Origin of the sequence: uncultured Campylobacter sp. (assembly GCF_937997535.1) — a bacterium.
GTDB lineage: Bacteria > Campylobacterota > Campylobacteria > Campylobacterales > Campylobacteraceae > Campylobacter_B.
In genome coordinates this window covers 1-42,809 of the sequence record NZ_CALKTT010000010.1, presented here as the reverse complement: position 1 = coordinate 42,809, position 42,809 = coordinate 1, and the positions used below count along the sequence as shown (strand labels likewise).

39 protein-coding genes and 1 pseudogene are annotated in these 42,809 nt (G+C 47.4%); 9 read left to right on the top strand and 31 right to left on the bottom strand.

The window, feature by feature from the left end; all coding sequences use genetic code 11:
* Positions 1–170: 170 nt before the first annotated feature.
* The 7 genes and pseudogenes from ilvA to Q0117_RS01475 form a co-directional block, all read right to left on the bottom strand.
* On the bottom strand, positions 171–1,382 hold the full coding sequence (gene ilvA, locus Q0117_RS01505) for a threonine ammonia-lyase (protein WP_005872070.1): 1,212 nt from the start codon (positions 1,380–1,382) through the stop codon (positions 171–173).
* Positions 1,383–1,482: 100 nt separating this feature from the next.
* On the bottom strand, positions 1,483–2,574 hold the full coding sequence (locus Q0117_RS01500; RefSeq protein WP_366807643.1) for a methyltransferase domain-containing protein: 1,092 nt from the start codon (positions 2,572–2,574) through the stop codon (positions 1,483–1,485).
* Positions 2,563–3,042 (bottom strand): annotated as a pseudogene (locus Q0117_RS01495) (tRNA (uridine(54)-C5)-methyltransferase TrmA); the annotation flags it as partial. The pseudogene Q0117_RS01495 and the gene Q0117_RS01500, both read right to left, overlap by 12 nt.
* Entirely contained in the window at positions 3,039–4,739 is a 1,701-nt protein-coding gene (locus Q0117_RS01490; protein ID WP_297921563.1) for a Na+/H+ antiporter NhaC family protein, read from the bottom strand. The gene Q0117_RS01490 and the pseudogene Q0117_RS01495, both read right to left, overlap by 4 nt.
* A gap of 683 nt (positions 4,740–5,422) precedes the next feature.
* Entirely contained in the window at positions 5,423–6,673 is a 1,251-nt protein-coding gene (locus Q0117_RS01485) for an ankyrin repeat domain-containing protein (protein WP_297921559.1), read from the bottom strand.
* Between the two features lie 461 nt (positions 6,674–7,134).
* Positions 7,135–9,312 (bottom strand): cation-translocating P-type ATPase, encoded by a 2,178-nt coding sequence (locus tag Q0117_RS01480; protein WP_297921556.1) that lies wholly within the window; start codon positions 9,310–9,312, stop codon positions 7,135–7,137.
* Between the two features lie 3 nt (positions 9,313–9,315).
* Complete coding sequence (locus Q0117_RS01475; RefSeq protein ID WP_297921553.1) at positions 9,316–9,540, bottom strand: heavy-metal-associated domain-containing protein; 225 nt, start codon at positions 9,538–9,540, stop codon at positions 9,316–9,318.
* A 133-nt stretch (positions 9,541–9,673) separates the two neighbouring features.
* Between Q0117_RS01475 and Q0117_RS01470 the strand changes: the two genes are divergently transcribed.
* Genes Q0117_RS01470 through Q0117_RS01455 form a run of 4 tightly spaced genes read left to right on the top strand, consistent with a single transcriptional unit; the run spans position 9,674 to position 12,318 of the window.
* The gene (locus tag Q0117_RS01470) at positions 9,674–10,408 is read left to right on the top strand and encodes a YebC/PmpR family DNA-binding transcriptional regulator (RefSeq protein WP_005872093.1); all 735 of its coding nucleotides are present in this window, start codon (positions 9,674–9,676) and stop codon (positions 10,406–10,408) included.
* A 9-nt stretch (positions 10,409–10,417) separates the two neighbouring features.
* Positions 10,418–10,906 (top strand): peptidylprolyl isomerase, encoded by a 489-nt coding sequence (locus Q0117_RS01465; protein ID WP_297921550.1) that lies wholly within the window; start codon positions 10,418–10,420, stop codon positions 10,904–10,906.
* 34 nt (positions 10,907–10,940) lie between these two features.
* Positions 10,941–11,306: a holo-ACP synthase gene (acpS, locus tag Q0117_RS01460; RefSeq protein ID WP_297921547.1), complete on the top strand. Its 366-nt coding sequence runs from the start codon at positions 10,941–10,943 to the stop codon at positions 11,304–11,306.
* 22 nt (positions 11,307–11,328) lie between these two features.
* Positions 11,329–12,318 carry a hypothetical protein gene (locus Q0117_RS01455; RefSeq protein ID WP_297921544.1) on the top strand — a complete coding sequence of 330 codons (990 nt, stop codon included), beginning with the start codon at positions 11,329–11,331 and terminating at the stop codon, positions 12,316–12,318.
* A gap of 501 nt (positions 12,319–12,819) precedes the next feature.
* Here the strand turns inward: Q0117_RS01455 and Q0117_RS01450 are convergent.
* Positions 12,820–14,163: a class II 3-deoxy-7-phosphoheptulonate synthase gene (locus tag Q0117_RS01450; RefSeq protein WP_297921541.1), complete on the bottom strand. Its 1,344-nt coding sequence runs from the start codon at positions 14,161–14,163 to the stop codon at positions 12,820–12,822.
* 104 nt (positions 14,164–14,267) lie between these two features.
* Between Q0117_RS01450 and rarD the strand changes: the two genes are divergently transcribed.
* Together rarD and Q0117_RS01440 are read left to right on the top strand one after the other, a co-directional pair.
* Positions 14,268–15,140, top strand: coding sequence for an EamA family transporter RarD (rarD, locus tag Q0117_RS01445; protein ID WP_297921538.1), 873 nt, complete (start codon positions 14,268–14,270; stop codon positions 15,138–15,140).
* On the top strand, positions 15,133–15,543 hold the full coding sequence (locus Q0117_RS01440) for a hypothetical protein (RefSeq protein ID WP_297921535.1): 411 nt from the start codon (positions 15,133–15,135) through the stop codon (positions 15,541–15,543). Before rarD ends, Q0117_RS01440 begins: the two co-directional genes overlap by 8 nt.
* 270 nt (positions 15,544–15,813) lie before the next feature.
* Here Q0117_RS01440 and Q0117_RS01435 read toward each other — a convergent pair whose 3' ends face one another.
* From Q0117_RS01435 to exbB, 23 genes are all read right to left on the bottom strand, one after another.
* Positions 15,814–17,253, bottom strand: coding sequence for an ankyrin repeat domain-containing protein (locus Q0117_RS01435; RefSeq protein ID WP_297921534.1), 1,440 nt, complete (start codon positions 17,251–17,253; stop codon positions 15,814–15,816).
* Between the two features lie 372 nt (positions 17,254–17,625).
* Positions 17,626–18,600, bottom strand: coding sequence for a hypothetical protein (locus Q0117_RS01430; protein WP_297921532.1), 975 nt, complete (start codon positions 18,598–18,600; stop codon positions 17,626–17,628).
* A gap of 176 nt (positions 18,601–18,776) precedes the next feature.
* Positions 18,777–19,514 carry a hypothetical protein gene (locus tag Q0117_RS01425; protein ID WP_297921529.1) on the bottom strand — a complete coding sequence of 246 codons (738 nt, stop codon included), beginning with the start codon at positions 19,512–19,514 and terminating at the stop codon, positions 18,777–18,779.
* Between the two features lie 4 nt (positions 19,515–19,518).
* On the bottom strand, positions 19,519–19,653 hold the full coding sequence (locus tag Q0117_RS01420) for a hypothetical protein (RefSeq protein ID WP_297921526.1): 135 nt from the start codon (positions 19,651–19,653) through the stop codon (positions 19,519–19,521).
* A gap of 176 nt (positions 19,654–19,829) precedes the next feature.
* Positions 19,830–20,567 carry a fumarate reductase iron-sulfur subunit gene (locus Q0117_RS01415; protein WP_297921523.1) on the bottom strand — a complete coding sequence of 246 codons (738 nt, stop codon included), beginning with the start codon at positions 20,565–20,567 and terminating at the stop codon, positions 19,830–19,832.
* Complete coding sequence (locus Q0117_RS01410) at positions 20,560–22,578, bottom strand: fumarate reductase flavoprotein subunit (protein ID WP_297921520.1); 2,019 nt, start codon at positions 22,576–22,578, stop codon at positions 20,560–20,562. Before Q0117_RS01410 ends, Q0117_RS01415 begins: the two co-directional genes overlap by 8 nt.
* A 10-nt stretch (positions 22,579–22,588) precedes the next feature.
* Positions 22,589–23,272: a fumarate reductase cytochrome b subunit gene (locus Q0117_RS01405; RefSeq protein ID WP_297904688.1), complete on the bottom strand. Its 684-nt coding sequence runs from the start codon at positions 23,270–23,272 to the stop codon at positions 22,589–22,591.
* 94 nt (positions 23,273–23,366) lie between these two features.
* The gene (gene lgt / locus Q0117_RS01400) at positions 23,367–24,185 is read right to left on the bottom strand and encodes a prolipoprotein diacylglyceryl transferase (protein ID WP_297921517.1); all 819 of its coding nucleotides are present in this window, start codon (positions 24,183–24,185) and stop codon (positions 23,367–23,369) included.
* A 21-nt stretch (positions 24,186–24,206) separates the two neighbouring features.
* A complete protein-coding gene (locus tag Q0117_RS01395) occupies positions 24,207–24,749 on the bottom strand; it encodes a hypothetical protein (protein ID WP_297921514.1) in 543 nt (180 codons plus the stop codon).
* Positions 24,750–24,780: 31 nt separating this feature from the next.
* A complete protein-coding gene (locus Q0117_RS01390) occupies positions 24,781–25,320 on the bottom strand; it encodes a hypothetical protein (RefSeq protein ID WP_297921511.1) in 540 nt (179 codons plus the stop codon).
* Between the two features lie 19 nt (positions 25,321–25,339).
* Positions 25,340–26,497 carry a DNA polymerase IV gene (locus Q0117_RS01385; RefSeq protein ID WP_297921508.1) on the bottom strand — a complete coding sequence of 386 codons (1,158 nt, stop codon included), beginning with the start codon at positions 26,495–26,497 and terminating at the stop codon, positions 25,340–25,342.
* On the bottom strand, positions 26,494–27,495 hold the full coding sequence (locus Q0117_RS01380; RefSeq protein ID WP_297921505.1) for a bifunctional 3,4-dihydroxy-2-butanone 4-phosphate synthase/GTP cyclohydrolase II: 1,002 nt from the start codon (positions 27,493–27,495) through the stop codon (positions 26,494–26,496). The genes Q0117_RS01385 and Q0117_RS01380 overlap by 4 nt, the downstream gene beginning before the upstream one ends.
* A 16-nt stretch (positions 27,496–27,511) precedes the next feature.
* A complete protein-coding gene (locus Q0117_RS01375) occupies positions 27,512–28,348 on the bottom strand; it encodes a WG repeat-containing protein (RefSeq protein WP_297921502.1) in 837 nt (278 codons plus the stop codon).
* A gap of 15 nt (positions 28,349–28,363) precedes the next feature.
* Positions 28,364–28,852: an HIT domain-containing protein gene (locus Q0117_RS01370; RefSeq protein WP_297917433.1), complete on the bottom strand. Its 489-nt coding sequence runs from the start codon at positions 28,850–28,852 to the stop codon at positions 28,364–28,366.
* Positions 28,853–29,318: 466 nt separating this feature from the next.
* A complete protein-coding gene (locus Q0117_RS01365) occupies positions 29,319–29,492 on the bottom strand; it encodes a hypothetical protein (RefSeq protein ID WP_297921499.1) in 174 nt (57 codons plus the stop codon).
* Positions 29,493–29,825: 333 nt separating this feature from the next.
* The gene (gene trpC, locus Q0117_RS01360; RefSeq protein ID WP_297921497.1) at positions 29,826–30,626 is read right to left on the bottom strand and encodes an indole-3-glycerol phosphate synthase TrpC; all 801 of its coding nucleotides are present in this window, start codon (positions 30,624–30,626) and stop codon (positions 29,826–29,828) included.
* Between the two features lie 2 nt (positions 30,627–30,628).
* Positions 30,629–32,473: a hypothetical protein gene (locus tag Q0117_RS01355; RefSeq protein ID WP_297921494.1), complete on the bottom strand. Its 1,845-nt coding sequence runs from the start codon at positions 32,471–32,473 to the stop codon at positions 30,629–30,631.
* A complete protein-coding gene (locus Q0117_RS01350) occupies positions 32,452–32,811 on the bottom strand; it encodes a YkgJ family cysteine cluster protein (protein ID WP_297921490.1) in 360 nt (119 codons plus the stop codon). Before Q0117_RS01350 ends, Q0117_RS01355 begins: the two co-directional genes overlap by 22 nt.
* Positions 32,804–34,045, bottom strand: coding sequence for a methyltransferase (locus Q0117_RS01345; protein ID WP_297921487.1), 1,242 nt, complete (start codon positions 34,043–34,045; stop codon positions 32,804–32,806). Before Q0117_RS01345 ends, Q0117_RS01350 begins: the two co-directional genes overlap by 8 nt.
* Positions 34,042–34,989, bottom strand: coding sequence for an NAD(P)-binding domain-containing protein (locus Q0117_RS01340; protein WP_297897124.1), 948 nt, complete (start codon positions 34,987–34,989; stop codon positions 34,042–34,044). The genes Q0117_RS01345 and Q0117_RS01340 overlap by 4 nt, the downstream gene beginning before the upstream one ends.
* A gap of 344 nt (positions 34,990–35,333) precedes the next feature.
* Positions 35,334–36,182 carry an energy transducer TonB gene (locus tag Q0117_RS01335; RefSeq protein WP_297921482.1) on the bottom strand — a complete coding sequence of 283 codons (849 nt, stop codon included), beginning with the start codon at positions 36,180–36,182 and terminating at the stop codon, positions 35,334–35,336.
* Positions 36,179–36,562, bottom strand: a complete 384-nt coding sequence (exbD, locus tag Q0117_RS01330) for a TonB system transport protein ExbD (RefSeq protein WP_177389020.1) — start codon at positions 36,560–36,562, stop codon at positions 36,179–36,181. The genes Q0117_RS01335 and exbD overlap by 4 nt, the downstream gene beginning before the upstream one ends.
* Positions 36,563–36,982, bottom strand: a complete 420-nt coding sequence (gene exbB / locus Q0117_RS01325) for a TonB-system energizer ExbB (RefSeq protein ID WP_040304198.1) — start codon at positions 36,980–36,982, stop codon at positions 36,563–36,565.
* Between the two features lie 285 nt (positions 36,983–37,267).
* Here exbB and Q0117_RS01320 point away from each other — a divergent pair, with 285 nt between their 5' ends.
* The 3 genes from Q0117_RS01320 (at position 37,268) to tsaD (ending at position 42,393) form a co-directional block, all read left to right on the top strand.
* On the top strand, positions 37,268–39,337 hold the full coding sequence (locus Q0117_RS01320; protein WP_297921478.1) for a TonB-dependent receptor: 2,070 nt from the start codon (positions 37,268–37,270) through the stop codon (positions 39,335–39,337).
* A gap of 361 nt (positions 39,338–39,698) precedes the next feature.
* The gene (gene creD, locus Q0117_RS01315) at positions 39,699–41,087 is read left to right on the top strand and encodes a cell envelope integrity protein CreD (protein ID WP_297921475.1); all 1,389 of its coding nucleotides are present in this window, start codon (positions 39,699–39,701) and stop codon (positions 41,085–41,087) included.
* 298 nt (positions 41,088–41,385) lie between these two features.
* Positions 41,386–42,393, top strand: a complete 1,008-nt coding sequence (gene tsaD / locus Q0117_RS01310; RefSeq protein ID WP_297921472.1) for a tRNA (adenosine(37)-N6)-threonylcarbamoyltransferase complex transferase subunit TsaD — start codon at positions 41,386–41,388, stop codon at positions 42,391–42,393.
* Positions 42,394–42,809: the final 416 nt, after the last annotated feature.

Below are 42,809 nucleotides of genomic sequence, written 5' to 3'. Positions count from 1 at the left end.
TACGTAAAATTTAAAATCAAGAGCGTAAAGTGTTTCGGCATGGCGAATATAAAATGGAGGCAAATTTAAATTTACCAGCTGCGAGCCGCGATCAGGATGCAAGCGAGTAAATTTTGAAATTTCAGGCAAATTCACGAGCGAAAATAAATTTTAAAAACTCCCGCGAAATTTTACAAAATCTCCCTGAAATCATACCCTGCGTTTTTGAGCGCCCAGGCGATGTCCTCTTGGTGAGCCTTGCCTTTGGTCTCAAGCGTGATCGTGATCTGCGCGTCGCCGTACTCGATATTGGTCGAGAAGCGGTCGTAGTCGATCTTGACGATGTTTGCGTTGGCGCGACGCAAAATTTCGGTAAGCCCCGTAAGCGCGCCCGGCTTATCGACGAGCGTGACGTTGATCGTCATCTTGCGGTGCGATTTTATGAGGCCTTTTTCGATGATGATGTTTAGCATCTGCACGTCGATGTTGCCGCCGCTTAGGATAATGCCGATCTTTGCGCCGGCGGGGAATGCAAATTTCGCGTTCATCAGCGCCGCTACGCCTGCCGCGCCCGCGCCCTCGACGATGATTTTTTGCTGCTCGAGCAGATAGAGTATCGCGCTTGCGATCTCTTCGTCATCGACCTGCACGAACTCATCGACGCACTCGATGATCGTGCTAAGCGTGATCTCGCTAGTATCCCGCACGGCGATACCGTCGGCGATGGTGCGGACGGATTTGGAATTTAGCGGCTTTTTTGCGACGAAGCTATCGTGCATCGCGGGCGCGCCCTTGGCGGCTACGGCGATGATTTTGATGTCGGGGTTGATCTGCTTGGCGCAGCTGCAAACCCCCGTAGCAAGCCCGCCGCCGCCAACCGGAACGACGATGTATTCAAGATCTGCGACCTCTTCGATCATCTCAAGCGCAATCGTGCCTTGGCCCGCCTGGACAAACTCGTCGTTGAAGGGATGCACGAATGTCAGATTGTGTTCCTTGGCATATTCCAGCGCAAACGCGTACGCCTCGTCGAAATTATCGCCCTTTAGGATGATCTCCGCGCCCAGAGCCTTCGTGCCGCTTACCTTAAGTAACGGCGTGGCTTCGGGCATTACGATCACAGCATGCACGCCGAATTTTTGCGCGCTCATCGCTACGCCTTGGGCGTGGTTGCCCGCACTTGCAGCTATTACTCCATGCGCCCGTTCCTCGTCCGTAAGATGCGCGATTTTATTGTAAGCGCCGCGAATCTTATATGCGCCGGTGCGCTGCAAATTCTCGCTTTTGAGATACACTTCCGCGCCGTAAAGCTTGCTGAGCTTCGGTGCCAGAGCAAAGGGCGTTTTATAGACGAAATCGTTTATCGTGCGCTTTGCTTGGATGATTTTATTTAGATCAACCATCTACTTCCTTTCGTAATTTTAAATTTTGTTATTATACATATTTTAGGCGAAATTTTATCCCGCGCGCAGCCTAAATCCGCGACTTCGGTTTTAGATCCGCTTAACTCCTGCGCCGTAATAGCACGCCGCATTCGATATGCGCCGTATGCGCGAACTGATCGAAGATCGCAAACCTGCGCACCTCGTGCGTTGCGCAAAGCGAGCGCAAATTTTCAAAAAGCGTCTGCGGATTACAGGAGATGTAGATCAAATTTTGAAAATTTTTTATGAAATCAATCACGCTAGGCTCTAGCCCCGCTCGCGGCGGATCGATCAAGACGTGCGAAAAATCGTAGCTGAAAATATCGATCCCCTTTAGCCGCTCAAACTCGCGCTGCCGTGCAAACGCGCTCATCAGCTCATCCGCGCTAAGGCGGACGAATTGCGCGTTGCGAACGCCGTTGAGCTCGCAGTTTATGCGGGCATTTGCAATCGAACTTTTTGAAATTTCGCTCGCCAGCACACGGTTAAATTTAGCCGCAAGCGGGATAGTAAAGTTGCCGTGCCCGCAGTACAGCTCCAGCAGATCGCGCGCGGCGGAGCTTTCTGAGCGCACGGCATGTTGTTTGCAGCTCGAATTTTGCGGGGCGGAATTTTCGCAGGCTGAATTTTGCACGCAACGCTTTTCGCAATCCAAATTTTGCCCGGTCAAATTCTGTTCGATGAAATTTTGAGAGGCAGAATTTTGCGTATCCGAATCCTTGCGAGCGAAATTATCATCCGCAGAGCTTTCGTCTGCGGAGGCACAGTTAAATTCCACTGAATTTTCGCCGCTAAATTCTGCACAAGCGAAATTTGCCTTAACGGAATTTCGGCAAGCGGCATCCAATTCGGTGGAATTTTCAGAAGCGGAATTTCGATCCGTAGAATTTTGCGCAGCGGACTGCTCACAGCCCAAATTTTGCGCGCCAAAATTCTCCGCTATGAAATTCTTTGCGGCGAAATTCTGCGCGGCGCACACCTCGCTTGCGCCCTCTTTGCCGAAGTCCACGCAGCTTCTCGCCCAGGCGATCATCTTTTCGTTCACGCCGCGGTTGGGCTGGATAAAGGCGTTTTCGCCGAAGCGAAATTTATAAACTCGCCCGTCCACGCAAAGCTCGTCTGTGAGGCTTAGCTCGCCGCTTAGCAGCTTCTGTCCGCGCGCGCGAGCCATGACCCCGATGCCAAGCTTGTCCGCCAGCTCGCAAATTGCCTCCTGCTCGCGCTCGCCCAGGCGCTTGTGATAAAGCAGCGTCGCCAAAATCCCGCTGGCGCACGAGATGAACTCGACGCCGAAGAGCCTCTCTTTTAAAGCTTCGTTCCGCCTAAGCGCTTCCAGCAGTTGCGGCATTAAATTTGCGATAGGAAGCGCTACCTTGGGGCATTCGTTAATTAAAATTTTCTTACTCTGTGAGCCGCCCATCGTGTAGGCAAGATCAGATGCTCTATGCCAAATATCGTGCCAGATGCCAAATTCCGCCCTGATGCGGTAATTTTGCGGCTGCGAGGCAAAAAACTCAAACTCGCCGTTAAAAAAATCTCTAAATTTATCGGCGATCAGACGCTTTTTATATAAAATTTGATCCTCATAGGGCTCACCGAGCGTACAGCTGCCGCAGCTGCCGAAGCTTTCGCAATTCATACATCCACTCTTTTACCCACCACGCGCAGTAAAAGAATGATAGCCGCGATACCCAAGATCAGACATCCCCACACGCTAAGCCCAAAGCCCGCGGGCAGGTAGCCGCAAACGATACTGATACCGCAAACGACCAGCGCATAGGTCATCTGCGTGCTTACGTGCTCGATGTGATCGCAGCCTGCGCCCATCGAAGAAAGGATCGTCGTATCCGAAATCGGCGAGCAATGATCGCCGAAAATCGCTCCGGTAAGCACCGCACTTACGTTTACGCACATGAAAACGTGAAATTCCTCGCCGCTAAGTCCGTATTTTTGCCCCACGGCGTGCGCTAACGGTACGGCCAGAGGGGTAACAATGCCCATAGTACCGAAGCTCGTGCCCGTTGAAAATGAGATAAACGAGCTAAGCACGAAGATCACGATCGCAAGAGCAAAGCGCGGAGTAGCGTCGCTTAGAAGCTCGACTAGGTAGCGCGAAGTGCCTAGCTCCTTGATAACCGAGCTTAGCGACCACGCAAAAAGTAGGATTATGACGGTATTTAGCATGCTTTTCCAGCCGCCAACCCAGACCTCAATCGCCTCTTTGACGCCGTAAATTTTTTGCGCGATGCCCAAAACGACGGCGATGATCGATGAAAAGAGCGCGGATTGAAACAGCACGACCGAGGCGTCTGCCGCGCTAAATGCGGTACGGATCGAAGTAAAGCTAAGAGGGGCTGCTTTGACCGCCTCCAAAGCCTCGCCCTCCAGCGAGCTGTAGCCGTTGAGATAAAATCCGATAACGGAAAGGACAATCATCGCTCCTAGCGGGATTATTGCGTTTAGCTTGCGAAGCGCGACGCCCTCTTTGGGTACGAAAATTTGATCCTCTAAATTTTTGATCTTAAAATCCGCGGCTCCGCTCTTACCGCCGCGAGATGCAATCTCTGCGCGATACATCGAGCCAAACTCCCTGCTCATCACTGCCGTGGCGACTACAAAAAAGATCATAAAAATATTATAAAATCTATACGGGATCGTCTCAACGAACACGGTGAAGGCGTTTATGTTTTCTACGCCGATCTGTGAGTAGGCCTCCTTGATCGCCGAAATTTCAACTCCGACCCACGTGGAGATCACAGCGATGCCGGTAATCGGCGCTGCGGTCGCGTCGATGATGAAGGCGAATTTCGCGCGCGAAATTTTAAATTTATCCATAAGTGGCCGCATTATCGGACCCACGATCAACGCGTTTGCGTAATCGTCGAAAAATATCACGATACCCATGAGCCAAGTATAAATTTGACCCAAAACTGGGGTGTCTGCGTGCTTGCTAAGCCAAAGCGCAAGCGCCTTCGTACCGCCGCTTTTGGTCACCAAAGCGATGAGCCCGCCGATACACATAACCTGAAGCAAAATACCCGCATTCCACGTATCCGCCATCGATTTTACCATACGCGAGCACAGGTTCGTAAAAGCGAAAAGCGCCGAAGCTGCGATATTTTGATCGACCATACCGATAAGAAAGGTTCCGCTTAGCACGCCCAAAAACAGCGACAAAATCACGTCCTTGGTGATGAAAGCAAGCACGATCGCCGCAACCGGCGGGATAAGCGTCAGCACGCCGTAAAGCTCGCTGTTTCGCACGGCGGGCTCCACGTCCGCAAGCGCCAGCGCGGGCAAAAAAATCGCTGTAAAGATAAGCAAATTTTTTAACATTTTAATCCTTGATTATTGATAAAATTTTAAAATTTAACCTCCGATCGGGGGTTAAATTTTAAAATTCTGCGCTCCTTTCAGCAATTATTTGTATTGCGTACTTTCTTTTACGGCAATTTTTGAGCGCCTTAATCGCGCAGCAAACTCTGCTATTTTGCTGCGTTTGCAATTTTTCGAACGCATTTTTAAGTAACTTGTCGCGCAGCAAAATTCCTACGGTGCAAAATGCCGCGCGCGGCGTAATCAAAAGCGTTTTATAAGCGCATTTAAATTCTACTTAACATAGCAAAAGCTTCAAATCAAGGTAAAATTCCACAATGATGCAACGCTTACTTTGTCACAAAAGCGATAAGTTTATCGCACAAAATTTGACGAAATCCCGCTCTTGATCGCAAACCAAAATCCATCAGCAAAAATTTTATCGCGCATAAACGCACAAATCGTCATTTTTAAAGCTCGTCTGAGCGTTTATAAAATTTCAGTGCATGCAACCTGCGCAAGCAAAGTGATAAAATTTTAAAGCGTTAAATTCTACCAACTCGCACTCGAAAAATTCGCTAAATCTATAGAATTTACAAAGCAGCAAAACATTAAATTTAAAGCTCATAAGGCTTTTGCAAACCCAAAACGCTGCAAGCCTAAAACGACGATGAAGCGGTAAGCGGCCCTTTAAATCAAGCCTGCTAATTCTCACGCTCAGGTGCATCTTGCGGATCGCTCGTAAAATCATCGCTTACTTGCGTAGGACTTAATCCAAGCGAGCGCAAATAGCTCTGCGTAGCCGCTTCGCCACCCGCAAGCGCGTAGTCTAGTGCATTTAGCCCCGACTCATCAACTGCTTTTTCGTTTGCGCCCGATTTTACGAGCAATTCAACGATCTGCTTGGTACTTTTTTGCGCCGCAAACATCAGCAGTGTCTTGCCCGCGCCCGAACGCTCACAGCCGTCGCTACGCTCGCCTAACGATGCTAGAGCCTGGGCCTCGGCGCTGCTGATCTGGCGGACATTTACGCTAGCGTGCGAGTAGATTAGCAACTTTACGAGCTCATAATTTTTTGCCGCGGCGGCGAAAAATATCGGAGTTTGCCCGAGCGAGTTTTTATAGCCAACCAAGGCACCTTTAGAGATCATAAATTTAGCGCTTTGAACGTTATTCATCGCGTAAAATAGCGAGTTTTCCTCGCCAGCATTCACCTGCGCGCCTCGCTCGATCAAAGCGCCGCTAAAGCGCTCGTCATATCCTAGCAAAAGTGCTAGATCCAAGGCATTATCAAGCTCGTAAATTGCAAAATCCTTGCTAAAAAGTAGCGTACGAAACTCATCTGCGCCTACTCCGCCTTTTAGCGCCAGCTCAAGCTCACCGTAATCTCCCGCCTTGCGATCCTTTGCAGCGTATGCGATAAATTCCGCCATCACGGCGCTTGCCAGCTCATCGGCGTCGTTTTTGTTGAATTTAGCGGCGAAATAATCTCTTAGTGCCTCCCTGGCTACCGGGACCTCACCCATAAAATTGCCATAAGCGATGAAATTTCCAATCTTGCGCTCGGAGTAAAATTCTAAGGCTTCAAGCGATTTTTCGCTAATTTGCGCGTAGTTTTTCTCTTTGGCATAGCTCAAAAAGCCCTCGCCATCCATCCCCGCAAATGCCAAGGTTCGCTCAAGCCTTTTTTCGTTCAGCAAGGCTTCGTTACCGACACAATCGATATTTTCGTCCCTGATCTCAGAAGCCGCGCTTTTTAAATTTTGTAAAAATTCTGCGCCAGCTAGCGAGCCTTTACAGCCAAAATCGCTTTGCAGCAGCTCTTCGTCCGCAGGCTCTTTGCTAAAAAAGCCGCGCGGATCGCTTAGCATCTGCTCGCAAGAAGCGCCAAAAAGCGTGCCGCAAAAAACAAACGAACCCATTAGAATTTTTCGCATCGCTACCTCGAATTGCATTTGAAGCGTTATTTTACCTTTAAATTTATTTATTAAAACTTAGTGCGGGCGGTGGAATTTTATGGAATTCATTTCAGCTTTATAAAATTTTGCGGAATTTTTAAAATTTTACGGCGCGGCGGCGAGCAGCGTTAAATAATGGTAGTTATAGGCGCAGTAATGGAGGGCACTATAATGAGGGCACGGCGACCGGCAGGCTAAAATTTTAAAATTTGCGCGCAGGCTAGCGGTAAAATAAAATTTTGCAAGCTGTACAAATCTAGCGGAATTCCGCGCTAGGCTTATCGTGAAATAAAATTTTTCAAGTGGAGCCCGTTCCGTGGAATTCTACGTGCATTAGTAGCCAGATAGAATTTGCAAGGTAAAATTTCTTGCAGAATGAAAGAATTTTGCGCGTTTTGCGCCGAGTAAATTAAAATTTCGCCGCGTAAAATTCCGCGCCTAGCGCAAAATCCGCCGCGTTAAAATTTAGCGAATTTCAATCTGATGGAATTTAGCACGACCGTCACGGAGCTAAAGCACATCGCCGCGGCGCCGTACATCGGCTTTAAAAGCACGCCGAGCGCCGGATATAGCGCGCCTGCTGCGATCGGGATACACACGGCGTTGTAAAACAGCGCCCAGAAGAGGTTTTGCTTGATCGTCCGCATGGCAGCTTCCGATAGGCGGAATAGATATAGCACGCTTGCAAGGTCGTTTTTTATAAAAATCGCGTCGCCCGCGCCCTTGGCTACGTCGCTGCCGCCGTTCATCGCTACGCCGATGCTAGCGGCTTTTAAGCTCGGCGCGTCATTGACGCCGTCGCCCACGAAAAGCACCCGCTTGCCCTCATCCGTCAGGGATTTAATGAACTCATATTTGCCGCTTGGAAGCACTCCGCTTTTTACCTCGTCGATGCCGAGGTTGCGAGCGACGAAATTTGCCGTTTTGGCGTTATCGCCCGTTAGCATGACGGTTTTTACGCCGCTTTTTTGCAACGTCTGCACGACGCTGCGCGCTTCAGCTCTGATCTCGTCGCTAAATGCGATGAAGCCCGCGTACGAGCCGCCTATCGCGCAGTAAACGACGCCGAAGCCCTTGTCTAAAAGCTCCTCCGCTTTTACTTCGACGCCCGCATCCACGCCGCGCTCGCGCAGAAAGCCCGCGCTGCCGCAAAGAATTTCGCCGGTGGGATTTTTAGCGACGATCCCCTTGCCCGCGACGCTTTCGAACTCGCCGTTAAGCTTAGAAATTTCGCCGAATTTCAGCTCGGCAAATTTTACGATCGCCTTTGAGATCGGATGCTCGCTAAGCTTTTGCGCGCTTGCCAGAGCGTAGAGATCTTGGGCGGCTAGATCGCTGAAGCTTACCGAAATTTCGCCCTTGCTAAGCGTGCCCGTTTTATCAAAAACCGCGACGTCGGCGTCTTTTAAAATTTCTAAAATTTCGGGATTTTTGATTAAAATTCCAGCCTTTGCAGCGTTTGAGATCGCGCAAACGATAGCGATCGGCGTCGCAAGACCTAGCGCGCACGGGCAGGAGATGATAAGCACGCAAATAGCGGCGGATGCGGCGTATGAAAGCCGCCCGTCAAGCGCCATCCACGTTATAAAGCTAACAAGCGCGATCAAAATCACCGCGGGCACGAAGATATTTGAAATTTTATCCGCAAAGCGCGCGATCGGCATCTTTTTGTTGCCCGCCTCGTTCAGCAGATTTTTAATCTCGGCAAGTAGCGTCTGATGCGAAAATTTCGTCACCTTCACGTAGATAACGCCGTCCGTGCTGACGCAGCCTGCGTTTACCTCATCGCCTACGCTTTTATAAACCGCCAAGCTCTCGCCGCTAATGAGCGAGGTGTCGATCTGTGCGCCGCCTTCTACGATAAGCCCGTCGCAAGGGATGCGCGAGCCGTTTTTTACTAGCACCTTATCGCCCGGCTTTAGCGCTTCTGCGTGCACTTCGGCTATCGTGCCGTCGTCTTTGATCAAAAGCGCGGTTTTGGGGCTTAGATCGATTAACCCCTTGATGTAGTCGTTCGCCTTCATCTTGCTGCGCTCTTCAAGGTATTTTCCAAGCGAAATAAAGGCGATTATCATCGAGGCGGAGGAGAAATAAAGATTGGTAAATTCGTTCTGCGCGCCGTGCGTATAGACCCATACTGCGGCCGTTAGAGAATAGGCAAATGCAAAAAAGCTTCCCATCGCCACGAGCACGTTCATATCAAAGCTTCTGTTTTTCAGCGAGCCGTAAGCGTGATAAAAGAAGTTCTTACCGCAGTAAAATAGGCTCACGCACGCCATCGCCGCGCAAAGTAGCGCCTTTGGAACGAAGCTTAAAAACCCGCTCATCTCCACTGCCATTACCGCCGCGGCTAAAATGAGAGCGAGGATTAGCCTAAATAGCGCCGCTTTGAGATTGCGCCGCTTTTTGCGCTCCAAATCCTCGTAATCCACGGCGATGTCGTAGCCTAACTTTTTGATCTTGGCTTTTAGCGTCTCCTCAAGCGCCGGATCGGCAAGTACGAACTCGCCGCTGCCGTTTGCGAAATTTACGTGCGCGTCCTGCACCCCCTCGATCTTGCGACTTACCCGCTCGATCGCATTGGAGCAGTTTACGCAGCTCATCCCGACGATATTTAGAGTGATTTTGCTTGGCATCTGTTAGTTTTCGCAGGCTAGCTTTTCTGCGACGCTAAAGCCCAAATCGTCCATCTCCTCTTTAAATTTAGCCTCGTCGCGCGGATCTAAGCTTAAACTCACCACTCCGCTTGCTACGTCCACCTCGATCTCTCCGAAATCATCCTTAAGCGCGTTTTTGATCGTCCTCGCGCAGTTTTCGCAGTGGATATTTTGCGCCTTAAATTTTACGCTTTGTTTCAAAGCCATGAGCCTCTCCTTTGGATTAAAATTTCAAAACTTATACTACTTTTTAATAAATTTTATTTCAACGCCCGCTCCTGAAATTTAAGGGTTTTTCGTTATAATCACCCGTTTTTAAATTTAAGTTTTAAGGAATTTTATGGGACGAGCTTTTGAATACAGACGCGCTTCAAAAGAAGCTAGATGGGGGAAGATGAGCAAACTTTTCCCAAAACTGGGCAAGGCCATAACGATGGCTGCGAAAGAGGGCGGCGAAGATCCGCTGATGAACTCCAAGCTGCGCGCCGCGATCGCTACGGCAAAGGCGCAAAATATGCCCAAAGACAACATCGACGCGGCTATCAAGCGCGCAAGCGGCAAAGATAGCGCCGATATCAAAACGATCTTTTACGACGGCAAGGCGCCACACGGCGCGCTTTTAATAATCGAATGCGCCACCGATAACCCGACCCGCACCGTCGCAAACGTAAAATCGATTTTAAACAAAGCTAAGGGCGAGTTTTTGCCGAGCGGCAGTTTGAAATTTATGTTTTCGCACAAGGCTGTTTTTGAGACCAAGCTGCCGAGCCGCGACATCGAGGAGCTAGAGCTTGAGCTCATCGACTTCGGTCTTAGCGAGCTTGAGATCAACGAGTTTGAAAACGATAAGGGCGAGCTCGAAAAGACGCTTCTAATCTACGGCGAATACGAAAGCTTCGGCACTTTAAACGAAGGGATCGAAAAGATAGGGCTTGAGATCATCAGCGCAAGCTTAAAATTCGTCGCCAACGAAAAGCACGAATTTAGCGAGGAGCAGCTTAGCGACATAGACGCGCTGCTAGAGCGGCTAGAGGATGACGACGACGTGCAGGCAGTTTACACCAACATCGCATAGGAGAAAAAAATGGAAAGCTTAAAAATTTACGACATCGACGCGGCGGCTTTGGCGCGCGATAAATACGCAGTTATCAAAACCGAAAAGGGCGATATGAAGCTGGAGCTTTTCGCAGATGAAGCGCCGCAGGCGGTTACGAATTTCGCCAACCTCGCGCGCAGCGGGTTTTACAAGGGTCTAAATTTTCACCGCGTGATCCCAAATTTCGTAATCCAAGGCGGTTGTCCGCGCGGCACCGGCACGGGGGGCCCGGGCTGGCGCATAAAGTGCGAATGCGACCGTCAAAAGCACAAGCACGTGCGCGGCGCGCTATCGATGGCGCACGCAGGGCGCGATACGGGCGGAAGCCAGTTTTTCGTCTGCCACAGCGCACAGCCGCACCTAGACGGCGTGCATACGGTCTTCGGGCAAATCGTGGATCCGCCTAGCCTAGCGGTTTTAGACGCGATCAGGCAGGGCGATAAGATCATCGACATCGAGATTAAAGAGAGCTTATAGCCGTGATTAAATTTAAGCCGCGGGGCGCCAGACCGTGATAAAGATCGGCACGGACATAACCGCGGTGCGCAGGATCTCGGCGCTGCGCGCAAAATACGGCGTGAAATTTCTAAAGCGTATTTTGAAAAAATCCGAACGCTCCTCCGCGCTGCGCGACGAAAGTATCGCGGGCGTCTATGCCGCCAAAGAGGCGCTTAGTAAGGCGCTAGGCACCGGCATCGGCGCAGAGTTCGGCTTCAAAGACGCCAAAATTTACAAAGACGCCCTGGGCGCGCCGCATCTAAAAATACGTAAAAAAATACGTAAAAAATTTCATATCAAATCCGCAAGCCTTAGCATCACGCACGATGCAAACGTCGCAATCGCAGTAGTCGCACTCGATATAAAACTAACGAAATAACGAATATATAAGAGGACGAATTTTGAAAAAATATCTTATTAATTTTCTAAAATTTATAAAGCGCCATTATATAATCTCTGCGATTTTTATCATCTGCATTTTGACATTTATCCCTTATATGCCTATAAATATGGGCTTAAACTACGCCGGAGTTTGCACCAATCCTCTGCATTTTGACATCTTATCGGATAACGAATTAAAAGAGATAGCGTTTAAGCAGTATTTGAAAAACGAACATGCAAAGAGCAATTACCCTTTTTATGAAATCTTTTTAAGAGATAGTAGACCGAAAGATTTAGACTTTGATATCGACTGGTGGGAAATTTATCGTAAGTGTAACGGCGACAAGCGTCCCGACGATAAGTGCGAATTTTGGAAAGTATCTAAAGAATTAAATTTAGAAAATCTATTGTCTATCGGTAGGCAAATTTGCAAAGATGGAAAACAAGTCGCGCAGATAGATAAATCCATACTAAAAGCTATAGACGATGAAAGCGTGGTGTATCCATGGGAGGATAGCAAGCTTTTTAATGATAAAGGAGAACTTAATTATTCGGTTTATTACAAGAGAAAGTATCACGATGAAAAAACGCATCAAGAATCGGATTTGATATTAAAATTTTTTCAATATAACTCTATTGCAGTATTTAAATCCGATAAGAATTTCACTGCCTCTGATAAAATTCGAGGAGAAAGCGATAAGATCGTGTACGTTATAAAGTATAGTGGAACAACAGGCTCGCTGATGGCAATGTTAAAAAATAGGAATTTTGATAGTTTTTGTGAAGATATCGATTCAATTGAAACGGGAAAAAGGGATCTAAATAAACTTACTTATCGCGGTACTACATTACTAGAAGATAATACGACAAAAACATGGACAAGCAATAATTATGGCGAGATAAGGATACGTGTAGATAACTGCGGGAACGGACTTGAAACGCTATATCATGGTCCTTGGGACTATTTTGAAGAATATATGAAACTCAATAAAATCAAATTTAAGGAGTAATCTATGTCAAAAATAGTAGATATGAAGAGCGAAATCAAAATGGCTTAATGAATTTGACTTTGCAAAACTCTTAAATCAGCCGCAATAGTTTTTTCTACTAATAGGCTTAAAATTAAATTTCCAAATTCCGCGACAGTAAAATTTTTGAAATTTCAAACCGCGCCACAAAACTAAAATAAAATCAAACAAAGCATTACAGATTCAGGCGAAATTCTACGCTTTGCCGCGACGTCGCATATTCTAGCGCTACGATTAAAATTCCTCGTAGAACCTAGTGGCGCCGCCTTTCCGCTACGATAAAATTTTACGGAATTTTTTGTGATTGCTCCATATAAATTTTAGATTAAAGCCGCGTAAATTTAAAATCGCTCGCGTCAAGATATGATTAAATTTAAAGCGTTTCAAGCGCAAAGCACAGTCGCGGCGCGAACTTACGTAAAATATCCCAAACTACGATTAAATTCCAAGCCGTAACCAAATTCTCGCGCAACAAAAGGCGGACTAATCCGCCTTTTTTAGATTATCGGCGAGCAAAAACGCAAGCTCCAACGCCTGATCTGCGTTTAGGCGCGGATCGCACTGCGTTTCGTAGCGCTGCTTTAGCGTCTCTTGCGTCACGTTAAACGAGCCGCCCGTACACTCGGTGACGTTTTGACCGGTCATCTCAAGATGGATGCCGCCCGCGTGCGTGCCCTCCGCAGCGTGAATCTCGAAAAAGCTCTGAACTTCGCTTAAAATTTTAGAAAATTCGCGCGTTTTGTAGCCGTTGGCGGCCTTGACGGTGTTGCCGTGCATCGGATCGATGCTGTATAGGATCGCCCTGCCCTCGCGCTTTAGCTCGCGCAAAATTTGCGGCAGCCGCGCGCCGATCTTATCCGCGCCCATGCGGATGATGACGTTTAGCCTGCCTGCTTCGTTTTGCGGATTGAGTTTGTCGCAAAGGCGCAAAATTTCATCCGCAGTGCCGCTAGGGCCGATCTTGACGCCGAGAGGGTTTTTGATACCGCTTAAAAAATGCACGTGCGCATCGTCCGCGCCGCGCGTGCGCTCGCCGATCCAAAGCATGTGCGCCGAGCAGTCGTACCAATCGCCGCTGGTGCTGTCGATGCGCGTCAGACACTCCTCGTAGTGCAGCAGCAGCGCCTCGTGCGAGGTGTAAAGCACCGTCTCGGCAAGGCTCGGAGAATTCGCAGCGCTCAGTCCGCACGCCTCCATAAATTTAAGTGTGCGCGAAATTTCATCGCTGAGCTCGTTAAATTTAGCCTCCAGCTCGCCCTTTTTCAAAAAGCCCAAATTCCACTTATGCACCTCGTGCAGGTTCGCAAGACCGCCGCGAGAAAAGGCGCGCAGTAAATTCAGCGTCGAAGCGCTTTGATGATACGCTTCGATCATGCGAGCGGGATCTGGCTTGCGCGCCGCTTCGCTAAACTCAAAGCCGTTGATTATGTCGCCGCGGTAGCTAGGCAATCTCACGCCGCCCACTTCCTCAAAGTCGCTGCTGCGCGGCTTTGCGAACTGCCCCGCGATGCGACCTACCTTAATAACGGGACAGCCCGCCGCAAAGGTAAGAATAATCGCCATCTGAAGCATCACCTTAAACATATCGCGGATATTATTCGCGCTAAAATCATTAAAGCTCTCCGCGCAATCGCCGCCTTGAAGCAGAAACGACTTGCCCTCGCTGGCGCGCGCAAGCTCGACTTTTAGGTTGCGAACCTCGCCCGCGAAAATTAACGGCGGCAGCTTGTAAAGGCGCTCTTTAGCAGCCTGCACCGCACTTTCATCCTGATAAATCGGCTGCTGTAAAATTTTATAATCTTTCCACGACGTCCTACTCCAGCTCATAGCCCCTCCTAGGTTTTGTAAAATTTCGCGATTATACCCAAATAAGCTTTTATTAACCCAAAAAATCTTAAAATAGCGCCTTTAGGCAATTTGGAAGGAATTTTATGGAAAACGATCGCGCTAAAGGACTAATGCTTGCATTTGTGACCTTTTTTATGTGGGGCGTTTTTCCGATATTTTTCAAGCTCATAAAGGACGTGGATGCGGTGCAAATTTTAGCGCATCGCGTCGTTTGGTCCTTCCTGCTGCTGCTCGTTTTTCTCTGCTTTGCACACCGCTTAAAAAACGTCGCGCGGCTTCTTAGCGCCCCTAAAATCGCTCTCACGCTGCTTTGTACGGGACTACTTATCAGCACAAACTGGGGTATTTATATCTACGCGGTAAATTCCGATCAAATTTTGGCAACGAGCCTCGGATATTTTATAAATCCGCTATTTTCGGTGCTTTTGGGTGCTTTATTTCTGCGCGAGCAGCTAAGCGCGGCGGCTAAGCTTTCTCTTCTGCTAGCCTTTGCGGCGATCGGCGTGCAAATTTACGCGCTAGGCAGGCTGCCGATAATCTCGCTCGTGCTGCCGCTTAGCTTTGCATTTTACGGCCTCATACGCAAAAAAGTAAAAGTACCTAGCTTTGAGGGGCTGTTTTGCGAGACGACGCTGATGCTGCTGCCCGCGCTTGCGTTTCTGATCTACTGCGCGCTAAAAGGAAGCGGCGCTTTCGGCTTTAACGTAAACAGCGCGCTGCTGTTTGCAAGCGGACTGATTACGATTTTGCCGCTTCTTACCTTCGCCGTAAGCACGCAGTATCTGCCGCTATCCACGATCGGCTTTATGCAGTACATCAGCCCTAGCATGAGCATGCTGATCGCGGTATTTGTTTACGGCGAGGAGCTTGAGACTTATAAAATTTTGAGCTTTTCGCTAATTTGGTTCGGGCTCGCGGTCGTGGGCTTGGATGGCTTAAGGAGAAAAAATGGCTAATTTCGCTTTGATGTTCGCAGTTGCCCTTGCAGTGGGCGCGCTCGTGTATTTTCAGGTCCAAAAGGCTTCCGCGCGCGCAGACGCCGCAGATCCCGAGCTTAGCTCGCAAAGATATATGAAATTTTGCGATATTTTGGAGGACAAACTGCGAGCTCTAAAGCGGCTTGAACTGCGCAATGAAAGCGCTCGCGAGAGCTATCTAGACGAGCTTGAGGCTCTTAGCAAGGAGTTAGTCTATATCAAAACGATGCATCAAAGCAACCTAAACCCCGCCGTGTGGGAGGGTAAGCTATTTGAGTTTCTAAATAAAACGGACGCGCTTATCGAAAAATACGCCGCGGACATAGAGCGCTCGCTGCAAGACTGGCGCAAGCAGCTGGAGATAGAATTTAAGAATTTGTAGCGCGAAATTTTAAGCGGCGAATTTCGCGGGTGTCTATATCGGTAGAATTTTAACGCCTAAATTTATATAATTTAACGCGCCGCAACTCTCGGAATTTTTAAAATTTACATACGTGCCGGAATTTTGCAAACCGCTTGCGTCATGGCGACAAAATTCCATGCGTTTTACAAAGCAAAACGACGCAAATTTTAAATCGGCGTAATTTATAGAATTTTGCAAGATACATAGCAACCGCGAAGCCGATAATCGCGTCTGTAAATTTTATAGAATTTACTCATTGGCGGACGCGGTATCTGCAGTCTTGGAACCCGCTTGTTCTAGTTGCTTAGACGCATCACGCCTTAAAATTTTATCGTACTCCTCCACCTCTATCACCTTGCCCTCATACTCTATTTTAAGATTAAATTCCAAGCCTTCTAAGTGCAAATATCTAAAAAATTTATCCAGATCAAAGCCGCCCACGCCATTAAGCTCATCGCCGCAGATCGCAGAATAGCGCTTTATAAGCGTATCGTAGATACCCAGCAGCGCCGTATTCGGCGTTACCGAGCCGCATCTATTAAGATCGGGCAGCGAACCTGCGTTGAACATCATTGCACTCTTTTCCCAATCCTTTGGTTGCTCCGTCATATCAAACCTGACCATATCATAATTAAAACTACCTAATAAGGTCTGGTTCAAAATAATCTCATCGTAACAATAATTATCCATATGCTCTAGGTATCTTTTCTTATGCTCTTTCAACAAATACAAATCATTGCGGCAATCATCGTATTGTTTTTGGATACGCTCATCGTCCGGAAGCCCGACCAAATCGTATTTAAGCAGCAAATTTAGCATACTTGCGTCATATCGCTGCGGTAGCATCTGATATATGGAGCAGTTCGGCTGCCGCTCATCCTTGCGAGGTTTGAAGGTGTAAGCGATACAATAATCGTCCGTCCAAGCGGTAATCTCAGGTCTTACGCCGCTGCTAAGCATAAGCTCCGTCATCTGCAAAAATCCACCCGCCACGGCGTAATAGAGCGGATCAGATACCGCGCTAATACCCTCGCTTTTAGGCGTTCCGTAATATGCCCTTACCTGTGCATCGCTAGTATCGGCGACCAAATAGGAATCGCGGTATCCCGGAGTCGCAAGCCACGGACGAACATATTTAACGCTAGAAAAGCTAGCTCCGTGCTTAAGTAGAACTTCCACGGCGGCGGTAGAGTTATTTTCGATAGCATAGCTCAGCGCCGAATGAGAAAAATCGTCCGTGCGGTTGATATCCGCTCCGTGATAGATCAGTTCCTCGGTGGTGTTTGCATCGTTGTAAAAGCTAGAATACATTATCGCCGTTATGCCAAAATGCAGCGGATCGCCCGCAGTAATTCGCTGCTCTCGCATAAATGCTAAAATACGCGCAGTGTCCTTGGAGCGCAAAAGCTTGCGGAAATATTCCATCCGCTCATCGCCCTGCACTACGCGCTCGTCCAAATCTAACTCGGCGCCCAGCCTTTCGTACCGGTACCTCGCTCGTGCAGCGCGATCCTCGTCCGTTAGCGGCCGATTGGAGGAATTGCCGGAGGTCGCGATGCGGCTTGCCGTGGAATTTTGCGCGGGCTGAGTTTTGGACCTATCCATAAACGCACTGCCTACGATCAGACAAAATACGCCCGCCGTAACAACCAAGCACGCTATGATGAGCTTGGATTTTATCTCTTTCAAAGCAACCTCCGCAAATAAAATGACAAATACTACCGAGTGTGAGCTTAGCCGAATATAAACGGGCGGAATTTCACAAGGCAATTTCGCTCAGGCGAAATTTGCAGGGCGAGGTTTAAGAGAGTTTAGGCGCGAAATTTGACCTTCGAAATTTTACCGATAGAATTCCGCGTAGAAATGTCGCTCGGGTAAAATTCTACCGACGAAATTTTATCCCAACGACAGGCGGCTAGAATTTCAACAAGCGCTTCTACGCATAAAATTTAGCGCTAAAATTACGCCGTATTTGCACTCGGTATCGCTACGAAATTTAATGACGGCACCATAAAATATTGAAATTTTAGTTTTAAATTTACCGCCCCTTCGCATATCCTCCTAGATAAAAACCGTATAGTCCTTTTTAATATAGTCTATATTTATATTTTTCTGTAGAAAATACTCTCTAACTTCGTCGTAAATTTCACTACTATACAAATAAATCAAATAGTAGTGTGCCGATACGACAACGGAATAATATAAATATCCGCCATGCCACGGCTCATCGACTTTTATAAATGGAAAAATTTTAAATCCTTTTATGCCTTTATTTATGCAAAAATACACGACGAATTTTATAAATATATTCGCCACATACATAAAAAATAAGATCACTAAGATTATGCCTAGCGAACCAATGCACAATATGATCCCCGCGATAAACCATGAAGTGCTAAAATTTTGCGTGGAAAAGTTTTTGCATAATTTATCCTTTTCTACCTTACACTGCCTTTTGACGACCCCTTTATCTAAAAATTCTATATATTGATCGGTAAATCTTATTTCGCGTTTATTGCGTATTGCGGTAAAGTTATATGTAATAACGGCGATTAATAATATCGCTATAGATGTTGTTAAATAATCGACTTTATCTATATATCCCAAATCTATAATATCCCGAATAAAAAATAGTGGCATACCTGATACCGGAAGAAATACAAGAAGATGGGCATAAACAAAAAACTTTTCATAATTTTTGATTATTATCGGATCTTTGTCGTAGTTCCTAGCGTTAGAATTTTTAAATAAAGTAGCGCTATCTGAATGTAAATTTTGAAATCTTCTACCGCGCTCTGCGTTTAAATTTAGATCGTCTACATTTTTGTTATTAAAATTCAAAACTTTAGAATTTGTATTGTTTAAATCTGAGGCATCGAAATTTGAAGCATTTGAATTTGAGGTATCGGATTTTGAAATATCAAAATTTAAGGCATCAAAATTTTGAGCGTCATAATTCCCCTCCGAGCCTTGCTCTAAATTTTGACACCGTTCGTTTAGAATTTTCTTTAGCTCTTCGAGCCTTGCTTCGTTCATCTTTATCCCTCGCTAGCGATTTCGAAAGTTTGCCTATTTTGCCTTTTGTAGCTTAGATGGATATTAAATTTACTGAACCTAGCTTCAATTATATTACAAAATAGCAGAGCACTATCTTTAAATTTTGAAAATTCTTTTCTGCGCGATCAAGCTCAATTTGCGCATTTAATTCTCTCTTATCCATGTTTAAACTCCTTGTGAAATATCATAAATTCTTTTCTAACATTATCTATATTAATACTCTTATGTAATAAAAAGTATCTCTTTAATTCCGAATAATCTTTATTAGAATTTATAAAAATATTTATTATGATGCCATCTTTAGAATATATTGCCAAACGATCATATATTTTGTTTGCTTCCAAGCCGCCAATTACAGTACAAATTAAATTCTTTGGAAGAATGAATATTGTGGCTAACAATATAAATACAACTATAAAGTCTTTAAAAACAAATAAGATCATTGTTATTATAGTAGCAAATATACAGAAATAGAAGAGTTCTTTTGAAATTGGAAAATATTCTGGTGTAGAAGTCCTAGTATCCATATTTTTAGATATCTTAATAATTTCATCTAGATTTATTCGGAAGATTTTTATTCCTTCGACTTCTACCGAAATAAATTTTTCGTTAAAAATTATAAAGCGCCTATTAAATGGTTTATCGCGCTCAATAATTCTAATAAATGGAATAATAGTGCAAAAAATAATGAAAAAATAAGAATCTTCTGATTCGGAAAATTTTTCAATACCAAAATTAGACAATATTCCTGTTTGAGAAAGTATTATGATCAATATTAATATACAAAATTGGAAAAAACCTATTAAGGCACTAAAATCCTTTATTATTAACTCTTTTTTACAATGGGCATTTATATTTATATTGGAATTTCTATCATTAAAATTTCTAGACAATTTTTTAGTTCCAGATTCCGTTTATTTGAATTGGGCATTTTAAGCTTTCAAGATTAAAACTATTTCCAGAGCTCTGCTCCACATTTTGACGTCGTTCGTTTAGAATTTTCTTTAACTCTTTGGGCTTTGCTTCGTTCATCCTTATCCCTTGCTAGCGATCTTAAGCGATTTCGTATTTTACTTCTTTATCGCTTGGGATAGTATTAAATTTAAAGCTACTTCGCTTGTCTGACTCAAGCATTTTGGAATTTGTCTATCGAGGTAAAATTTATAAAATTGAAAGATAAATTTAAGCGGGAAGAACCCGCTTAAATTTTATTTACCGCAGCCGCATTTGCCCTGAGCGGCAAGCTTGCGGCGGATATAGGCGATTTTGCTTTGAAGCGGAAGATGCTTAGGGCAGTGGTCTTCGCAGCCTAGCAGCGTCATACAGCCGAATACTCCGTCATCATCGCCGATGAGCTCGTAAAAATCCGCGTCGCTACGTTTATCCAACGCATCGATCTGAAAGCGTGCCACGCGGTTGATGCCGACGGCGCCGATGTAGTCTTTTCGCATTATCGCTACGCCACATGCAGCTACGCAGATACCGCACTCGATGCAGCGATCCAGCTCGAAAACCTCCTGCGCGACCTCCGGCTCGACCTTCTCCTCAAGCTTGGAGATATCGGTTTCGTGATCGGTGTGGATCCAGCTCTCTACGCGTTTGCTCATCGCGTTCATCCAGTTGCCCGTATCAACGCTGAGGTCTTTTAGCAACTTAAAAAATGGAAGCGGCATAAGCTCAATCACGCCGTCCGGATAATCCTTAGTAAGCGTGCGGCACGCAAGCTGCGGCTTACCGTTTACGAGCATACCGCAGCTACCGCAGATACCCGCGCGACAAACGAAGTCGAAGCTTAGCTCGGGATCAAATCTCTCACGAATCACGTTAAGCGCGATAAACAACGTCATTCCGTCAGTCTCTTCGATCTCATAAGTAACGAAGTGCGGCTTTGAAATTTTGCTTAACGGATTATACTTAAATGCCTTTATTGTTATTTTTCTACTCATATCCTATACCTGCTCTTTCGTTAGGTGCTTTATATTTTGGCTGCAATTCATAATGCATCAATGCCTCTTGAATTTCATATCTGCCTTTGCCCTCGGCTTGCATTTTTTCGCGAATTTCATCGACCTCTTTTTGGCGCACGGCGCTGTCTGGATGCTCGATGATATTGCCTTTGGCGCCGTATCCGCGGAATGCAGGCGGCATCTCCATCTTCATAATATCAAGCGGCTCATAGGTCAAGGTAGGCATCGTATCGCCCTCCTTCCAGCTCGCAAGCGTTCGTTTTAGCCAGTTTAGATCGTCGCGTTTCGGATAATCCTCGCGGAAGTGCGCGCCGCGGCTTTCAGTGCGATCAAGCGCACCCTTGGCGATACAAAGCGCAAGCTTTAGCATCTTCGGTACGCGATAAGCCTCCTCGAGCTCTGGGTTTCCGAAAAGCTCTTTATTGCTTACTTTGACGTCCAAGGACTGCTTGTAAAGCTCTTCAAGCTCTTTTACGGCTTTGGCTAATCCCTCGCCAGTGCGGAAGATCGCGCAGTGCTCCCACATAACGTCTTTCATCTTGTTTTTGATCTCGAATACATTAAATTTACCCTCTTTTTCAAGCAGGCTCTTAATGTAATTTTTCTCTTTATCTACGAATTTTTCGATATCGTGCGTATTGATATCGACATCGTGCCCTTGGCAATACTCCGCAAAATACTCTCCCACGATCATGCCCGCTACGACGGTTTCGGCGACGGAATTTCCGCCCAAGCGGTTAAAACCGTGCATATCCCAGCACGCAGCCTCGCCGGCGCTGAAAAGTCCAGCTAGCGTTGGGCTCTCACCCGTAGCCTTTGTTTTGATACCGCCCATCGAGTAGTGCTGCATAGGAAGGATCGGAGCCCAGCCCTTGCCGCGCTTTCTGCCCTGCTCGTCGGTTATTACCTCGGTGTCGGCAGGATCGATGCCGTTGAAAATCTCGCAAATTTCTTGCACGTCGCGTAAATTTTTCTCGATATGCTCGCGTCCGAGGATTGATATGTCAAGCCAAACGTGCTCGCCGTAAGGGCTCTTTACCCCCTTACCTGCGCGGATATGCTCCATTATGCGGCGACTTACGACGTCGCGGCTAGCAAGCTCCTTTTTCTCAGGCTCATAATCCGGCATAAAGCGGTAGCCATCCACATCGCGTAAAATTCCGCCGTCGCCGCGGCAACCCTCAGTAAGCAAAATTCCGCTCGGAACGATAGGGGTTGGGTGAAACTGCACCGCTTCCATATTTCCAAGCTGCGCGACGCCGGTCTCAAGCGCGATAGCAGCACCTATACCCTCGCACACTACGGCATTCGTGGTGTGTTTATACACTCTGCCGTAGCCGCCGGTAGCGATTAGCGTGCCCTTTGATACGTATGCGATCAGCTCGCCGGTAACCAAATCGCGCACGATTGCGCCGTAGCAGCGGTTGTTTGCGTGAATTAGCGCGATCGCTTCTTTTCTATCATGAATATCTACGTTATGCTTTAGCGCTTCGTTTGCAACGGCAAAGAGCATCGTATGTCCCGTAGCATCGGCGGTATAGCAGGTTCGCCATTTTTTCGTACCGCCGAAGTCGCGGCTGTGGATAAGTCCGTGAACCTCATCTTTTTCGGTGATCGTGGTTTTTTGAGCGTTGATAATAGCGCTTCGCTCGCCTCTAGTAATCCTAGTCCAAGGAACGCCCCAGCCCGCAAGCTCGCGGATCGCCTTAGGCGCCGTTTGCGCAAACATCCTAGCGACGTCTTGATCACAGCCCCAGTCGCTTCCTTTTACCGTATCGGCAAAGTGCACGTCCTCGTTGTCGCCCTCGCTCATTTTGGAATTTCCCAGAGACGCCTGCATGCCGCCTTGAGCTGCTGCAGAGTGTGAGCGCTTAACAGGGATTAGACTCAAAACTATGGTGCTAAGCCCCTTCTCTCCGGTAGCGATCGCAGCTCTTAAGCCCGCCAAACCGCCGCCAATAACTAAAGAATCGCAATATATTACATTCATCCCAAGCTCCCTATTCTAAACTTAACCATTTGAAATCGGCGATTATCGAAAGCAAGAAAAATGCGCCCCAAACGATAAAAACCGTCTTTTTGATGAGGGCTCTTTTCCTTTGAATTTCCGCCTTCGTACCGTCTATGCTGATCCATTTCATATATAATCTATAAATTCCGATGCTAGCGTGAGTTACTACGAAAATCAATAAAACGAAATAAAATAGGTGAAGCTGTCCGAAGCGCGCGATAGCAAGATCTGCAGTAATTTTCGGACCGAATACGATCATTAAAATATGAGCCGCCGCAAAGAAAAATAGGAAAAATCCCGTCCAAAACTGAAACCACCAAAGCGTCGTGTCGCAATGCTTCATTCGCATTTTGTGCGCTTTAAACGCTCTGTAAGCGGCGTAGTTAGCCGGAAATTTTCTCATCGCCAAAAATGCGTGAATCACGAAAATCACGAAAATTACAAAAGCGACGATGTTTGTGACGAAATAAATTCCGCCTGGTTCGGCGAAATGCACGACGCCCTCAAACGCGCCCTTACCGATCAAAATCGTGCCGGTAAATATCATATGGCACAGCATAAAACAGGCCAAAATCAGCCCGCTGATGCTTTGCGCCACGTCTTGCAAAGCCATAATGCGGCTCTTTTTGCCGTCTATGGATCTGCCCGTAAAGCCTTCAATGCGACCTAGCATAGGTTCTCCTTAAAAAAGATGATTATAAATCCCCGCTAAACGAAAATTTACATTTTTGTAAAGAGATTATATTACTTTTTAACTTTAGATTAATTTAATTTCTGCAAATTAGTTTTTTCTTCAAAGACTGCTTTAAGAAAACTGCTATCAAAAACATCACCAAAGATAAAATTTGCCCCATCGATAAATTTAAAAATATAAAACCAAGCCCGTCGTCCGGCTGTCTAAAAAATTCTACGAAAAATCTAAACGCCGTATATAGCATCGCATACAGACATATCAACTCGCCGTTAAATTTCTTAAATTTACGGTAGAAAAATAAAATCACGAAAATTACCAGTCCTTCCAAAACCGCTTCGTAAAGCTGGCTTGGGTGACGCAATGTACCGCCCACCAAAATCCCCCACGGCTCGGTTGTTTCGCGCCCGAAAAGCTCTTGATTTAAAAAATTCCCTACGCGTCCGAAAAAATATCCAAGCGGCACGCTAAGTGCCACGAGATCGAGCAGCGCCCACATATCGGTTTTAAATTTTTTGCAAAACCAAACCGTCGCGATCACGAATCCGACGACCGCGCCGTGATAGCTCATACCACGGATGCCCACGAACTCGCCGTTATGAAAGGGGTTGAAAATTTGCCACGGATGGCTGAAATACCACGCCGCATCGCCCGAATAAATCGCGATGTATCCCAGCCGCGCGCCCAAAATGACGCCCACTTCGACCCAGATAAAGTAGCGATCAAGCATCTTATCACTAAAGTTAAGACCATCCTTTTTTACAAAATACTTTGCCATAAATAGCGCCGTAAGTAGCGCCAAAACATACATAATGCCGTACCAATGCACGTTTATGCCAAACGTGCTGAACGCCACGGGATCAAAGTGGGCGTAAATTTCGTTCCAGTAATTCAAATTTTTCCTTTGTTTTAAATTTTAAAATTTAACGGCACGCATCGGACGCTGCGTGACGCACGCTTGGTAAAAGACGCAGAGCGGCGCAAGCGCTAGGCGCCAAACCCTAGTTTTCGAACGCTCGATCGCACGCGCGAAACACGTAAGACGCGCAGTGCCGAGTGATTGTGTGCCCGATGAGGCGCCCTGCGCCTCACGTAAAATTTCAAACGACGGCGCCTTGTGCGGCATACAAAGCAACACACGGATTACCCAAGCACGCAACGTCGCGGCGCAGACGCGACGCGCACGGTATCGATACCGACAGCGCACGGCAAAGGCTGGATGATGCGCATAACGCGACCAAAGCGCCGAATGCCGCGCAGAATTCAAAACGACGCGCGCGATACGACAAGCACCGACGCACAAAAACAGCAAGGCAGACACTTTACATCCGCGCAGATAAAATTCGCCCGCCTCGCTTAGCTTGTCACGCCCGCAGGAGCTGTATAAGCTGTAGCGCAAGAAATCTCGAAAGCAAGCTTTAAATTCTATCTCTACGCAGCACTTCTCCGTGTCAAACACGCAAAAAAATACCGAGCGCGCGTTCTAAATTTTAAATTCCAAGCCCCAGCGTCTCTTTCACCACGCGGCAAAAATCCGCCAAAAACCACCCGAGCGCCTTGTAGTAGCTGCTTTTGGCGTTTATCTGCACGTGCGTAGCAAGCGCGGAAAAGCTCGGAATGATAAATTGCGCCAGATATAGCGTCAAAATTTTATGCGATTTCGCGTCCGTGTTTTGCTTAAAGATCATAGCAAGCAGTGCTAGCATATTGGCTGCGTGAGCGCTTTTAAGCTCCGCGAAAGGCTTTTTGAAGCGGCATTTTTCATAAAACAGCTCCACTTCGCTTTCGCTTATGAGTTTGAAAAAATCCATCTCAAACGCCTCTTTTAGCACCTCAAAATCGCGCCCTAGCGCCGCGTAGTCCTCGCCCTGCACCTTTTGCCAAAGCTCATGGCCGTTTTTGTTCTCGATATTTTTATTTACGATGATCCAGTTTTTGCCCAAGCCGCGCAACTTCTGCTCATCTATCACGCCTTTAAAATTCGTCGCGAAGATTATGCAGATCACCGAATATAGCTCGCCTAGTTTCATCTTTTTCCTTTAAATTTAATCAAATTTCGCTCGCTTTTTTCAGCTTTTCGATGCCGAATTTTTCCCAAATCCTGCTTAAAGATCGATCTAAGCTCTGCTGCTTTTTATCGATCTCGCCAAAGAGCAGCGAGCTGCCCGATTTGCCGCTAAAATTTGAAAGATTTAGCGCTACGTGGATTATCTGCGCGCCTTTTTTCACGTCGCAGAGCCTAAACAGCTCAAGCGCGGTCTCGCTCAGCAAGCTTAAGCTAAACGCCCTATCCTGGCTGATCTGGTGCGAAAACTCCTCGCGCGATTTATAGCGGATCTTTAGATCATACGTCGCGGGCTTTAGGCCCCTTGCAAGCACTTCGCCCGCCAAATGGCGCGCCAAAATTAAAATTTTACGCCGCAGCTCGTCTCGATCGGCGCACGGCGCGAAGCTGCGCCCAAAGCCGATGCTTTTGCGCTCGCGCTTTGAGACGACCTCGCCCTCATCCTCGCCGCTAAGGGCTGCAAAAATTTTCCTGCCGTTTGCGCCCATCTTTTCAAAAATTTCTCTATGCCCTAACGCATCGCCGAAGCTTACGATGCCGTATTTGCCGAGCGTTTTTTGCGCCGCTTTGCCGATGCCAAAAAATTTCGCTACCGGCACGGCGGATAGCTCGCGCGCGATTTGCGATTTTAAAATTTGCCGCACGCCGAAAGGCTTGGCAAGGCTAGTGGCGAGCTTTGCGATAAGTTTTGCTTCGCTAAGACCGACGCTGCACGGAAGGCTAAAGCGGCGCATAATCTCGCTTTGCAAAAACGCAGCAAAGCTCAGCGCGTCCGCGTCGTAAGCCGTGCCGCGTAAATTTAGAAAAAACTCGTCGATGCTAAATTTTTCGATCTCGGGCGTAAAGTTTAGTAAAAACTCATAAATTTCGCGTGAAATTTTTCGGTATTCGCCATGTCTGGCGCGCACCAAAATGAGCTGTGGGCACAGAGCAAGCGCCTGTTTTACGGGCTGAGCCGAGTGCACGCCGTCCGCTCTGGCCTCATAGCTCGCGCTTAAAATCACGCTGCCAAGCTCGCTCTTGCCGCCGAAAATCTCCTCGTCGCCGCCTCCGACGACCGCGATCTTTTTGCCCGCAAGCGCGGGATCGGCAAGCCTCGCTACAGAGACGAAGAAGCTGTCCAAATCGATATGAGCTATCAAACTATGTCGATCCCAAAACCGCTAAGCCCCGCGTAATCTTTCGGCTCGCTCTTGCTTAAAATTTTGATTTTTCTCACGCCCAGATGCGCTAAAATTTGCGCTCCGATGCCAAAGCTCTTAAAATCGGCGCGATTTTGCGCGGATTTTAGCATCAAAAGCACGCCGCCCTCTTTGCGCAAAACATCCAGATCGCGCATGAAATCGTTAAATTTCGCATCGCTTAAAAACTCCAAATCGCTTGAAATTTTATGAAATTTCACGTTCGTCTGCGCGTCCTTTCCCAGCTCGCCGAAAATATAGGCACGGTGCTCGTTGCCCTCGTGATCGCTCACGTCGCAAAATTTCGCCGCTTCGCCGCACAGCATGGCACTTTTTGGCTCGCTAAATTTAACGAGAGTTTCGTGTTTTAGGCGGTACTGCACGATCTGCGCGACCGAGATCATATTGATGCCGTGCTGCGCGCAGAATTTTTCCAGATCGTCCCTGCGCGCCATATCGCCGTCGTCTTTGACGATCTCGCAGATCACGGCGCTTTGCGAAAGCCCCGCCAAGCGGCATAGATCCGTAGAGCCCTCGGTGTGTCCCGTGCGAGCGAGCACGCCGCCGCTTTTGGCGATGAGCGGGAATATATGCCCCGGGCGGACGAAATCATCCGCGCGAGCGCCCACACGCGACATCAGCTCGATCGTCATATTGCGCTCATACGCGCTTACGCCCGTCTTGGCGTCCTTCGCGTCGATCGTGACGGTAAATGCGGTCTCGTGGCTCGAAGTGTTTTTATCGACCATCAAATTTAGATCTAGCTGCTGCGCAATCTGCGGGCTAAGCGCCACGCACAGCACTCCGCGAGCGTGCGTGATCGCAAAATTTACCTTCTCTGCGCTGCTAAAGGTGCTCGCAAACACCAAATCGCCTTCGTTCTCGCGATCAACGTCATCGACCATAACGAGCATTTTGCCGTTTTTCAGATCCTCGATCGCTTGCTCTACGCTAACCATTATCTCTCCTTTAAATTTACGATATTATCTTGCCGTTTTTATTCACGATCGTTTCGCGACCGTCTAGCACGATTTTAACGTAGTCGTCGCTTAGAATTTTAATAACTTCTATCTCGTCGTAAAACACCGGCTTTAAAATTTCATTATCCTCATTATCGAGCAGCCCCCATTTGCCGTCTTTTTTGACTTTAACGTATCCTTCGCAATATTTGATTTCGTCATAATATCCGCACAAAGTATTGTCAAAATCCCAAGCAAGCTCGTATACACAAGAAACTACCTCTGTGCCCGTTTTATCGATAAAGCCCCATTTGCCGTCCTTTTCAATCTTTGCTAAGCCTTCGCAAAAACTCCCGGCCCGATCATATATGCAGGGAATAACTTCTTTTCCCGTTTCATCGATATATCCCAAATAACCGTTCTTTTTAACGTCCGCCAAGCCTTCGCGAAAAACGCCAACGCCATCATATATACAAGGAACGATCTCTTTGCCGGTTTTATCGATAAAACCCCAATAGCCGCTTTTTTGAACTTCCGCCAGTCCTACGTCAAAATTATAAGCATCATCATATATACAAGAAATCACCTCTTTACCCATTTTATCGATAAAGCCGAATTTATCGTTCTTATTAACCCACGCTAAGCCCTCGCAAAACTCCTCGGCCCGATCATATATGCAGGGAATAACTTCTTTGCCCGTTTTATCGACGAAGCCGAATTTATCGTTCTTTCTAACGCATGCTAGGCCTTCGCTAAAATACGAAACGTCATCATAAATGCAAGAAGCTATCTCCTTTCCCGTTTTATCGATAAAACCCCATTTATCGTTCTTTTTAACCCATGCCAATACCATCTCGATCTTCCGAATTTAAATTTTAATCTCCGCGTAAGCCGCTTTTAGCTTCTCAAAAAGCGGAGCGAACGAAACGCCGTTTACGCGGACGTTTGCGATCGTCGTGATGAAATTCGTATCGCGCTGCCACCGCGGCACGAGATGATAGTGCACGTGCTCGGCTATGCCCGCACCCGCGGCGGCGCCGAGGTTCATGCCGATATTTACGCCGTTTGCGCCCAGCGTGCGCTTTAAAATCCCCACTCCGGCGCGCACGTAGCGGCTCATCTCCGCCCACGCATCGTCGCTAAGGCACTCGATATTATCGACGTGCTCGTAAGGTATGACCATAAACGCGCCCGGGCTGTAAGGGTAGAGGTTCATCACCCCGAAGCAGTGCTGTGCGCGAAAAAGCACGCCGTTGCGATCGTCGAACGCCGCATCCGCCGCCGCGTCGCAGAAGGGACAGCCGCTTCTTTTTTCGGTAAAATACTCGCTTCGCCAAGGGGCGCAAAGATAATCCATCTCTTTTCCTTTCCGAAATTCCAAAATTCTATGGAATTTTAAAATTTGCGTTTCGCAAAATTTTATGAAATTTGGAATTTAAAACTTCTAAATTTCATAGAATTTTAAATTTACGTAGCCCGCGCTTGCTCGCACGACGCGGAGCTATGCACGTGACGGGACGGGACGCGCTTTGCAATCCTATAGACTGCGCGAGGCGCCTCCTCTGCGCGATATACGCTTTGCAGATCGAAGCCCGCGGCAGGCGTTAGTGCGCATTTGGCAAACACTCATCGCGCGGCAAACATAGCGCCTAATCCGCTCCGCAGCCGTTCGCGCGGCGTGCGATAACAAGCTCGCGATGCCAAAGTGCACGTACGCTTACGCGGCATGCGATTTAAATTTACGCGGTCATTTACGCGGCGCATTATAACAAAACTTTGACGCACTCACAGGCACGGTACGCGGTGCCAAACCTGCGCTGCAATCACCATCGCAACACGCGGTAAAATTTAACGCGGCGCGGTCGCGGCACAGCTGTAATACAGCCGAAGTTTAATCGCGGCGTATCGCAGACGAGGCGGCTTAGATCGCGAGCTACGATTAAATTTACGGCGCCGTATATAATCGCCGAGACTAGGCTTACGTAAGCGTACGACATGCGGGGCATTGCGGCAAATGTGCAATCCTAAGCAGTCAAATTCCGCAAGCGCAAACCCGCCTGTGCGAAGCTATGCGAAGCGTAAATTTAAACCTCGCTCCGTAGCCGCTCGCACGGCGCGCAATAACAAACTCACGATGCAAAGCGTAGCGTGAATTCTCGCGCGATGTGCGATATTAAATTGTGGCGCGCCGCTAAATTTAAAGAGCCGTTAAATTTTAAAGTCCGCCGAATTTTACGAATTTTAAAATTTACTGCCTTAAAATTTCGCTCCGTTCGCTAAATTTAACCGCTCGCTTCGGGTTTAAGCTTGCGCGATCAAACGAACCGAATTTAAATTTTGCCGCCCGCGCCGAACTTTATCTCGCGCAGTGCCGCGCCGACGTCATTTTGGCGCATAAAATGCTCGCCGATCAAAAACGCATCGACGCCCGCCTCGTGCAGGCTTTTAAGCTGCTCGTGCGAGTGCAGACCGCTTTCGGCGACGATGATCTTGCCGTTTGGAATCAGCGGGATTAGCCGCTCGCTCAGGCTCGTATCGACCTCGAAAGTCTCTAAATTTCGATGGTTGATGCCGATAATATCGGCGCCTGCGAAGACCACTTTTTTCAGATCGTCCTTATCGTGGATCTCGCACAGCGCCCGAAGCCCAAGCCTGCGGGCAAACTCAAGTAGTTCTCTTAGCTCCTTGCGCTCAAGCGCTTTGGCGATCAGCAGGATAAAATCCGCGCCGTAAACCAGCGCCTCGAGGATCTGATAGCGATCTATGATGAAATCCTTGCGCAAAATGGGCGTATGCGTATAACGGCGGATCTGCGGGATGAACTCCAAATCGCCTCTGAAATAATGCGGCTCGGTAAGCACCGAAAAGACGCTCGCACCTGCATTTTCGTACTCCACCGCAAGGCTTAGCGGCTCAAAATCCTCTCGGATGATCCCCTTGCTCGGGCTTGCCTTTTTAATCTCGGCGATGATGCGAAGCGGATCCTTCTCGTCGCTTCTAAGTGCGCTTATGACGCCCCTCGGCTCGTAGGGATTAGCGCTTAGCGAGCGGCCGAGCAGATCCTCGGGCAGCCTTTCTTTGCGAAGCGCGAGATCCTCGCGAGTACGTTTTAAAATTTCATCCAAAATCATCGCTACTGCTTTGGTGTCTGGATTTTAGAGCCGGTGGGCTCTTTCGACGTAGAATTTTGCTCTGGCACAAAATCCTGCCTCGATACGGAATTTTGTCTTGACGAGACAGAATTCTGCGCGGCGGAATTTATAGGCGTCGCAAAATTTTCAGAAGCCGCGGAATTTGGTGTCTGGTTTTGAACCATGGAATTTGCAGACCCGGCAGAATTTTGCGAAGCGGAGTCTTTTGGCGTTAAATCACTCGTTGCAGCGGAGCTCGGACGTGCGGAATCTAACACAGAGCTTTCGGGCGCCGTAGATTTTATGGAATCAGACGTAGGGGTTTTTATTGCCGGGCTTTGCGGCGCCTGATCTTTCGGCGCAGAGCCTTTTATCGTAGCGGGGTTTTGCGATATAGAATTCTGCGGCGCTACGCCTGTGCCAGCGGCGCACGCATCGATCGCCTCCAAATGCTCTTTGCCTTCGGCGGAATTAAAAAATTCTGCGTCTTTGATCTTAGCCATTTCATTTTTAGCCTTGTCGCACTCGCCAAGCTTGTAGTATCCCCAAGCAAGCGAGTCTAGATAATACGGTGAGTCGGGGTCTTTTTGCAGGGCGCGGCGGACGAGCTCGATGCCTTTGCGAACGTCCAAATCGTGATCTATTAGGATGTAGCCGTAGTAGTTTAGATGCACGGGGTCTTTAAGCTGCGGCGCGATATTTTCAAATTTTGCCACTACGCTAGATAGGGTCTTGGCATCTACGTTTTTGCCCGCACTTTCATATTCGTAGATCGCCTCGATCGCCAAAAAGTCGTAATTTTTGGTCTTCATAAACTCATCGCGTGCCATTTTAATCGCGGTTTTATAGTCTTTTTTATGCGCGTAGGCATCGATTAGAAGCTCGCGCTTGTAGTCGTATTTCTTCAAAAGCTCGATTATTTTATCAAAGTCGTTTGAGTAGTAATAAATCGCTATCATATCGTCTAAAAATTTATTATCCCCTTTGGATTCATACAGCGCTTCATCGATCTTAGCGACATCCAAATAGCGTTTATTCGCGCGATACACATCAGCTAGCAGCTCGCACGCCATACCCTGGGCGCAGCCGTAGATGCGCCTGTGCGTCTCGATGATACGGATCGCTCCGTCCGAATCATCGAGTTTATTTAGCAGCACGTCGCATAACCTGATGAGATTTTCGTCGGTTTTGTCTAGCTCATAGGCTTTTTCAAAGTAGGTTTTGGCCAAAGTAAAATTCTCCATCGCATAATATGTCGCCGCTAAGATCGCGTAACTACGCGAAACTGGATCTACGGTGACCAGCTTAAGAGCAGCGGTATTGGCATTTAGATTATCTTTAATGCCTAAGTAGTAGCCGATTTTTACTCGCAGATACTCGGAGTCTGAGTTTAGGCTTTTTTCGCCGAGCTTTAAATAGCGCGCCGTATTTTTACGATCTTTGATCGCAAAAGCAGTCTTTAGCGCTTCTAGCAGATAAACGGACGAGCCCGTTTTATTGTATGCCTTTTCGTATAAAAACATCGATGCGACGGGATCTTTATGCAGTAGCTCCAAAGCTGTAAGCAAATCAAAATTTAGCTCGGCGTCTTCTTGCGCTCGCATCGCGTGATTTAACTTTTCTTTGGTTATACTTTTGGCGCTTACGCCGCGATTTATCAAGCTCTTTTTAATTGCATCTTTTGCACCGTTTTTTGTGCCAATGCTGGAATTCCGATCAGACGCCTTTTTATCCGTAACGGACTGCTTCGCTGCTGCAGCATTCGCCCCCCTCTCCGCACTTAGATACTGCGGCGCTAAAATCATCGCCGCGATTAAAATTCCGCTTAAAACCTTACCCCGATACATTCTTCCTCCAATTCTTTAGTATGCGTTTTAAAATATTCCCAAAATGGAAAACTGTGGCACTGCTTCGGACGCAGCTCGTAAATCCCGCAGTTTCGCTGCGCTTCGTCAAAAAACACGCACGCTAAGCCGCCTTCAAAGGGCTTTTCTTTTACGCTAAATCTAACGCCTATCTTATCCAAATACGTCCTTTTAAGCTCCGCGGGCGAAATTTCAAATTTTACCGCCAGCGCCGCAATCTCGCTCTCATCTATCCAGATATAGCCGCTCTCTCCCGTGCAGCACTTGCCGCCGCAGCGCTCGCACGCGCTAGCATTGAAGCTAAAGCCGAACTCACTCATAATCCACGCTCGTCAGATCCGCGCTTTTGTAGATCGCGTGGGCTTGTGCGGTGCGCTTTCCGTGCGCGCTAGCATAGATCGGAAGGACGATCTCACAGGGCGAGCGCGAGTTCTTACGAGCCTGCAAAAGCACGAGCTTAGCGGGCTTTGAAATGTCGGGATAGACAAAACCAAGCCTCGTCAAATTTAGCCTAAACTCGCCCAAAAGCTCGCAAATTTTAGCTAGCTTGCCCGCCTCGTAGCAAAAAATAAGTGTGCCACCAGGCTTGAGATGAGCGTTCGCAGATCGCACAAAATCCCGTAGCCTAAGGCTTGCTGTGCTCTTACTAAGCGCCATATGAGGCTCTTTGCTAAGCGAAATGCGCTCTCGATAAAAGGGCGGATTTGAGACGATAAAGTCAAAACGCTTCTCGCTTTTAAACTCCGCAAAATCCGCGTGCAAAATCTCGGCAGGCAGATCGTTTTGCAAAGAATTTATCCTTAAGATTTCTAAATTTCGCTCTTGAATTTCTAGCAAGCTTAGATTGATGCTTTTAAAATCGCGTTTTAGCAAAAATCCCAAAATTCCACATCCTGCGCCCACATCCAGCACGTCGCCGTATATCGCTCGCGGATTTAGAGCGCTTTTTAAACTACGCTCATCGCAAACTGCAAACCCCCCATCACGCAAGCACTCCGCAGCAAAATCCTCGCGCACCTTGGCGTCTTCAAATTTGCTCGCGAAATCTTTATCGTGCGTCTTTTGAGATTCTAAAGACTGCGCGATTTGCTCGTCACAAAATTTAAAATTTTCACCGCTTGCGATATCAGGCTTTAAAGCATGCTGGGCTTCGTCGTTTTGAAAATCGGAATTTTTATAGCGCTCGCTTTGAAATTTCTCCTGAAATTCCGCTCGAAATTCCATTTTAAATTCCGCCTTAAGTTCAGCGCAGCCATTACTTCCAAAATCGCGATCATTCCCCACGCTATGGTTAGCGGCATACGACTCTTCTTTGCTAAAAACGCAATCCTCGGCGCAAAATTCCGCTTCGCCGCCTGCGAAATCCGAAGCGCAAAACTGCGCATTAAAGCCTCCATCTGTCGCGTCTTTAAATTCCGCGCCACAGCCCAGCGCCCAAGAGCCATTTTGCGATGCTGCGTCAGCTTTACGCACGCCTGAGCTTCTTATAAAATTCCACAAAAAAATCGTATCGCTAGTGTAGCGATAACCCTTTTTTGGCTGATAAAGCCTCATCTGCGGATATTTTTGATGATGGTATGAGCGTGATTTATCGCCACCACGATCGATCCACCACTTCTGCTGATGAGATCTCCGCCGACGTAAAGCCCGCTAGTGGCAGTCTGGAGATTTTCATCCACGATCGGCACGCCGTTTTCATCGTAAGCGATGCCGCATTTTTTAAGAAAATCGATCGGGCTCGTGCCGCCGATCGCGTATATCACGCGGTCAAACACGAGCTCGGTGCCATTATCAAATTTTACCAGCACCTTGCCGTTTTCATTCTCAAGAGCCTCTATATCGATACCTAAGCGCAAGATGATGTTGCCGTATTTGGTCTCGCGCATTACGTCGCTTTCGTTCGTCTCATTTAGGCGGGTAAATTTAGGCTTGCGATAGCAAAGCGTTACGACATTGGTCTTACATAGCGCTATAGCGTATTCCGCAGCTGAGTTACCGCCTCCAACGACTAGAATTTTTTCATTGATCGTGCATTTATCGAGATTGAAATTTACCCGTTGCGTGATTGAAGGCGGAATTTTATAAGCGGGCTTATTAGGCTTGCCCATCCTGCCAATTGCGACGATGACGTTGCGCGCGCGGTATCCAGCCGAGCTAGTCGTGATATAAAACTCATCTGCGTGCTTTTCGATCTTTTCGACCTCACTTTTGAAATTCGTATCGATTTCATCGCTATCTAAGAGCTCGTCGAAATAATTTAGCACGCTCTCTTTTGTGCCGGTTTCAAACGAAATAGAGCCGCGCGTCTCGCTGTCAAAACCTTTATATTCTTTATCGACGCGCTTTTTATCTTTGTAAAACTGCCTAATCGTTTGAGAGTGGTTGTCGCCTTTTTCAAGCAGAAGTACGTGCGCAAGCCCGTTTCTTTTGGCTTCTACTACGGAAGCGATGCCGCAAGGACCACCGCCGATCACCGCCAAGTCGTAAACGTCTATCATAAATTTCCTTTAATCTTTTAAATTTCATACAAAATTATAGTAAAAATTCCATTAAAATCAGTGGAATTTCCTAGCAATTTCGCAGCTTAAATTTAAAATTTTAACGCTTTAAGATGCTTGCTTGGCTAAATTTAAAAAGACATAATTTTCTCCGTTTAAATTTTAAATTTCACGGCGCCAATCCGTTTGTAAAAACTAGCGCGGCAGAAGCGGCAGCAAGAGCAGTAAATTTTAAAATTTCACTTTGCCAAGATAGAATTTTGCGAGCTAAGATAAAACGGCAAGAGCGGTGAATTTTTAAAATTTCACCGCCCAGGCAGAAGTTTTTAGTAGAAGCTTTAAGGCTAGTTAAAATTTAACGTATATTTTATGCTAAAGTTAAATTCCATATCTTTCTCGACCTTTGGAAAGCTACCTTTTGTGCGCTCGACTGCGCTTAATGCGCCCTCATCAAGCGAATCGACATTCGAGGAAGACGTAACACGAAGACCTTTAACATCGCCGCTTGCCGTATATGTAAAGTGCACGCCTACGACGCCGATTTTACGCATACGCTGGGCATTTTTAGGGTAGTGTGACTGCGCGTAGCGCGAAATGATGGCGAAAATTTTCTTGCCGACATCGCTATTGCTAGGATCGCCGCGGCTTGTTATAGCGTCGCTACCGCCACCTGCGCTACTGGAGCCACCTCCGCCGCCGCTACCCAGCGAAATAGGCTTTGTCGGATCAAATTTTGCCGTTAAATTCTTATCGCTGCTTTGAACTTTATGCTCTTTTTTAGGCTTAGGTTTTTCGACCGGTTTTGGTTTTTCTACTGGCTTTGGCTTGGGCTTTTCGACCGGTTTGGGTTTTTCGACTACGGGCTCCGGTATCGGCTCGGGTTCAGGAATCGGCTCAGGCTCCGGTATCGGTTCCGGCTCAGGCGGAGTTGGTTCCGGTTCGGGCTCGGGCTCCGGCGGAGTGGGCTCGGGCTCCGGTTCAGACTCGGACTGATCGGAAGGAGGCGGGATATTCGGCTCATCCGAGATATCGCCCTGCCTAGCCTCGTCCGTTATACTATCGATGGAAAAGGCTATCATATCGGGCATGCTAGGCGGCTTCGGCGCCGAGGATATAAATACGAAAACACCCACAGCGATGATGCAATGCAGCACCAAAGATACAATGAAACCTACTGCGCTATCTTTATTCATTGCTCTTTTTCGGTCACGATCGCAAATTTTTCATGGCCCGCCTTTTTTAGGACATCCATGATAGAAATGAAAGAGGAAAATTTCGAGTCTTTATCGTTTTTCAATACGACAAGATCGTTTTTATCGAGAGCGGCAATTTTTTTCTCAAGCTCATCCTCGCTTATTGCAATATCGTCTAGGTAAATTTTAGATTCGCTATCCACTTTAATGGTAACTTTTTTATCCTCTTGCGGGTTTTGCGAGCTTGAAGAAGATGGAAGATTTACCTTGATATGCCCCTGCGCAATGAAAGTCGAGACACTAAGCACGATCGCTAACAGCACCAGCATAATGTCAATGAACGGGACGATATTTAGCCCGTCTCGTCTAGGAATGCTCATTTATTTAACCTCATCGTAGCGGTTTAGAAGCACATCTACCTTGCGAACAAAGCCATTGTAGATGATAAGCGTAGGCACGGCGACTACTAGACCCGTAGCCGTAGCTTTAAGGGCAAGCGAGAGACCTTGCATGATAGCCTTGGTATCGATACCGCTTGCAGTACTCATATCAAAAAATGTGATCATAATGCCGATGACAGTACCTAAAAGACCGATGTACGGAGCATTTGAATAAACAATATAAAGCGTCGTTAAATTTTTTGTCAGAGCCTCTTCATATAGCGCCTTGCTTTTGTAATCGCTCGCCTTAACCTTCGAATAAAAAAGCAGCCTTTCGATAGTAAACCACACAACTAAAAAGCTCATAAATCCGAGGATCGCAAAGATAATGTAATCCACGTAATGCGCCAAAAATTCCATAATGCCCATAAGCTCTCCTTAAAAATTTTAAAAATTTTTATAAATTCAGCAAAGCGCCTTGCCAAAAAAATGAGCGATTTTATCAAAAATAGATTTAATTTTTACTAAAATTTTGATGATCGATATTTAAATTATATTTTATCATTTAGCTTTATTTAATGATAATAAAGCATTCGGTGATAGAATTTTAATGATTTTAAAACATCTTGATAATTAATATAAAATAAAGGATTGATTTTATATTATTCGCCGTTTTTTAATCTTATTATCATTTGGGAATTTCGTATGAAAAAATTTCATCTGGCTTTGTCTTTGTGCGCGGTTCTTTGCTTAAGCGCACAAGCAGACGAGAAATCAAGCACTACGGACGCGTCCAAAAGCAAGGATTCAAATACGCAAAGCCTAGGCGTAATCGAAGTTACTAGCGATTCTAGCACGCCTAGCACCGTGGATGATGTCAAAATCAACACCCGCAACGCTACGCTCGTAAAAGACGTATTTCGCGACATTCCGGGCGTGTATGTGGGCGGCACCAACGGCATGAATCAAAAAATTTATATGCGTGGCGTAAGCGATCGTGGCTTAAATATCACGATTGACGGCGCGAAGCAAAACGGCAATACCTTTCATCACAACGCCGATTTACTAATCGATCCGGATCTTATCAAAGCCGTAGAGGTCGATGTAGGCGCGCGCTCAGTCGTGAACGGCTCGGGCGCTTTGGGCGGCTCAGTTGCCTTCAGGACGGTAGACGCTTCTGACATGCTTGAGGACGGTCAGGATATCGGCGCCAAGCTCAAAGTGGGCTATACGAGCAATAACGAAGGCTATTCGCAAAGTGCGATGCTCTACGGCAGGGCGTTTGATAGCCTAGATATGCTTGCTGCGTTTAAGCACTACGGATACGGCTTCGGCGAATCCGGCAATGGCAAACCTACGGGCGGTGATGGCAACGATATAAATTATCTATTCAAGGCGGGCTATAGCTTTTTGGATTTCCATAAAATTTCGCTCTCTACCGAGCATATGCAGTATAAAGGTCTCTATCCGCTGCGACCGGAATTCGGCTCATGGTTAAACGGACAGCTGGATAACCGCAAATACGAACGCGATACACACACGATCAAATACACGTATAATCCAAGCGACCTGCTAGAGCTCGACATCACGGGATATTACACTAAACATCAACGCATCGGATCGACTTCAACGAACGTAAAATGGGGCGTCGAGACCAAAGGCGGCAAAATCGGTGCTAAGAGTAAATTTGAAACGGGTGATCTGGCTCATACGCTGCGTTATGGCTTTGATTACTACCGCTCCGAAAACTACGTTAAGCCCGGCAATCTACGCCCCGAGAAGGTTGATAATTATAGCTTTTATATCGAGGATGCTATGCGCTACGGCGGGCTTACGATAACTCCCGGCGTGCGCTACGAAAGGCACGAGCTAAAGACTTACAACGGCAGAGGTGCTAATATCTCTAGCTACAAATATAAATTCAACGAAGTAAGCCCCGCCTTGGCGCTTGATTACGAGATCGGCGCGGGATTTAGAGCGTTTGCGAGCTATGCGCGGGTATTTAGAGGACCTGACGTAATGGAGAGCATGATGGCTGCGGGCACTAGCCGCGGCAGACCACTAAGCTGGATGGCTAACGAAAATTTAAAAGCCACTACGGGCAACGCCTACGAAATAGGCGGTCGCTACAAAAGCGATCTGGCAGAAAATTCCTCAGTAAGCCTAACTGCGAAGTATTTCAGAACGGAATATAAAAATCTCATCGTAGATAACAATGCGGCGGGCGGAATCGTCGGCTGCCCGGGAGGCGCACAGGGCACCTTATGCAGGGCTAACGCAGGCGGTGCGGATATCGACGGCATCGAGCTTTACGCAAGATTGATATTAGATGATTTGAGCCTTGCTGCGGGCTACACACACCAGCACGTAGAATATAAAGACCGCGTGCGCAGCGGCTCGGGCTATCTAAGCTCAAACATCATCGGCTACCGCGACTATGGCGATAAATACACCTTCAATGCCGAGTACGCAATCTCTGCGGCGGATCTACTGCTGGGCTATAACTTACTCTTTTTCGACTCCAAAAACGTAGCCTCCGCAAATAGCGACGAAAAAACAAAAGTGCCTAGCTACGCGGTTCACGATCTATATGTGACCTACGCTCCGGATAGCGGGCGATTTAAAGGGCTTGAGATCAACGCGGGCGTTTACAATCTCTTTAATAAAGCCTACGCGTCGCACTCGCAGCGCAGCGCCGATTTCACCGGTGATGCAAATGCCATCGACTGGGAGCCTGGACGAAATTTCAAGCTAAGCGTAGCGTATAAATTTTAAAGCTTACGCGAGATGACGGTACGAAATTTTGCACGCTAAAGCGGCGAAATTTTAAAAATTCAAAGCCCTTGGAATTTCAAAATTCCAAGGGCTTTATAAATTTGAAATTCTTAGACTTAGAATTTCAAGCTTTTAAATCTTACTAACAGAAATTTTCTCGTAAAATTCTTGCGAATAGCAAAATTCTCATTCGCAATGAAATTCTAGCTTGCGGCAAAATCCTCAAAATTCAAAGCGATATCCGCAGCGCTTCACATCCAAAGTTCGTTTAGAATTTATAAGATTCCTCCCGCTTCAAGCGCCGTCCATTTACTCTTCATCGTTAAAATTCTGTTTTTAATTCTACTTAAAAGGAGAGCCTTTGTTAAATTATACTAAAAACGCCATCCGAGGGGCATTTTGGACGAAACCGTTCATAGTTTTAGTGCTGCTTTTGCTGCTGCTAATCCCGCTAAGCTTTATCGATAATCTTACCTACTCCCGCTCCGAAACCAAACAGCTCGCGCAGGATTCGATCCTCACACCGGTGGGCGGCGAGCTGCAAATCCAGGGCCTTGCGATCGTAGTGCCCTACGCAGAGATAATCGAAGCGATAGACAAAAGCAACAACGAACTCGTAAAAAGGCGCGTAGAGAAAAATTTCATCATCGTGCCTAAAAACTACTCCCTCGCGGCAGAGATCGACCCCACCTATCTAAAGCGCGGGATTTTTCGCGTTCCGATATATAACGGCGACTTCGCGCTAAAAGCGGACTTTGAGGCGATAAACTATACCGAGCTCGGCGTCGATCCTGCGCGGCTAAATTTCGACGAAGCCGTGCTAGTGCTCGGCGTAGGCAATCAAAAATCCTTCACCGCCTCCCCCGCTTTAAGCTTAAACGGCAAGGAGCTTAAGCAATATCACGGCAACACCGAAGCTAAAATTTTCGATCGGAGTTTAATCTACAAGCTCCCCACTTCCGCGCTGTCGTCTGATTTTAGCATCAGCGGCACGCTTAAAATCCAAGGCGGCGAGGCACTTCATCTAGCTCCGATCGCGCAAAATAGCCGTTTTGAAATTAGCTCTACTTGGGCATCGCCTAGCTTTGGCGGCGGCTTTATCGCCAAATCGCGCGAGGTAAGCGCTAGCGGTTTTAAAGCTTCATGGGAAGTTACAGGCTTAGCCGCAGGCATTGCTCCTGCGTGGCTTGCAGATCAAGATGACCGCGTCGCTATGACGAACTGGCACAGCAACGACGATAGAAATGACGCCGTAAGCATCGGCTTCATCGAGCCCGTGAACAACTACTCGCTGATTAAGCGCTGCACGGATTACGCACTGCTGTTCTTAGCGGTGCCGTTTTTGGCGATCTTTTTGTGTGAGGTTTATACTCACGAGCGCATCCACCCGATCCAATATCTACTCATCGGGCTTGAGGACGTCGTTTTCTACCTGCTGGTACTTTCACTCTCCGAGCATATGGGCTTTGCGCTTAGCTATGCTGCTTCGGCGATCGCGGTAAGCGCGATAGTATTTTTCTACGCAAGCGCGATTTTTAAAGGCGCGCGCTGGGGCGTTTTCATCACTTGCGTTCAGCTCGTTTCATACGCGATCCTCTACGTCATCTTAAATTCCGAAGACTACGCCCTATTAATGGGAAGCTTAATGATATTCGCGGTGATTTCGCTGGTGATGTATTTTACTCGCAAGCTCGACTGGTACGATACGGCGATCCCAAGCGGCGAGAAAAAACAGGAGCCCGAAATTTAACCTTTAAATTTACCGCTAAATTTAATCGCAACGGCCTTTGGAGCTTTAAAATCCAAAGGCTTTTTTAAATTTGCTCGCTAAATTTCAACTGCCAAAATTTCATCTATTTAAAATTTATCCGCCGAGGCAGACGAACCGCGACCGAGCCGAACGGCGCGCTTTAAAATTTAGCCCCGCGAGCGCGAACATATCGCGACAAAGACAAAATTCAAAGCGCGCCGTTTTAAATTTTAAAATTTCATCTGCGCCGCAAAGCCGATTTTTGAGTATAATGAGCGAAAAATTTTAAGGATTTTGTGTGATACTTGCTATTGAGAGCAGCTGCGACGACAGCTCGGTCGCGGTGATGGATGAGCGCAGTTTCGAGCTGAAATTTTACGAAAAAATAAGCCAGGAGGCCGATCACTCTAAATACGGCGGCGTCGTGCCCGAGCTTGCCGCGAGGCTGCATACGGAGGCGCTGCCGCGGATTTTGCAGCGCGCAAAGTCCTATTTTAGCGAGCTTAGCGCCGTCGCAGCGACCAATACCCCGGGGCTTAGCGTAAGCCTGATCGGCGGCGTGAATATGGCAAAAGCGCTCGCGCTCGCGCTAAATCTGCCGCTCATCGGCGTAAATCATCTCATAGGCCACGTTTACTCGCTGTTTTTAGGCGGCGAGGCGCGATTTCCGATGGGCGTTTTGCTCGTTAGCGGCGGGCACACGATGGTTTTGGATATCGACGCGGCGGGCGGTATCGAAATTTTAGCGACCACGGGCGACGACAGCTTCGGCGAGAGCTTCGATAAGATCGCAAAGATGCTAGGCCTCGGCTACCCGGGCGGCGCGCTCATAGAGGAGCTTGCAAAAGGCGGCGAGCCGAGGTTTGAGCTGCCCGTGCCGCTAAAGGGCGACAGGCGGCTGGAGTATAGCTTTTCGGGGCTTAAAAACGCCGTGCGCGTGCAGATCGAAAAGCTAAAAGAGGCAGGCGAGCTGGATGAGCGGGCGATGCGCGATCTGGCGCGCTGCTTTGAGGACGCGGCGTGCGCGCACATACTGGATAAATTACAGCGGATCTTTGAGCTGCGCCGATTTGCGCGATTCGGCGTCGTGGGCGGAGCGAGTGCAAACCTGCATCTGCGCGGGCTTTTGACTGATCTGTGCGAGCAGGCAGGCTGCGAGATACTTTTCGCGCCGATGAAATTTTGCTCCGACAACGCCGCTATGATCGCGCGCGCGGCGATAGAAAAGCTGCGTAAAAAGGAATTTACGGCACCCGCAGAGCTTGAGATCATCCCGCATCTAAATCTACGCTCGGCATTTGAGTGAAATTTTAAAATTTACAAATAGTCCGCACCCGCTAGCGGTTTCTCACGCGCTGGGCGTTTGAGTAAAATTTTATCTCGCGCTTGCTCACGGTTGGGTTTGGATAAAATTCACTTTGAATTTACACATCGCGTTTCAGGCTCGCGCCACGTTTCGCTAAATTTCTCTCGTGCTCGCACCGCCATCGGTACCGCTAACGTTGCACGTCCTTGTCGCTTGCAATGTCTACTAAAATTTTTGATCGACTTGTTTGCCAGTCATTTTTTATCCTTTCTCAATCGTGCAAAAATGTTACAATCTGGTGTTCTTTTGGTAGAAATTTTCTACCGTCAATACCGCGATTGCCATATTCTTTTAAAGCCTTATTTAAGACGTCATAAAGTTCATCTAACGAAATTCCGTCAATACTAGAATTTATA

Excerpts from the sequence above, each read along its gene's own strand:
- ilvA (WP_005872070.1), bottom strand. The coding sequence starts at position 1,382 with ATGGTTGATCTAAATAAAATCATCCAAGCAAAGCGCACGATAAACGAT.
- Q0117_RS01500 (WP_366807643.1), bottom strand. The coding sequence starts at position 2,574 with ATGGCTCGCGCGCGCGGACAGAAGCTGCTAAGCGGCGAGCTAAGCCTC.
- Q0117_RS01490 (WP_297921563.1), bottom strand. The coding sequence starts at position 4,739 with ATGTTAAAAAATTTGCTTATCTTTACAGCGATTTTTTTGCCCGCGCTG.
- Q0117_RS01485 (WP_297921559.1), bottom strand. The coding sequence starts at position 6,673 with ATGCAATTCGAGGTAGCGATGCGAAAAATTCTAATGGGTTCGTTTGTT.
- Q0117_RS01480 (WP_297921556.1), bottom strand. The coding sequence starts at position 9,312 with ATGCCAAGCAAAATCACTCTAAATATCGTCGGGATGAGCTGCGTAAAC.
- Q0117_RS01475 (WP_297921553.1), bottom strand. The coding sequence starts at position 9,540 with ATGGCTTTGAAACAAAGCGTAAAATTTAAGGCGCAAAATATCCACTGC.
- Q0117_RS01470 (WP_005872093.1), top strand. The coding sequence starts at position 9,674 with ATGGGACGAGCTTTTGAATACAGACGCGCTTCAAAAGAAGCTAGATGG.
- Q0117_RS01465 (WP_297921550.1), top strand. The coding sequence starts at position 10,418 with ATGGAAAGCTTAAAAATTTACGACATCGACGCGGCGGCTTTGGCGCGC.
- Q0117_RS01450 (WP_297921541.1), bottom strand. The coding sequence starts at position 14,163 with ATGAGCTGGAGTAGGACGTCGTGGAAAGATTATAAAATTTTACAGCAG.
- rarD (WP_297921538.1), top strand. The coding sequence starts at position 14,268 with ATGGAAAACGATCGCGCTAAAGGACTAATGCTTGCATTTGTGACCTTT.
- Q0117_RS01440 (WP_297921535.1), top strand. The coding sequence starts at position 15,133 with ATGGCTAATTTCGCTTTGATGTTCGCAGTTGCCCTTGCAGTGGGCGCG.
- Q0117_RS01430 (WP_297921532.1), bottom strand. The coding sequence starts at position 18,600 with ATGAACGAAGCAAGGCTCGAAGAGCTAAAGAAAATTCTAAACGAACGG.
- Q0117_RS01420 (WP_297921526.1), bottom strand. The coding sequence starts at position 19,653 with ATGAACGAAGCAAAGCCCAAAGAGTTAAAGAAAATTCTAAACGAACGA.
- Q0117_RS01415 (WP_297921523.1), bottom strand. The coding sequence starts at position 20,567 with ATGAGTAGAAAAATAACAATAAAGGCATTTAAGTATAATCCGTTAAGC.
- Q0117_RS01410 (WP_297921520.1), bottom strand. The coding sequence starts at position 22,578 with ATGAATGTAATATATTGCGATTCTTTAGTTATTGGCGGCGGTTTGGCG.
- Q0117_RS01405 (WP_297904688.1), bottom strand. The coding sequence starts at position 23,272 with ATGCTAGGTCGCATTGAAGGCTTTACGGGCAGATCCATAGACGGCAAA.
- Q0117_RS01390 (WP_297921511.1), bottom strand. The coding sequence starts at position 25,320 with ATGAAACTAGGCGAGCTATATTCGGTGATCTGCATAATCTTCGCGACG.
- Q0117_RS01380 (WP_297921505.1), bottom strand. The coding sequence starts at position 27,495 with ATGGTTAGCGTAGAGCAAGCGATCGAGGATCTGAAAAACGGCAAAATG.
- Q0117_RS01375 (WP_297921502.1), bottom strand. The coding sequence starts at position 28,348 with ATGGTATTGGCATGGGTTAAAAAGAACGATAAATGGGGTTTTATCGAT.
- Q0117_RS01370 (WP_297917433.1), bottom strand. The coding sequence starts at position 28,852 with ATGGATTATCTTTGCGCCCCTTGGCGAAGCGAGTATTTTACCGAAAAA.
- Q0117_RS01365 (WP_297921499.1), bottom strand. The coding sequence starts at position 29,492 with ATGTCGTACGCTTACGTAAGCCTAGTCTCGGCGATTATATACGGCGCC.
- trpC (WP_297921497.1), bottom strand. The coding sequence starts at position 30,626 with ATGATTTTGGATGAAATTTTAAAACGTACTCGCGAGGATCTCGCGCTT.
- Q0117_RS01355 (WP_297921494.1), bottom strand. The coding sequence starts at position 32,473 with ATGTATCGGGGTAAGGTTTTAAGCGGAATTTTAATCGCGGCGATGATT.
- Q0117_RS01350 (WP_297921490.1), bottom strand. The coding sequence starts at position 32,811 with ATGAGTGAGTTCGGCTTTAGCTTCAATGCTAGCGCGTGCGAGCGCTGC.
- Q0117_RS01345 (WP_297921487.1), bottom strand. The coding sequence starts at position 34,045 with ATGAGGCTTTATCAGCCAAAAAAGGGTTATCGCTACACTAGCGATACG.
- Q0117_RS01340 (WP_297897124.1), bottom strand. The coding sequence starts at position 34,989 with ATGATAGACGTTTACGACTTGGCGGTGATCGGCGGTGGTCCTTGCGGC.
- Q0117_RS01335 (WP_297921482.1), bottom strand. The coding sequence starts at position 36,182 with ATGAATAAAGATAGCGCAGTAGGTTTCATTGTATCTTTGGTGCTGCAT.
- exbD (WP_177389020.1), bottom strand. The coding sequence starts at position 36,562 with ATGAGCATTCCTAGACGAGACGGGCTAAATATCGTCCCGTTCATTGAC.
- exbB (WP_040304198.1), bottom strand. The coding sequence starts at position 36,982 with ATGGAATTTTTGGCGCATTACGTGGATTACATTATCTTTGCGATCCTC.
- Q0117_RS01320 (WP_297921478.1), top strand. The coding sequence starts at position 37,268 with ATGAAAAAATTTCATCTGGCTTTGTCTTTGTGCGCGGTTCTTTGCTTA.